The organism is Streptomyces sp. NPDC002446 (genome assembly GCF_053595675.1).
Map to the genome: position 1 here is coordinate 1 of NZ_JBSFYC010000018.1, position 57221 is coordinate 57221.

The following is a 57221-nucleotide window of genomic DNA, read 5'->3' on the forward strand; positions in this document are numbered from 1 at the left end:
CACCGCCATCTGGCACAACTGGACCGCAGGCACACCAGCCAAACGCTCACTGATCGCGTACGACCACTGAAGACATCGGACTCAATCATCTAGGGCCGGTCCGACGGGTTGCGTGACTGCCGGTCCGCGTGGGGCGGCAGACGGTCTACGACCGGCATCGCCGCTGGTCAGCCGACGGCGCGTGGGACCGGATCCTGCGGGCCGTCCAAGCGGATGCCGATGCGGAAGGTCGTATCGACTGGTCGATGGTGAGCGTGGACTCCACCGTGTGCCGTGCTCACCAGCACGCTGCCGGCGCACGCAAGCAGACGCCGCGCAGACCGGGCAAGCGCACCCGGCCTGCCCGCATCGTCCGGATGAAGCCCTCGGCCGTTCGCGCGGCGGGCTGACGACGAAGATCAGAGGTGCGAGTCGAGGAACGCCTTGAGCCCTCCCCTTAACGATCAAGAAACAGCGGGGCGACGGTAGCACCTCGATGTCGGAGGGGCAGCAGATGCCGACTCAGCCCGAAATGGTTGAGAACCTTTTCGGCCAGGGCCCCACACCTCTTTGTAGAGGGCCGAGGCGCGGCCGGGCATCATCACCCGGCAGTTCGCCACTGGTCGCCCCTGAAGGACCACAGCCACTGGGCCAGGCACTCGACTCACCAGACACGCCCTAGGGGATCCGTTCGCCCCTCCCCCAGGGCACTCACCCAGCGCCCTTCCAACGCCGACCCGCCGGACGGCCCCTAGCAGCGTTCCGCCGTCTCCCGTACGCGTCGCACGGCCTGGGCCAGTTCCTCGGCGGGGGCCACTTTCACGTCAGAGTCCGGGGCGGCGTCGGCCGGGTGGGCGGCCGCGGTCCGCAGGGCCTCGACGAGATCGTGTCCGGCCACCGCCAGTTGGTCGCCGACCGCGAACATCCCGGCGTCCGGAAGCTCCCGCGGGGGCCGTCCGGGCCGCTCGATCAGCTGCGCACGGGTCGCCAACCACCGCGCCAGCGCGAGCCCTTCGGCCGCCGCGCCGCCGCTGAGCCTGCTCTGCGGCAGCGATCTGAGGCGGTCGGCCAGGGCGTCCACGGCGGTCTGCAAAGGGGTCACGTCAAGCACGTCGTGAGCCTATGCGCCACGTCCGGGTGGTTGCCAACGGCGGAACGCTCAGGCACGGTGTGCTGAAGAACCAGCATCGACCGCGTCCGGAGGCGCCGATGTCTCAGCTCTTCTCCGAAGAGACCCACCGGAATCTGCTCTCCCGTATCCCGCACTGCACCGGCCGGGAAATCTCCGACTGGCTCCGCACCGTTGACGAAGGCCCCGCCTTCTTCCGCTTCGACGAAAAGGTCAGCTGGCTCCGTGGCGAGCACAACCTCGCGTACGGGCACGCCAAGGCGATCGTCCACGAACACGACCTCAGGCGCGCTGCGCGGAAGTTCTGACCTGCGATGACGGGCTTGGGCCTGTCCGGCTCAGGACACGCGACACAGCGACACCACACGGACGAAGGGCCCGCAGGCAGTCGCCTGCGGGCCCTTCGTTACGACGTGCCGTACCGGCGGTGTCAGTCGCCGCGGAGGATCGAGATCAGCCGCAGCATCTCCATGTAGATCCACACCAGGGTCATGGTCAGACCGAACGCCGCGAGCCAGGACTCCTCACGCGGGGCGCCGTAGGCGATGCCGTCCTCGACCTGCTTGAAGTCCAGGGCCAGGAACAGCGCGCCGAGGACCACGCCCACCACGCCGAAGAGGATGCCCAGGCCGCCGCTGCGGAAGCCGAGGCCCTCGCCGCCGCTGAACACCATGAACATCAGGTTGACCAGCGTCAGCAGGAAGAAGCCCAGCGCGGCGATCATCACGAAGCGGGTGAAGCGGGCGGTGACCCGCACGATCCGCGTCTTGTAGGCGACCAGCATCGCGACGAACACCGCCATCGTGCCCAGCACCGCCTGCATGGGGGCGCCGTTCATCTTCGGCAGGTCGTTGATGAAGCCGCTGAGCGCGCCGAGGAAGACGCCCTCCAGTGCCGCGTACGCCAGGATCAGCGGGGGCGACGGCTTGCGCTTGAAGGACTGGACGAAGCCCAGCACCATCGCCAGCAGACCGGCGCCGAGCGCGAAGCCGAGGTGCTCGGTCAGGAACAGCCAGCCGACCGTGGCGCCGGCGATGACCGTGCCGAGCGTCATGCCCGTGCGCGCGACGACATCGTCCATCGTCATCGGGCGGGACTGCGGCACGTACTGCGGCGGCGCCTGGGTTACGGGCTGCTGGTCCTGCGCGTAGGGGTTGCCGCCGCCCTGCGCGTAGGGGTTCGTGCCGGCGTACGGGTTCGCGGTGGGGCCCCCGGCCTGCGGCGGTGCGTTGAAGCCCGCGTAGCCGGTGTCGCGGCTGAACCCCCGTCGCGAGAAGACCGGGTTGCTGCTCCTCATCTCACTCCTCCATGGCCGCCCTGCGCGGCCTTGACGGCAAGCGTAATGGCTTGGCAAAGGCGCGTCGCTAGTTCTTGAGCAGGATCTTTCCCCGAACCGGGTAGGACGCGTCCGCCATGAGGAGGACGTCCGGCAGGCCGCGAAGGTGCCCGGGATGCGGCCGACGGTGCCGCGCCGCCGGCCGCCGTGCCGCCCCGGCCGGGCGCATGAGCACGCCACCCGCTTCCGACATTCCGGGTATTCGATCTCTTGCCGCCGAGGTCGGACGGGCTATTTCCGCCGCGCCGCCGCGTAGGGAATCCGATAAATGTCTGATCGCAAGGGCGTCACCCGTCCTCGCGCATCGGACGTCACATGCCCGGCAGGCAACCGATTCACCGGAGCCCCCGTCTTCCCTTCCGGCCGGAACCTGCCCGGTGGGCGGATCTCCTGAGATGACGCATGGTCAAGGTCCGAACACCGAAGTGCCCCTCCGCGATGCACCGGTGCCTCACTGTGCGTAGCATCGTGGACGCGATCGGTGCTAATCCGAGGGTACATACGGGTCTATTCTGGCGGGAAACAGTAGCGAAAGAGGGTTGAGGTGCCTGTGCCTGACGTCTCAGTAGTCGTCATCGTCTACAACGACGCCGACCGGTTGCCGACCGCGGTCCAGTCCGTACTGGACCAAACGCTCCGGGACGTCGAGGTGGTGATCGTCGACGATTGCAGCACCGACCGTTCTTTCGAAGTGGCGCAGCACCTCGCGGCCACCCATCCCGGGCGCGTCAGAGCCTTCCAGCTACCGGAGAACAGCGGTGCGGGAGGCGAGCCGCGCAATGCCGGTATCCAGCACACCGAGGGCCGCTACGTCATGTTCCTGGACAGTGATGACGTCCTGGAACTCAATGCGTGCCGGAATATGCTGGAGGCCGCCGAGGAATCCGGCTCGGACATCGTTTCCGGTCTGTGCGTCCGGCTGCACAAGGACACCCGCAACCAGAAGCGGGACGAGTGGTATTCCTGGCTGTATTCCACGACCCGTACGCTCGAATCCGTAACGGAATTGCCGGACCTGTTCGTATGGGACACGCTTTCCACGAACAAGTGCTACCGCCGTGATTTCCTGATCGAGAACGATCTCCGCTTCCCCAAGGGGATGTTCTACGAAGACCTGATGTTTATCGCCGATGCCTATCTCGCGGCGCGGCGCATCACCCTGATCCCCAATCAGGTCTATTTCTGGAACGTGTTCGAACGGGCCGCCGTGAAATCGGTGACGAACCGCCGGCACGAAATGACGAACTATACGCACCGGCTGGAGATCCACCGGCGCATCGACGCATTGCTGGCTGAACGCGGGCTGGACGAGATGCGGCTCGCCAAGGACGTCAAATTCCTGAAGCACGACCTGGTGCTGCATCTGCGGGATCTGCCGTTCCGGGACGAGTCCTACCGCCGGGAATTCGCGGAACTCTCCCGTGACTACCTCGCGGGCATCTCCCCCGAGGCGTACGAGCGCGTGCAGCCGATCCAGGCCATCTGCGCCTATCTGCTCCAGCAGGGTGACTGGGCCAACCTGATCCCGGCGGTCGACACGCTCATCAACCGCGACAAGCTCTCCTCGCCGCTCGCCGAGCACGACGGCCGCATCTACTGGTGCGGCGGCCACCTCGACGACGCCTTCGGCCGCGAGGTGCTGGACGTCACCGACATCGGCTACCACGAGAAGCCGGTCAACCAGCTCTTCCTGCGCAACCAGCTGACCCGCTACCGCGAGTCCGGCGGGTCCGTCTCCCTGGCGGGCGAGATCACCAATCCGCTCGGCGTCATCCCGCCGGGTGCGCGGCTGACGGGCGAGCTGGAGTTCAGCGCCCGGCGGCGCAGTCTGCAGTCCTTCCGCTTCCCGGTGCGCGTGCTGCGCCACGAGGGCGACGCCGTCCGCTGGGAGACCTCGGCCGACCTCGGCGGCAAGCTGCGCCCGCTGGGCATCGTCGACACCATCTGGGACGTGCGGCTGCGCCTGGACGTCGACGGGGTGCGCACCACGACGCGGCTCACGGTCGCCGACACCGAGCTGTCCGACGGGCTGCCGGTCCGGCCGCGGCTGACGCGGATGGTCGCCGACCGTCTGCAGCCGCACGCCTCCGCCCGGGGGCATCTGGCGTTCCGCCTGGTCAGCGAGGGCCGTAACGCCGAGCGCGTACAGGAGCTGATCAACCGCGGGGTGCGCGGCACGCCGGGGACGCTGGCCAAGACCGGCTACCGCAAGGCGAAGGCGCTGCGCAAGAAGGTCGTCTCCGGCGACAACAAGCTCCGCGCCTACCACGAGGTCTTCAGCCGGCTGCCGATCAAGAAGCGCACGGTGGTCTTCGAGAGCCATCTGGGCAAGCAGTACAGCGACAGCCCGCGCGCCATCTACGAGGAGATGCGCCGGCAGGGCCTGGACTTCGAGGCGATCTGGTCGTACTCCGGCTCCCCGAAGGACTTCCCCAAGGACGTCACGCTCGTCAAGCGCTGGTCGCTGCCGTACCTCAAGGCGCTGGCGCAGGCGGAGTTCTGGGTGGACAACCAGAGCTATCCGCTCAAGCTCGTCAAGCGCCCGGAGACCACGTACATCCAGACCTGGCACGGCTCGGCGCTGAAGAACATGGGCTTCGACCAGCCGGCGCTGAAGGCGCAGACCCGGCAGCAGCAGGCCGAGCAGCAGCGTTCGCTGGACCGCTTCGACCGCTTCCTGGTGCGCTCCGAGCACGATGTGCACACCCTCGCCAAGGCGTTCCGGCTCAAGGAGCGGACGCTGCTGCGCGTGGGCTACCCGCGCAATGACGCGCTGGTGCGCGCCCGGCGGCGGGAAGCGGAGCTGGGGCGGCGTGAACGCGGGCCGCTGGCCGCGGAGTTGGGCATTCCCGAGGACAAGACCGTGCTGCTTTACGCGCCGACGTTCCGCAAGGCGGGAGGCCGGCACGGGCGCTTCGCATTGCCCTTCGACGTGGAGCGATTCGCCGACCAGTTCGGCGACCGCTATGTCCTCCTGGTGCGTTCGCACTACCTCAATCACGTGGTACTGCCACCGACCGTGCAGGGCCGGGTCATCGACGTATCGGCGCGCCATGATGTGACGCCGATCCTGGAGCTGGCCGACGGTCTGATCACGGACTATTCGTCGGTGATGTTCGACTATGCGCTGCTCGACCGGCCGCTGGTGTTCTTCACCTACGACTACGACGAATACGTCCACGAGGGCCGCGGCACGTACTTCGATCTGCTGGAGCACGCGCCGGGCCCGGTGGTCCGCACCGAGGACGAATTCCACGAGACGATCAAGTCGTTCGAGACACAGGCTCTGGAATACGCGAAGAGCCGCCGGGAATTCGTCGCCAAGTTCGGAGAATACGACCGGGGCGACGCCGCTCAGAGCATCGTCGATCAGTTCTTTGCGCAGTGGAGCCGTTGATGACCAAGTCGCACGCAGCCGGACCGCGGGACATCTTCTTCGTCTCCAACAGCGTCAACGAGATGGGCGGCATCACCAGCTGGTCGCACCAGATGGCCCGCCTGTTCAGCGAGCAGGGTCACCGGGTGCACATCGTCGGCATCGTGCCGGCGCCCGAGGGGCGGGCCCATGAGCTCGCCGACGATCTGCCGTTCGAGACCACCACGCTCTACGCCGAGCACCCGCCGTCCGTCCGCCCCGTACGCGGCCTCAAGGACCGGCTCAACCTCGCCGAGCAGCGCCGCCGGGCCGCCCGCGAGGCCGGGATGCACGAGCAGGCGGCCAAGATGAGCGCGCTGTTCCGGGCGGCCAAGCCGGGCGGGGTGGTGATCGTCACCCAGGTGTGGGCGATGGAGTGGGTCGCGCTGGCCGACACCGCGGGCCTGAAGGTGATCGGAATGAGTCATGAATCGTTCGACACCTGCCGCAAGTCGTCCCGCTTCGGTCGCGTCAAGCGGTTTTACCAGGACGTCGACCGGATGCTGACGCTCACCCGGGAGGACGCCGACCGCTGGATCCGCCAGCGGATGGACAACGTCGGCTTCATGCCCAACCCGCTGCCGTTCTTCCCCGACGTGCCCTCGGACCGGTCCCGCAAGTGCGTGGTCAGCATCGGCCGGCTGCACGAGGAGAAGGGCGTGGACCTGCTGCTGGAGGCCTGGGCGAAGGTCGCACCGCAGCACCCGGACTGGACGCTGCGGATCTACGGATCCGGCGAGGAGGCGGAGGCGCTGCGCAAGCTGGCGGCGGAGCTGGGGGTGGTGTCGTCGGTCGAGTGGATGGGGCGCACCGGCGACGTCCCCGGGGCGCTGCGGGAGAGCTCGGTGTTCGCGCTGAGTTCGCGCGGTGAGGGCTTCCCGCTGGCTCCGATGGAGGCGATGGCGACCGCCGTGCCCTGTGTGGCCTTCGATGTGGCGCCGGGCGTCCACGAGATCATTACGGACGGCGAGGACGGGTTCCTCGCTCCCCCGGGCAATATCACCGAATTCGCCCGGCATCTCGACACCCTGATGTCCGACAAGGACCTTCGGGACGCGATGGGCGAAGCCGCCAGGCAGAACATCCAGCGGTTCTCCACGCAGGAGATTGTCGGCCGCTGGGAGAGCCTGTTCGCGCTTGTCGAACGCTGAGCCGACAACACACAAAGCGAGGAGGGCCGCCGGCATTCACCGGCGGCCCTCCTCGTTGAATATTCAGTCAATCGCCTGTCTTTGACCCGCCGTTCGCGGGAGTGCCCGGAGCCGGACTTGAACCGGCACGGCCCGTAGGCCAGCGAGGTTTAAGCTCGCCGTGTCTGCATTCCACCATCCGGGCCTGGGATCCCCCATGCCACCTCAAAGTGGGCAGCACGAGCGTAGCCCGCAGCGCACGACGCAGATCGGCCACTCATCCCGAGGTTGTCTTATTTTATTGGCAACTGAGGGTGCATCAGCACTGGGTACAGGCCTTCGGCACATGCCTGAGGCCCACCTTTGGCATGGGGTGCCGCGGCGCAAATTCGTGCCCGAATTGACGTAAACTCGACGGCCCCTCGACGCACCCCTCACTCCTGCGGGTGCCCTCCCCCGGCGGCCCGGGACGCCGGGGCGGCATCAGGGTCCGTTCTCCTCCCCAGGGATGACCGCACGACCCACGGCTACCTCCCAGGGCTGGTCGAGGACGGTCACAGGGGCTGACGTCCGCCCCCTTCTTCCTGCCCCACGATGGAAAGCGTCCGCTTGACGTCCGCGCCGCGCCTTTCGGCCCCGCGGAACAGATGGTCCCTCGTCCCGACAGGAGTTCCTTCCCGTGACCACCACCCACTCCGGCGTCTCCACCGCCAGCCGCGCCACCGCGGTGGCCGCCCGCGCCACGGATCTCACCAAGGTCTACGGACAGGGCGAGACCCAGGTGGTCGCCCTGGACGCGGTCTCCGTCGACTTCCGGCAGGCCCAGTTCACCGCGATCATGGGCCCCTCCGGGTCCGGCAAGTCCACGCTGATGCACTGCATGGCCGGGCTGGACGCCATATCCGGCGGCTCGGCCAGGATCGGCGACACCGAGCTGACCGGCCTCAAGGACAAGAAGCTCACCCAGCTGCGGCGCGACAAGATCGGCTTCATCTTCCAGGCGTTCAACCTGCTGCCGACCCTGACTGCGCTGGAGAACATCACCCTGCCCATGGACATCGCCGGCCGTAAGCCGGACCGCGCCTGGCTGGACCGCGTCGTGGAGACCGTCGGCCTCAGCGGCCGCCTCAAGCACCGCCCCAGCCAGCTCTCCGGCGGCCAGCAGCAGCGCGTCGCGGTCGCCCGCGCGCTCGCCTCCCGGCCCGAGATCATCTTCGCCGACGAGCCCACCGGCAACCTCGACTCGCGCTCCGGCGCCGAGGTGCTGGGCTTCCTGCGCAACTCCGTGCGCGAACTGGGCCAGACCGTGGTGATGGTGACGCACGACCCGGTCGCCGCCTCCTACGCGGACCGCGTGGTCTTCCTCGCCGACGGGCGGATCGTCGACGACATGCCCGACCCGACCGCCGACATGGTCCTGGAGCGGATGAAGGGTTTCGACGCCAAGGGCCGTACGAGCTGACCGCGCCCGGCAGCCGCCACCGCCCGCCCTCCAGCCACCTCTCCCAGGACTGACCACTCATGTTCCGTACCGCCTTGCGCAATGTGCTCGCGCACAAGGCCCGGCTGCTGATGACCGTCCTCGCCGTGATGCTCGGCGTGGCCTTCGTCTCCGGCACCCTGGTCTTCACCTCGACCATCTCCGACGCGTTCCAGAAGAGCTCCCAAAAGGGCTACGACAACGTCGACGTCGCCATCGCGCCGAAGTCCCCGGACAGCGGCAGCGGCGCCCCCGGCGCGGCCCCGAAGCTCGACCAGAAGCTGCTCGACAAGGCCGCCCGGACGCCCGGCGCCGCCTCCGTCACCGGCACCGTCTCCGGCTTCACCGCCATCGCCGACAAGAAGGGCGAGCTGATCGGCGACGGCTTCTCGACCCGCGGCGCCAACTACTTCCCGGGCGACGGCGGCCAGGACGCCCGCTACCCGATGCGCTCCGGCGCCGCCCCCAAGGGCCCGCACGAGTTCGCACTGGACGCGCACACCGCCGACAAGGCCGGCTACAAGGTCGGCGACACCGTCCGGATGTCCGTCGACGGTCCGGTCCGCGAGCAGAAGCTGACCGGCGTCTTCACCACCGACGACGGCACGGTCGCGGCCGGCGGCAGCCTCGCGCTGTTCGACACCCCCACCGCCCAGAAGCTGTTCGCCGCACCCGGCGAGTTCAGCGAGATCGACGTCAAGGCCGCCGCGGGCACCTCCCAGACGGCCCTGAAGGCCGCACTCGACAAGGCGCTGCCCAAGGACGCCGCCGAGACCACGACCGGCCGGCAACTCGCCGACGAGCAGGCGAAGATGATCGCCGAGAGCATGGACGGCATGAAGACCGGCCTGCTCGCCTTCGCCGGTATCGCGCTCTTCGTCGGCGTCTTCATCATCGCCAACACCTTCACCATGCTGGTCGCCCAGCGCACCAAGGAGCTGGCGCTGCTGCGCGCGGTCGGCGCGAGCCGCCGCCAGGTGACCCGCTCGGTGCTGATCGAGGCGTTCTTCGTCGGCGCGGTCGCCGCGGTGACGGGCCTGGCCGCCGGCATCGGCATCGGCGCCGGACTGCGCACCCTGATGAGCGCCACCGGCGCCACGGTCCCCGACGGCCCGCTGGTCGTCTCGCTCTCCACCGTCCTGACCTCGCTGCTCGTCGGCATCGTCGTCACCGTCCTGGCCGCCTGGCTGCCGGGCCGCCGCGCCGCCAAGATCCCGCCGGTCGCCGCGATGAACAGCGTGCACGCCACCGCCACCACCAAGTCGCTGGTGGTCCGCAACACGATCGGTGCACTGTTCGCGGGCGCCGGCACCGCCGGTGTCGTGGTCGCCACCGGCATGAACGACGGCAGGGCCATGATGGGCGGCGGCGCGGTGCTGCTGCTGATCGGCGTGTTCATCCTGACGCCGCTGCTGTCCCGCCCGCTGATCGCGCTGGCCGCGCCCGTACTGCGCGCCTTCGGCATCTCCGGCGCCCTCGCCCGGCAGAACGCCGTCCGCAATCCGCGCCGTACGGCCGCCACGGCCTCCGCGCTGATGGTCGGGCTGACGCTGATCACCGGCATGACGGTGATCGCGGGCAGCGTGCAGAAGGGCATCGACAAGATGGCCACCGACTCGCTCAAGGCCGACTACGTCGTCTCCATGGCCAGCCACACGCCCCTGTCCCCCGACGTGGCGAAGAAGCTCGCCCGCGTGGAGGGGGTCACCGCCTCCAGCCCGCTGCGCAACTCCTCGGCACGGATCGGCACCGGCAACGCGTCCCTGACCGGCGTCAACGGCGAGGACTTCGGCAAGCTCACCCGGCTCGACTTCACCAAGGGCTCGCTGGGCGACCTGCGCGGCGAGCGGGCCGTGGTGGACGACGCCACCGCCAAGGAGAACGGCTGGCAGCCCGGCTCCCGCCTGCCGGTGACGTACGAGGACGGCAAGAAGGGCACGCTGACGGTCTCGGGTGTCTACCAGGGCAACGAGATGATCCAGGGCATCATCCTGGACAACGCCACCCTGGCCCCGCACCAGAAGCAGATCACCGATAGCCGGGTGATGGTCAAGACGAAGGACGGCGCCACCGACGCCGCCAAGGACTCGCTGGTCAAGGCCCTCGGCAAGAACCCGGCGATCTCCGTCGCGGACAAGAAGGACGTCTCCGACGGCATCGCGCAGATGTTCAACCTGATGCTGAACATGCTCTACGGGCTGCTGGCGATGGCCGTGATCGTCGCGGTGCTCGGTGTCATCAACACCCTGGCGATGTCGGTCTTCGAACGCTCGCAGGAGATCGGCATGCTGCGCGCCATCGGCCTGGACCGCCGCGGCATCAAGCGCATGGTGCGCCTGGAGTCGCTGGTGATCTCCCTGTTCGGCGGAGTGCTCGGCGTCGGCCTGGGCGTGTTCTTCGGCTGGGCGGCCGGTGAGCTGATCGGCGGCTCGCTGCCGACGTACGAACTGGTCCTGCCCTGGGGCCGGATGGGCGTCTTCCTCGCCGTGGCCGCACTCGTCGGCGTACTGGCCGCGCTGTGGCCGGCCCGCCGGGCGGCCAGGCTGAACATGCTGGCGGCGATCAAGGCGGAGTAGCCCCTCCGCGCACACGGCCGTCCCGCCGTGCCCCGCTGCGCCGTTGCTCCCCCACTGCCCGAAAGCAGTGGGGGAGCAACCGCGACACCGTGCAGCGGACGGGTGGCAAAGCCGCCGGCTAGGCCCACGTACGCGTCCGCAACCGCACCCCGGAGGCCCCGCCGTCCGGCGTACGGACGGCCAGGACCTGGTTGACTCCTATCCGGTTGCGCTCGAAGGCCAGGGCCGACGCGGCCATGTAGAGCCGCCACACCCGGGCCCGCCCCGGGGACGTGAGGCGCACCGCCTCGTCCCAGTGGGCCTCCAGGTTGGCGACCCAGCCGCGCAGCGTCAGCGCGTAGTGCTCCCGGATCGCCTCCACGTCCCGCACCTCGAACCCGGCCTCCTCCAGCTGGCCGACCGTCCGGCCCACCGGCGCCAGCTCCCCGTCCGGGAAGACATAGCGGTCGATGAACTCATCGACCCGATACGTCTCCTCGTCCGCCAGCGGCCGCCGTGCGATCTGGTGGTTGAGCAGCCGCCCGCCGGGCCTGAGCAGCGCGTACAGCGCGCTCGCGTACTCCGCGTACCGGGCCCGGCCGACATGCTCGGCCATCCCCACCGAGGAGATCGCGTCGAACGGCTCGTCCTTGATCTCGCGGTAGTCCTGGACCCGGATCTCGATCCGGTCGGCGAGACCGGCCTCGGCGATCCGCTTGCGGGCGAAGGTGGCCTGCTCCTCGGAGAGGGTGATGCCGACCGCCCGTACGCCGTACTCGCGGGCCGCGTGCAGCACCATCGAGCCCCAGCCGCAGCCCACGTCCAGCAGCCGCTGGCCCTCCCGGAGGCCGAGCTTGCGGCAGATCAGGTCGAGCTTGTCGCGCTGGGCGTCCTCCAAAGAGGCATCCGGGCTCTCCCAGTACGCGCACGAGTAGACCATGGACGGGCCGAGCACCAGGGCGTAGAAGTCGTTGCCGACGTCGTAGTGGTGGCTGATGGCTTCCTTGTCGCGCAGCAGTGTGTGCAGCGGTCCACGGCGCCGCCGGGCCTCCTCCGCGGGCGGCGCCGGCGGCAGCGGGGTGCCCGCCAGGGCGAGCAGCTCACGGGCGGCGGAGCGGATCTGTGGCCGGGCCAGCGCGCGCAGTACGGCGGCGCGCTGCGGCTTGGGGCCGTCGCCGCGCTCCCAGATGCTCTCGGCGAGCAGATCGAGCGCCCCGTAGAGGTCCCCGTCGACGTCGATGTCGCCGGCCACCCAGGCACGGGCCAGGCCCAGCTCCCCGGGCTTGAACAGCAGCCGGCGCAGCGCGCGGCGGTTACGGATGACGAGTACGGGTGCCCCCGGCGGGCCCGACTCGCTGCGGTCCCAGGCGCGGATCCGCACCGGGAGCGGCCCTCCCAGCATCTCCTCGGCGAGCTTGGTGAGCCGTCCAGCGGCGTCGGCCATGTCGCACACCTCCGTGTTGACGAGTCGGGCAAAGAAGTTTCACCCACCACGTAAACGCCAATGGGGCGCCCAGATAGTCCCGTTCACACGCAAGAGAACCGCAAACCGCCCGCTTTTCGCCAGAGCGGACACGCCGAAGGGCGCCCGCCCCACGGATGGCGGACGCCCTTCGGGCTGGTCGGAGTAACCGACCGGTGATTCAGGAGGCCTTGGCCTTCGGCTTGTCGCCAGCGTTGGCCGCGGCCGGCGCGGGGGCCGGCTTGGCCGCCTCGTAGAACTCCTCGCGGGGGTTCTCCATGGCGCCGAGCGAGACGACCTCGCGCTTGAGGAACATGGCCAGCGTCCAGTCGGCGAAGACCCGGATCTTGCGGTTGAACGTCGGCATCGCCATGCCGTGGTACGCGCGGTGCATGTACCAGGCGAGACGGCCCTTGAGCTTGATCTTCATCTTGCCCATGACGATCATCGCGACGCCCTTGTGCAGGCCCAGACCGGCGACCGCACCCTTGTTGGCGTGGCTGTACTCCTTCTGCGGGAAGCCCCGCATGCCGGAGACCACGTTGTCGCCGAGGACCTTGGCCTGCCGCAGCGCGTGCTGCGCGTTCGGCGGGCACCAGGCGTTCTCGTTGCCGTTCTTGCGGCCGACCAGGTCCGGGACCTGGGCGTTGTCGCCCGCGGCCCAGATGTAGTCGGTGCCCTGCACCTGGAGGGTGGCGGCGGTGTCGACGTGGCCGCGCGGGCCGAGCGGCAGGCCGAAGCGGGCCAGCGCCGGGTTGGGCTTGACGCCCGCGGTCCACACGATGGTGTTGGAGTCGACCTCGAGGCCGTTGTTGAGCTTCACATGACCGTCGACGCAGGAGTCCATGCCGGTCTTGAGGTAGACCTCGACGCCGCGGCCCTCAAGGTGCTCCTTGCCGTAGGCGCCGAGCTTCGGGCCGACCTCGGGGAGGATCTTGTCGGCGACGTCGACCAGCAGGAAGCGCATGTCCTCGCGCTTCACGTTGGTGTAGTACTTCGCCGCGTCGCGGGCCATGTCCTCGACCTCGCCGACGGTCTCCGCACCCGCGAAGCCGCCGCCGATGAAGACGAAGGTGAGGGCCTTGCGGCGGACCTCTTCGTCGGTCGTGGAGTCGGCCTTGTCCAGCTGCTCCAGGACGTGGTTGCGCAGGCCGATGGCCTCCTCCACGCCCTTCATGCCGATGCCGTTCTCGGCCAGGCCGGGGATCGGGAAGGTGCGGGAGACCGCGCCCATGGCGATGACGAGGTAGTCGAAGGGCAGCTCGTACGCCTCGCCCACCAGCGGGGCGATCGTGGCGACCTTGCGGTCCTGGTCGATGGTGGTGACCCGACCGGTGAGGACCTCCGCCTTGGGCAGCACGCGTCGCAGCGGGACGACGACATGCCGCGGGGAGATGCTGCCGGCGGCGGCTTCGGGGAGGAAGGGCTGATAGGTCATGTACGACCGCGGGTCGACGACCGTGACGGTCGCCTCGCCGTAGCGCATCTTCTTGAGAATGCGCCGAGCTGCGTACAGGCCTACGTACCCACCGCCTACTACGAGGATCCTGGGACGCTCCGTGGTGCTCATGCAATCGAGTATCCACCCCCACATGGGGGGTCGCTCGTGAGCCCCTTCACAAGCAACCGGGGGGCATCTGCTACACTCCGCCGCCTTCGTGACCGACGCCATAGCCCGGAACGGAACCACCGTAGTACGCGAGGCGTTGGAGACCCCTGTTGATCAGGCCTTGTCGGCCTTCGGACGGCCGAACCACGCCCTCCGGGAGTGCGCCGCTCACGCTCCGGAACCCGCGCTTCCTCCGGGTCGAAGGGGCTTAGGACCTTCGAATGAGGGTCGGACGGTCAGATTGTTCGCCCAACAGGAGGCTTTTTCATGTGAAGGATTTCACGAACCTTTTTTCCGGACGCCCCCGCAAAGGCTCCCCGAGCCCCCGCAGGGCCCGCTGGAACGGGCCCTGCGCCCGCCCAAGACACCCGCCGGCAGAGGCCGTTGCCGGCCTCCGCCGGGTCCGTGGGCCGGGACCGCTCAGCCGCTCAGCCGGCGATGCTCCAGGCGATGCCGTCCAGGATGTCGTGCTCGCTGACGACGACCTCCTCGGCGCCCGTCCGCTCCATGATCGACAGCAGTACGAGCGCGCCCGCGCCGATCACATCGACCCGGCCCGGGTGCATGACCGGGATGGCCGCCCGCTCGGCGTGCGTGGCGGACAGCAGATGGTCGGTGATCTCGCGGACCTTCGCCCGCGAGATCCGCGCGTGGTGGATGGCCGCGGAGTCGTAGTGGTCCAGGCCCAGCGCGATTCCGGCGACGGTGGTGACCGAACCGGCCAGGCCGACCAGCGTGGCGGCCTCGCTCAGCGGGACGGCCTCCTCGGCCCGGTCCAGCGCCGCGGCGATATCGGCCTTCATGGCGGTGATCTGCCCCGGGGTGGGCGGGTCGCTGAGGGCGCCCTCGTGCAGCAGATGCCGCTCGGTCATCCGTACGCAGCCGACGTCGACGGAGCGCGCGGCGCGCACCGAGCCGTCGCCGAGGACGAACTCGGTCGAGCCGCCGCCGATGTCCACCACCAGGAAGGGCTTGGCCAGGTCCGTGCGGCCCACCAGCTCCTTCGTCGCGCCGTTGAAGGAGAACTCCGCCTCCTGGTCACCGGTGATCACCTCGGGCTCGACGCCCAGGATGTCCACCACGCCGCGGACGAAGTCCGCGCGGTTCTCCGCGTCCCGGGAGGCGGAGGTGGCCACGAAGCGGACCTGCTGCGCGCCCAGGCTGCCGATCACCGCGGCGTACTCACGGCAGGCCGCGAAGGTGCGCTCCAGCGCCTCGGGGGCCAGCCGCCCCGTACGGTCCACGCCCTGGCCCAGCCGGACGATCTGCATCCGGCGGTCGAGCTCCTTGAGCTCGCCCGTGGCCGGGTCCACGTCCGCGACCAGCAGACGGATGGAGTTCGTGCCGCAGTCGACGGCGGCGACCCGCTTCACTCTGACTCTCCCTCGTCGGTCTGGGGGCAGGAGCTCACGCACGGCCCCTTGCGCCACCACTCCGGCAGCATCGCGATGGCCTCGTCCCCGAGCGGGTTGACGCCCGGCCCGGCGGCCAGCGAGTGGCCGACGAGGACGTGTAGGCACTTGACCCGGTCGGGCATGCCGCCCGCGCTCGGGAAGCCCTGGAGCACCTCGATGGCGTCCCGCCGACGGATGTAGTCCTCGTGGGCCGCGCGGTAGGCGGCGGCCAGCTCCGGGTCGGTCGCCAGGCGCTCGGACATCTCCTTCATCACGCCGTTGGCCTCCAGCGTGCCGATCGCGGAGGCCGCGCGCGGGCAGGTGAGGTAGTAGAGCGTGGGGAAGGGCGTGCCGTCCTCCAGGCGCGGCGCCGTCTCGACGACATCCGGCTGGCCGCAGGGGCAGCGGTGCGCGATGGCGCGCAGTCCGCGCGGCGGGCGGCCGAGCTGCTCCTTGAAGGCGGCGATGTCCGCGGCGGTGGGCTCGGTGGGCTCGGTCTGGGGCGGAGGGGTTTCCATGTGCGCTTTCGGTGAGGTGGATGGTGAGGCGGCGGTGCGGACCGCCCCTGTCGACAGTACGGGCTGCCGCGCGCCGACGGTACGGCCCGGCGGGGCCGGACCCTAGCGCTTGTCGGCCGCGTCGACGGCGCTCCACAGATTCTCGTACCAGGGGCGCTGTGCCGCTTGCGGTCCCTTGGGCACGGCGGCCGATCCGGAGCCGTCCTGGACGAGGTATCCGGTCTCGCCCGGCATGACGTAGTGCAGATGCCGGCGGGCCTGCTGGCGTACGTACGCCGGGTCCTGCCACCGGGCCTTCTGCTCGCGCAGCCGGTCCAGTTCGGCGGCGGCGTCCTGGGCCTTGCGGCGCTGCTCGGTGATGTCGGAGCGCTGGGAGACGTACTGCCTTATCGGGTAGGCGAGGGCGACGACCAGGGAGCACATCACCAGCGCCAGCAGGGCGGCGCGGCCGGTGAGGCGGTTGCGGCGGGGCGGGCGGGCTCGGTAGACGCGGGCGGCGGCCTGCTCGCCGAGCGCCTTGAGTCGGGTCGCGGTCGAGAACCGGTCCGCGGGCACGTCGTCTCCCCTTCGCTGACTGACGCCGGACTGCACAAGCGGGTACGTCCCCGGCAACGGTACGGGACCGTCGCCGGGGACGTACGAGGTGTTCGGCCGCGCTTCGGCCGATCAGCGCTGTACCGATTCAGTTCGCAGAGCGCTGTACCGGTTCAGTTCAGTTCGCAGAGCGCTGTACCTATTCAGTTCGCAGAGCGAAACCGCGGGAAGGCGGAGCGGCCGGCGTAGACCGCGGCGTCGTCGAGGATCTCCTCGATGCGCAGCAGCTGGTTGTACTTGGCGACGCGCTCGGAGCGGGCCGGGGCGCCGGTCTTGATCTGGCCGCAGTTGGTGGCGACGGCCAGGTCGGCGATGGTGACGTCCTCGGTCTCACCGGAGCGGTGCGACATCATGCACTTGAAGCCGTTGCGCTGGGCCAGCTCGACGGCGTCCAGGGTCTCGGTCAGCGAGCCGATCTGGTTGACCTTCACCAGCAGCGCGTTGGCGGAGCCCTCCTCGATGCCGCGGGCCAGGCGCTCGGGGTTGGTGACGAACAGGTCGTCGCCGACCAGCTGGACCTTGGCGCCGAGCTTGTCGGTGATGTCCTTCCAGCCGGCCCAGTCATCCTCGAACAGCGGGTCCTCGATGGAGACCAGCGGGTAGGCCGCCACCAGCTCCGCGTAGTACTCGGTCATCTCGGCGGCCGAGCGGGCCTGGCCCTCGAACTGGTACGTGCCGTCCTTGTAGAACTCGGAGGCGGCGACGTCCAGCGCGAGCGCGATGTCCTGGCCGGGGGTGTAACCGGCCTGCTTGATGGCCTCCAGGATGAGGTCGAGGGCCTCGCGGTTGGAGCCCAGGTTCGGGGCGAAGCCGCCCTCGTCACCGAGGCCGGTGGACAGACCGCGCTCCTTCAGGACCTTCTTGAGGGTGTGGTAGACCTCGGTGCCCCAGCGCAGCGCCTCGGAGAAGGACTCCGCGCCGATCGGGGCGATCATGAACTCCTGGATGTCCACGTTGGAGTCGGCGTGCGAGCCGCCGTTCAGGATGTTCATCATCGGCACGGGCAGCACGTGCGCGTTCGGGCCGCCGAGGTAGCGGAACAGCGGGAGGTCGCTGGCCTCGGAGGCGGCGTGCGCGACGGCGAGGGAGACGCCGAGGATGGCGTTGGCGCCGAGCGAGCCCTTGTTGTCGGTGGCGTCCAGGTCGAACATCGCCTGGTCGATCAGCCGCTGCTCGGTCGCGTCGTAGCCGACGAGCTCCGGGCCGATCTGCTCGATGACGGCCAGGACGGCCTTCTCGACGCCCTTGCCGAGGTAGCGGTTGGCGTCCCCGTCGCGGAGCTCGATGGCCTCGAAGGCGCCGGTCGAGGCGCCGGACGGCACGGCGGCACGGCCCGTGCTGCCGTCGTCGAGGCCGACCTCGACCTCGACCGTGGGATTACCTCGCGAGTCGAGAATTTCGCGGGCTACGACGACGTCGATGGACGGCACGTTGTCTCCTTCATGGGTGTCTGGAGTTCTGCAGCATGAGCCTAACGGCCCCTGGCGCGTCCGCTTGCCCTCGGCCCGCTCCGTGGGACGAAAAGAGACTCAAAGGCGCAGTTCACGGGAGGTTTCGGCACATTGTTCGCTGAGCGGGGAAAAATGCTCGACGTTGCTGGTCACCGGGGCTGCGTGCCCCGGTGAACGGAGAAGCCCCGCCACGGCGCGCTGGGGGGGCGTGCGCGCCGGGCGGGGCAGTCTCACGGAGCGGCGGGGTCCGCCGCCGGGGTCATACGAGTCCCGGTGAGGGGGCGGCTCAGATGCTGAGCTGCTGGCCCGGGAAGATCAGGTTCGGGTTGCCGCCGATGACCGACTTGTTGGCCTCGTAGACCGACTTCCAGTTGGTGCCGTGGGCCTTGGCGATCTTGGCGAGGGTGTCGCCCGCCTTGACGGTGTAGTTGCCGTGGCCGTTGGACTTCTTCGGGGCCGGCTGCGCCTTCTCGGCCTTGGGGGCCGGGGCGGCCTTCTTCACCTCGGGCTTGGCCTCGTCCTGCTTCGGAGCGGACTTGGCGGTGGTGTCGAGCTGCGGGGCCGGGCCACCGGAGGTCAGGCCGCCGGCACCGGCGCAGGACCAGGCGCCCGGGCCCTGGATGGCGAGGAGCTTCTCGGCGGCGGCGATCTGCTGGGCCTTGGTGGCCAGGTCGGCGCGCGCCGCGTACTGGGTGCCGCCGGCGGCGGCCCAGCTGGAGTTGGAGAACTGCAGGCCACCGTAGTAGCCGTTACCGGTGTTGATCGACCAGTTGCCACCGGACTCGCACTGGGCGACCTTGTCCCAGGTCTCGACGGAGGCGGCGGAGGCGGAGGTGGCGCCCATCAGCGGGACGGCGACGGCGGCACCGGCCACACCGGCGAGGGTGGCGACGCGGACGGCCTTGGAGGGACGACGGTGCTTGCCCTTGTTGATCAGCATGGTTCGTTCGTTTCCTCACCGACGCCTACGAGGTGAGCTGTCGGGTTCGGGCTGTGAGTCGCCCGGCCGGATGCGCATGGCGCACCTGGCTTCACCCCAAGCCGGCTGACCCGCTTTCACGGGCCGGGCCGGCGCCTACCTTGGTTCCCCCGCTCCTGCCTTCGGCGCTTGCGCGTCAACTGCCTCCGACCACCGGCAGGATTCGGCGTGTGATCGAAGGGGCCCGCTTTGGCGAGCGGTCCTGACCGTAAGCAGTAATCCCCTTGGTGTTCAAACCCCACCTTCTGAACCAAGTTGACCGTTTTTGATCACGGGTTGGTCACATATCTGCAGGTGAGGCCCGGTATGACGGCGGCGGGCGGATCTGTGCGCCCGCCGCCCAACGAGAGCCTTGTCTCACTTTCCCAAAGGGGACGAAGGCGGCGAACTAGCTTTCCTTGTGCCCGAGATCGAGCCGCTGCCCCGGGTGGATCAGGTTCTCGTCGGCCCCGATGACGCCCTCGTTGCGCTCGTAGAGCGCGGGCCAGCCGCCGGGCAGCCGGTGGGCCGCCGCGATGGCTGACAGGCTGTCACCCGGGCGCACGGTGTAGTCGCCGCCGTCCGCCGGGACCTTGCGGTCCCCGTCGCCGCGCGAGGCGTGCCGGCCGCCGGAGGACCGGTCGCCGCCCCCGCCCTCGCCCGGATCCGCATCGCCGCGGTGCCGGCCCTTGCCGGGCGTCTCCCGGGGCGTCTCACCGGCCGTGCCGCCCGGGTCAGCGCTGTCGCCGCCGTCGGACGGGTCGGCGGAGTGGGAGGAGTCGCCGTCCTGGTCGCCGTCCTGGTCGCCGGGCGTCGCGGAGTCGGACGGCTCCGGGGCCGTGGACGAGTCGCCCTCGTCGGGAGCGGACGGCGAGGAGGAGTCCGGGGAGGGTTCGCCGGTCGCGTCACCGGGCGCCTCGTCGGCCGGACCGCCGGGCTCCCGCTCGTCGGATCCGTCGGGGGAGCCGCGGTGGCTCCCCTCGTGGGACCGGCCGCGGTCCGCCTCGTCGGAGCCGGAGGCGTCCGGGTCGTCAGGTGTGTCGGACGAGCCGGTCGACGGGGACGGCTCCCAGGAGTCCGAGCCGCCCTCGTCCTCGGACGGGTCGGGCATCGGCGTGCTGGTGCTGCCCGGGTCGACCTCCGGCGCGCGGCCGTCCCGGGTCAGTCCGGCGTTGACGGCACAGCTCGGCCAGGCGTCCGGGCCGCGGTCGTCGAGGATCGATTCGGCCACGGCTATCTGCTGGGCGCGGCTGGCGAGGTCGGGGCGCGAGGCGTAGGCGCCGCCGCCGTAGTCGTCCCACATCTCCTGGGTCAGCTGGAGACCGCCGTAGAAGCCGTTGCCCGAGGCCGCGCTCCACACCCCGCCGCTCTCGCACTGGGCGACCCTGTCCCAGGTCGCGGTGTCGGCGGCGTGGGCGCCACCGGCGGAGAGCAGGGGCAGCGCGAGGCCCGCGCCGGTCACTCCCGCCGTGACAAAGATGGCCGGTGCTTGACGGGGGCGACGGTGTCGGCCGTTCCCGGAACGCATGCGGATGCCTTTCGCGCGGCGGTTGAGTTATTCGACGATCCGTTCGATTACGCAACTCCTCCGCGCGCCCGTCCATTCGAACGTGCGAGCGGCTCGCGAATCCTGCCGATCGTCGGTCGAAAGGTAACCGGGGTCACGGGTAGTCACAAGCCGGTGTAGCAGAGATCACGTAAAGGTCACATGGCTGACGCTGCGTCACTTTCGCTCGCGTCCCTGGTCAGTGCCGTTCGGGCGTGAACTCCACCGGCAGCGACCGCAGTCCGCGCATGATGAGCCCGCCGCGCCAGCGCAGATCATCAGGATTCCCGGCAAAACGGATGTCCGGGAGCCGGCTGAGCAGCGTGGCGAGCGCGGTCTGCCCTTCGAGCCGGGCGAGCGGTGCGCCCAGACAGTAGTGAATGCCGTGCCCGTATCCCAGATGCTGGTTGTCACGCCGGGTCAGATCGAGCATGTCCGGTTCGACAAAGCGTGACGGGTCGCGGTCCGCGGCGGCCAGCACCACCAGTACGGGGTCGCCCTCGGCTATCCGCTGCCCGCCGAGCGTCAGCTCCTGGGTCGCGAACCGCCAGGTCGCCAGCTCCACGGGACCGTCGTAGCGGAGCAACTCCTCGATGCCGGTGGTGAGCAGCTCGGCGTCGCCCGCCGCGATCGACCTCTGCAGCAGCGCGCGCTGGGCGGGGTGGCGCAGCAACTGGTAGGTGCCGTTGCCGATGAGGTTGACGGTGGTCTCGAACCCGGCGAAGAGCAGGATGAACGCCATCGCCGCGGCCTCGTTCTCGGTGAGGTGCTCACCGTGGTCGGAGGCCCGGATCAGGCCGGAGATCAGGTCCTCGTCCGGCTCCGGGACCTCCCCCAGCAGCTCGCGCTTGCGGTGGATCAGCTCCGCGAGGTAGCCGCGCATCTTCTTCACGGAACGCGCGACCCCGCCCCGCGGGCCTCCCCCGTGCCGGATCATCATCCCCGCCCAGTCCCGGAAGTCGTCCTGGTCCTCGGCCGGGACGCCCAGCAGATCGCAGATCGCGTAGATGGGCAGCGGAAACGCGAACTCATGGATCAGATCGGCCTCGCCGCGCCCCGCGAAGCCGTCGATGAGGCGGTCGGTCAGCTCCTGGACGCGCGGCGCGAAGGCCGCGACCCGGCGCGGGGTGAACGCCTTCGACACCAGCCGGCGCAGCCGGGTGTGGTCGGGCGGGTCGATGTTGAGCAGATGCGTCATCAGGTTGGCGCTGCGCTCGCCCGGGATGCCGACCTTGCCCTTGCCGTGCGCCGACTCGCTGTGGTGCACCGGGTTCTTCGACAGCCGGGCGTCGGCGAGCGCCTGCCGCGCCTCGGTGTAGCGGGTCACCAGCCAGGCCTCGACGCCGCTGGGCAGCGCGGTCCGGTACACCGGCGCATGCTCCCGCAGCCAGGCGTACGCCGGGTACGGGTTCGCCGCGAACTCCCAGGTGAACAGCTCGGGCGCCGGGCCCGCGGACGGGGCGGCGGGAGCCACGGGGCAGCCCGCGGGCGGCCCCGCCGGGCCTTCGGCCGGGGCGTCGGCCGGCGCGGTCGCGGGGGTGGTGGCGTCGGAGGCGGTGTCCTGCTTGTCGTGCACCTTCCGACCGTAACCGGTGGGCGCACGACGGTGCCCGCGCCCGCCTACCCCGCCTCCACCCCCAGCCCCTCCAGGAACGCCACCGCCGCCGGCGACGGTCCCAGCCCGCTCCACACCACCCGCTCGGTGCGCTCCGGCGCCGGCCGCGCCCGCACGATGTGCAGCCCCGGCAGCTCGGAGGCGATGGCCTCGGGGACCATCCCGATGCCCAGCCCGGCGCGCACCAGCTTCGCCAGGAACTCCACCGTGGTCACCTCGAACGCCACCTCCGAGGCCAGCCCCGCCGCCCGGAACGCCTCGTCGCGCTGCCGCCGCGCCGCCGAGCCCGCCGTGAAGTCCACGAAGGTCTCCCGCGCCAGCCGCGCCAGCGTCGTCCACTCCCGCCCGGCCAGCGGGTGCCCCGGCGGCACCACCGCCACCAGCTCACCGCGCGCCAGCTCCTTCTCCCGTACGCCGACGGTGCGCGCACTCGGCGCCAGCCCGACGAAGGCGACGTCCAGCGTCCCCTCCCGCACTCGCTCGATCAGCGGATCGCTCATCTCCATCTGCAGACTGACCCGGACCTGCGGACAGCGGCTGCGGAAAGCGCCCAGCTCACGCGCGAGATCGACGGCCGCGACGGTCGAGATGGCGCCCACTGCCAGCCGGCCGCGCACCTCGCCGGTCGCCGCCGCCACCTCGGCACGGGCCCGCTCGGCCGCCTGCAGCGCCTGCCGGGCGACGGGCACGAACGCCTCGCCCGCGACGGTCAGCCGCACGCTGCGGCTCGTCCGGTCGAAGAGCCGCGCGCCGAGCTCCTTCTCCAGCCGGGCGATCTGATGGCTCAGCGCGGACTGCACCACATGACAGCGCTCGGCGGCCCGGGTGAAGCCGCCGGTCTCGGCCACCGCGACGACATAGCGCATCTGCTGCAGCTCCATGCGCACCGATCCTAGTCAGCGGCGATCTCTTTTCACGATGGATGAGATGACAACGATGTGTTGGACTCATCGATGTGCCGGGCCCCAGGCTGGGATGTGCCCGCGCCACGGTGGCCGCGGGCGGATACGGGGAGGTCATGCATGGAACCCGTCGACCACGGAGCACCACCGGGGCGGCTGGGCCGCGGCACGCTCCTGCTGATGTCCGTCGCCACGGGGCTCTCCGTCGCCGGCAACTACTTCGCCCAGCCCCTCCTGGACCTCATCGGCCGCGACCTCCACCTGACCGCCGCCACCGCCGCGCTGGTGGTGACCGTCGCGCAGACCGGCTACGGCCTCGGCCTGCTGCTGCTGGTACCGCTGGGCGATCTGCTGGAGCGCCGCCGGCTGGCCGTCATCCTGTGCGCGGCGACGGCCGTGTTCCTCACCGTCACGGCTAGCGCCCCGAACGCCGCCCTGCTGCTGACCGGCACCGCCCTCACCGGCCTCGCCTCGGTCGCCGCGCAGGTCGTCATGCCGTTCGCGGCGACCCTCGCGGCGCCCTCCGAGCGCGGCCGGACCATCGGCACCGTCATGACCGGTCTGCTGCTGGGCATCCTGCTGGCCCGTACGGCCGCCGGGCTGCTCGCCGAACTGGGCGGCTGGCGCACCGTCTACTGGGTCAACGCCGCACTGATGCTGCTGGTGGCGGTGCTGCTGCGGCTCCGGCTGCCCGCCCTGCGCACCACGGCCGGACTGCGCTACCCGGCGCTGCTGCGCTCGACGCTGGCGCTGTTCGCCCAGGAGCCGGTGCTGCGGTGGCGGGCGGTGCTGGGCGCGCTGTCCTTCGCGGGCTTCTCCGTTCTGTGGACCGCCATGGCGTTCCTGATGTCCGGCCCGGCGTACGGCTGGCAGGAGTCCGCCATCGGGCTGCTGGGGCTGGTCGGCGCGGCCGGTTCGCTCTCCGCCTCGGCGGCCGGGCGGCTGGCGGACCGCGGCCTGGCACACCGGGTCACCGGCGCCGCCGCGTTCCTGCTGCTGGGGTCGTGGGGCCTGCTGGCGGCCGGCGGCGCGGGCGGCGCCTGGTCGCTGGCGGCGCTGCTCGCCGGGGTGATCGTGCTGGACCTGGCCGCCCAGGCCGTCCACGTCAGCAACCAGAACCTGGTCTACGCGGTCCGCCCCGAAGCCCGCAACCGCCTCAACTCGGCGTATATGACCAGCTACTTCGTGGGCGGGGCGGCGGGGTCCGCGCTGACGTCCCTGGTGTGGAGCGCGGGCGGCTGGGCCGGGGTGTGCGTCCTGGGCGCGGGGCTGGCCGCCGCCGCCGTGGCGGTGTGGGTCGCGGACCTGCTGCGGCGGCGCCGGCGGCCGGACGGCACGCGCACGGAGCCGCAGCACGCGCCGGCGCCGGTGGCGGTCACCCGCTGACCGGGCCCGGGCCGGTGGGCCGGCGGCGGCCTGTGCTCAGCTCGCCGCCCCCTCCGCGGCCACCACCGCGTCCCGGTACGCCCGAGCCGCCGCCCGCAGCGCCGCCTCGGGGTCCACCCCCGCCTGCTCCGCCCGCACCGCCATCGCCAGCAATTCGTAGCCGATGCCCTCGCCCGTCGGCACGGCGACCTCCAGACCCGCCGTCCGCACCCGCGACGCCAGCTTCGACGCCAGCGCCAGACCGGGCTGTCCCAGCGGAACGCCCTCCGTCACCGACTCGCGCTGCTTCTCCTCGGCCTTCGTCCGCAGCCAGTGCGCCTTGACGTCCTCCGGGGTCTCGGCGGCCTCCTCCCCGAAGACATGGGGGTGGCGGTGGATCAGCTTCTCCACGATCGTGCCCGCCACATCGTCGATGGAGAACGGCTCCTCCGGGTCGTCCTGGGCGATCCGGGCGTGGAAGACGACCTGGAGGAGCACGTCCCCCAGCTCCTCCCTCAGCTCCACCCGGTCGCCCGCCTCGATGGCCTCGACCAGCTCGTAGGCCTCCTCCAGGCCGTACTTGGCGAGGTCCTGGTGTGTGCGGATGCTGCTCCACGGGCACTCGGCGCGGATCTGGTCCATCACCTGGACGAGGTCGAGCAGGCGGGCCCCGGGCAGGTCGTACGAACCGGGCAGCAGCTCCAGGTCGGGCATCGTCTCGCGCCCGGAGCCGGCCAGCCGCGCCAGCCCGTCGGTCAGCGCGCTCTCGCCCTCCGCCGAGGTCAGGACGACGACGGTGCGGTCCCCCGGCACGCAGTAGTCCACCAGCTCACGGGCGCTCGGGGCGGCGGTCTCGACGCCTATCCCGGCCTCGCGCAGATACGGCAGCTGCGGATGGTCCGCGTCGGCGCACAGCACCCGCTCGGCGGCGCGCAGCGTCTGCCACGCGGGCCAGGACAGGAGCCCGGGGGCGACCCGGTGGCTGGTGGTGAGCAGGACCAGGCGTCCGGTGCCGCTGCCCGCGGGGCGGGCTTCGGCGCCGGCGTCGGCGGCAGAGGCGTCAGCGTTCACGCCTCGAACGTAACGCACCCCACTGACAACGCCCGGCGCCGGCCGGTGCCCGCAGGCCCCGGCCCCGTACGGCCCGTCCTCAGACCTGCTGCCGCACCGTCCCCGTCGTGATCCACGGCTCCTTGGTCTCGCCCAGGATGACCTGCTGGTCGTCCCACTTCCCGAACCGCGGATTGACGTCGATGCCCATCGCGCGCGACGCCCTGGACAGCTCTCGGGCCAGCTTCTGCTGCCCCTCCGGCCTGCCCCGGTCCGCGCCCAGGTGGTCGGCCACGCCGTCCATCAGCAGCTGGTTGCGGACCATGGCGTCCACCTCGCCGGGGGCGATGCCCTGCTGGAGCCACATCGCCTTGAGCCGCTCGGCGCCACCGGCCCGCTTCTCGGCGCGGGCACGCCACTTCTGGACGTCGTGCCGGGTGACCGTCACCCCGGCGTCCCGCGCGCTGCGCGCCAGCACCTCGTCGAAGATCATGCCGTTGAGGGTGGCCAGGCTCAGCCGCCCGGTGTTCATGATCAGCTGCCCGCCCTGCGGCGACTTCTCCTGCGCGGCCCGTACGTCCTTCACCTTCGCCTGCAGCTGCGCGACGGTGATCCGCTTCCCGTCCACGATGGCCGCGGCACCCGGGTGCGCCTCGCCCCCGCAGGCGGCGAGCAGCGGGGTCGCCGCCAGCAGGGCGGCGGTGGCGGATACGGAGAGCGCTGTCCTACGGCGGAACACTTGGCCTCCCGGCAGATCGTGCGACGGAGTCTCGACCTTGAGTGATCGATGCTATGGAGTCGTCGTGGCCCAGGCCACTGCTTCGGCCAACGATCTGCGGGAAGGTCGGTTTCTCCGTCGACGTGCGGGCCGGGTGGGTTCTGGCTCAGGCACGGGTGGGTTCTGGCTCAGGTCCGCGTACTCGGCCACAGCGCGGCGGAGCGTGACCGCCCAGCGCCTGCTCTCGACCTGCATTCGGTACCAGCAATTCCGGCATCTTTTTTAATCCACTCCCCCCGCCTGCCTTCCCGTCAAAAAGCGTTAAATCCTGGCGTGTTGGCCAAGTACTTTCAGTTTGAGCCATGCCTTGTTACTCACTCGACGGAGACTTTCCGGGCTGCTACAAATGATCAAGCAACATCCACACGAGAAACGGGGAAAAGCGAAAGGCAAGTTAGCCAACAGGGGATTTTCGCGCCTCAACGCATCTCGTACCGTCAAGATGGTGGTCGCCACCACCGTCGCTACGTCGGCACTGACAATTCCGGCAGCCAGTTCCGCGAGCGCCCAGAGCATCAAGGCCGCTGGCATCGACAGCGGCACTCCCGGCTCCGCCACGGCAGCCGAACACGCCGGTTTTCGGGGCGGCAGTGGAAGCTTCACCGCCAAGGTCGCCAAGATCGACCCCAAGACCGGTGCCCCGCTCAAGGCCAGAACCATCCTGTGCGAGTGGAACGCCGACTGGAAGTGGGGCGCCGGGACCGTCTCCGAAGTCACCGGCAGCACCAGGTTCTACTGCGCAGCCGTAGGTCCCGGTGGGCCGGAGTTCACCGGGGAGTCCCGCGCACGGCTCATGGAAGACCACAACAAATCCATCGCCGACGGCGAGCGCACCGTCATCCAGCCACTCGACCCGACGCCCACCATCTCCGAGGTGACGGCGAAGGTGAAGCGCCCCAAGACCCTGCATGTACAGCACGACATGTGGGCCAACTTCCTCACGCCGGGCTGGGTGTGGCAAGCACACCCGAAGGGCTGCGGCGGCGCCGGCACAACGGCAATCAAGTGCACCATCGACTATGAGAACTTCAAGATCTGACGAATAATCAGCCCGGAAGCCGGATCCAGGATATCCTGGATCCGGCTTCCGATTTTCTCATCAGAACCGAGGGGGCGAAATGTGGTCGGGCAGACACGACAGTTACTTCGAGGAAACTGGACGGCTGATCGCCGAGCAGTTACAGCGAAGCCGTTCCAAGCAACGCGCCAAGGCAGTCAAGTACAGCAGAGAACAAGCCGAACAGAGCCGCAAGATCTCCCATGAGGCCGAGGCTGCCGAGCTGGAACGTCTCGCAGTTCTCGGGCAAATCCCGCAGGCCGAATACAAGGCCCGTATGGCCGCCCTGGAAGAAGAAGCCGACGAAGGACCCGGCCAGTAGTGCGGGCCGCCTAGTACTCCAGCCGTAGATGTGATCTTCATGGTTGAAGGGCGGCCTGGCGTCGGTAGTGGCTGCGTTGGGCGCGGGCCTGGTGGCGTCGGCGCCAGGTGGACCAGCACAGTCGATGGGCGAGGTCGCGGGTCGGCCGTGCGATCAGGGCGGTGAACAGGCGCTGGATCTCATTGCAGGTCAGCGGGATCAGCCCGTTCGGGCTGGTCCCGTCGTCGGCCAGGGCCTGGTCGCGGCGTTCGAGGGCGGCTGTGACCGCGAGGAAGGCGTGGGCGAGCAGGGCCAGGGTGACCCAGCGGTGCCAGGAGTCCCAGCGGCGGACCTGGTGCTCGTCCAACCCGGCCAGGGTCTTCGAGCTCTGGAACGTCTCCTCGACCGTCCAGCGGCTTCCGGCGACCTTGACGAGGGTGGACAGCGGCACCGGGCGGGGCGCATAGCAGCGGTAGTAGGCGAGTTCGCCGGTGCGGCGGTTGCGGCGGATCAACAGGTGCTGATGGCCGGCCAGGCCGGGGGCGGTGATGGCGATCTGGGCCCAGTCGTACCAGCGGTGGCCCTTCGCACCGCGTCCGGCGGACAGTTTCTGCCAGGCCCGCTTGGGGATCTTCTTGGCCAGGTGGTCGGCGCGCTGACCACCGACCGGGGTGGGGACGCGGTGGGTGATGGAGACCGCGAGCACGTAGCCGAGCTGCCGCCGCTCCAGGGCGGCGCGCAGGTGCGGGTTGTCGCCATAGACCTCGTCGCCAGCCGCCCATGCGGCCGCAACTCCCCCGTCCAAGGTGCGCTCGATCATCTGTCGGGCGAGCTGCGGCTTGGTGGCGAAGCCGACGTCGTCGGGGACAGCGGCCTGGCGGCAGCGGTCCGAGTCGCTCGTCCAGGCCTTGGGCAGGTAGAGCGCGCGATCGATGGCGGCGTGTCCGTGGCGGGAGGTGTAGGTGAGGTAGACGGCGACCTGGGCGTTCTCGATCCGCCCGGCGGTGCCGGTGTGCTGGCGCTGGACGCCGACGGTGCGGGTGCCCTTCTTTAGGTCGCCGGTCTCGTCCATCACCAGCACGGCCTGGTCGTCGGCCAGGTGCTCCAGCACGAACGCGCGCATGTCGTCCCGGACGAGGTCGGCGTCCCATTTGGCGCGGCCGAGCAGGTGCTGCAGGCCGTCGGGGGTGGCGTCCCCGGTGTGCTCGGCGATCGTCCAGCAGTTCTTGCGCGGCAGGTCCGCCAGCAACCCGAGCACCAACTGCCGGGCTCGAAGCCTGGGTTCGACCCGGCCGAATTGTCCCGCGATTCGCTCCATCAGGCCCTCGAACATCGCCCGCCAGCGGGCAGGCACTGCGCTGTGACCTGCGGCCACCGCTTCATCGTCAGTCCATACACCTCACGATGATCACCGGTGGCCGCAGCCGTCTCCGCACCAGGTCCCACCGACTCGATCACACTCCATGTTTGGATCGGGGTCTCTTGCGAATCCCGCTGGTCGCCGAAGTCCGCTGGAGATCTCCTGAGCGCGGCGCCGGAAACGTGTGATCATGCCGATATGGCATCTGGTCGGATCATTTTCCTCAACGGCACCTCCAGCTCGGGGAAGTCGAGCATCGCCAGGGAGCTTCTGGGCGTCCTGGACGATGGCGTCTTCTTCCACATGGCGGTCGACGGCTTCAACGCGATGCGCAGTAAGCGGGAGCTCGGGGCGGAGGAGCTCGACGCCGCGCTGCGGCGGACCAGGATGGGCTTCCACCGCTCGATCGCGGCCATGGCGGAGGCGGGCAACGACATCGTGGTCGACCATGTGCTGAGCGAGCCGTGGCGGCTGCTCGACTGCCTGACGGTGCTGCGGCCTGAGGACGTGCTGTTCGTCGGTGTCCACTGCCCGTTGGACGAGCTGGCCCGCCGCGAGCTGGCCCGGGGCGACCGCCCGCATGGCCTCGCGGCGCACCAGTACGACCTGGTCCACGGCCACGGTGACTACGACCTGGAGTGCGACACCAGCGCAGCAAGCCCACGTGAATGCGCGCAGCGGATCAAGGAGTTTCTCCCGCACCGCCCCAGCCCCACCGCCTTTACCCGCCTCCGCCGACGCCACCTGACTGACGGCCGGGAACCGCTGACGGCGTGAGGCATGCCTACTCGGCCGTGCTGGTCTCCTCGTGGCCGACACCTGAGCCCCGCTGATCCGTACGGGCAAGAGCCTGTGAATGAAGATCCACATCTACGGCTGGAGTACTAGCCGCGAGCTGCCCAGCCATTCGCACAGACACCGTTGCAGTACTAGGCCAACAGCGAGGCGGGAGTCACGAGCCGAGCGCGTTCGTGGAGTTCTCGTGCGGCGTGGTTCTTGAGGTGGGGGCGGATCAGCTTGAACATGGTGTGCATGCGTTGATCTGCCCGGCCTGACTGGACCAGAGGGTAGTCATCCAAAGCGAGGTTCCATGTTGCACATGCTGCTTCCAGGTGACCGATGGAGAATTGGCGTTCGGCGAGCATGGAACGCGTTTTCACCCGCGTTCTCCGGTAAACGTCATAGCGCAGCTTGTCCGACTGCTGCATGGCTTCTACGGCTCCGCGCATGTCACCCAATTCGTAACGGACTTGACTGGTGTGATAGTTCAGGGCTGCCGGATCGTATGAGCCGAACGCTTTCTCCCTTGATTCAGCCTTGTCCATCGCTACTTCAGCTTCTCGTAGGTACATCAATGCAGTGCTGCGGTCGCCGATTTGAGCGGCAGCGTGCGCCTGCTGCCCGGCGAGGAACGCGCGCATTCGCGGACCGGCCTGCGGAGATGCGGCTGCGGCGGCGTCGGCCAGCCGCATGGCTTGCCTCCCGTGCCCCAGGTCGACGGCCTGAAGGCTCATCCCCCGCAGCGTTGTGCAGTACGTCAAGTGATCCTCTGCCGCTCCGGCAAGCTCCAACGCCTTGAGGTAATACTGCTGCGCAAGGCCGTGAGCGCATTCATCCACAGCCATGTACCCGGTGAGATAGCTCAAGTCGGCAGCAGCCGACATCATTGCCTTGCGTACGGATTCCGAGGCGTCCGCCCGCAGATACGGGGCTACGGTGTTCACCAGGAAAGCCGCAGCCATCGGGCGGGCATGGCGGCCTCCGAATTGGTCATCGAGTTCTGACACCCGTTCGGTCATCGCAATGACCATGTCGACCTCTGGCATGCCAATGCGCTGAGTCCGGCCGGTCTGAGCAGCATCCATTCGACCGACCACTTCTGGCCAATTGGGCACGGCCAGCGCAACGGAAAAGAGACTTATACCGAGGACGCCACGCCGTGAGGGATCCATATCTCCCCTACCGAGATCGATCAGCCCTTCGACCGTACTCGGAGTGCCGTCCGAGCTACTGGCAGGGGTCGGGAATCCGGCCTCGGCGTGGGTGATGGGACGGCCCAGCTTCCGCGCCAGGGCTTCCAGGATCAGCGGTCTGACCGTCTCCTTGGGCAAGTGCCCCTGGCGCCACTGATGAGCTGACGGCTCGCGGTACTTGAGCGGGGTTCCTCGCTCGGTTCCGACACGATTCACGGCCTGGACGAACTGCCGCAGCGTCCAGCCGGTCTGCCGGTAAAGCCGTTCCAGGTGCCGATTCGGTTCCCGAGTGCCCATGAGCCCTCAACTCCCCGGTGCGTACGCGCACTTAAAGCTCTTAAAAGCCGCTGCTGCGGCTGACGTTTCCCGCGCGAGGCGGCCAAAGGACCCAGCCAGTAGTGCGTGCGGGCCGCCGCGCGAGCGCCTTCTGGTGACCCATCGCCATCAGCATCCGCAGTCGGTCGGCGAGTCTTCGCCCTCACCGACTTCCGCGAGGTTCGGCTGTACGACTGAGGGGCTGGTGCCGGCGAGGTCCGGTCAGTTCAGAGAGGTAGCTCCCCGCGCTTGACGGCGGAGACGAACGCCGACCAGCTCTCCGCCGGGAAGAGCAGTGCCGGGCCGGTTGGACGCTTGCTGTCGCGTACGGGCACGTCGGCGTGGCCGCGGGAGACTTCGAGGCATTCGCCTTGACCACCCCCGCTGTAGCTGGACTTGTACCACCCGATGAGGGTCGACGAGTCGGAGACCGTGTGCTCACTGCTGACCATGCGCGTGTTCCTCTGCTGCCGCCCTAACGAGGGCCAGTGACTCCTGTTGCGACAATGCGTCGCTCAGGGCCAGAGCGTAGGCGGTCTGGCAGGTGCTCACCAGGGCCGGATCATCCATGAGATTCCCGCTCAGGAAGCCCTCGACATAGGCCGCTGGGGCGGAGTCCTCGAAGCTCATGAGCGTGAGCAGACTCTCCATGAGCGAGTGCGCCCCAACGCCGTACGGAATGACATGTAGGCGCAGCCGCCCAGCCTCCGCCATGTCTGCGATCTTGCTCAGCTGTTCCGCCATGACCAAGGGGCCGCCGACACTGCGCCGCAGTACGGCCTCATCCAGCAGTGTCCAGACGACCGGCTGCGTCGGCCCATCGAGAATCCGACGACGCTTTGTTCGGATGACAACGGCCTCGTCAAGTGATTCGGCGGTGTGATTCGGCCGGTATGCACGGAAGAGGGCACGCGCGTAGTCGTCGGTCTGAAGCACACCGGGGACCAGCGCGAGCGCGAACTGCTGGATCAGCGTGGCCTGTTGCTCCAACTCGGCAGCCGCAGCGAAATGGTCGGCGTACTTCGACTCCAGATCCTCCAGCCACCGCGCGAAGAACCCGTCCGTGCCCAACGCCTGGTCGATCCGCGCAGCGTCATCCGGCTTGGGCAACCGGCGCCCTGCCTCCCAGTGGCTGATCAACGTGGGCGAGCACACCACGCGCTCACTCAGTTCTTCCTGCGTCATGCCAGCGGCTACACGGCGCAGCCTCAGTTCTTCCCCGTACTTCTCCCTAGGAGTACGGGGCCTGCGGTCCATCTTCATGGGCTAACTCCCCGAGTTGAAAGGTGCGTTGTCAGGCTCGCCCTACTAGCAGCGTAGCCAGAGCAGCCTCGACTCTGTGAGGGAAGCGCCACACAGCGTGATGAAACGCAGGACCCTCGCGACCGGCGTGCACCGGCCCGAGGGCGTGGCCACCAACCCCACGGAGGTTGACGACATGACCGAGCCTATCCAAAGGCTCATCGAACTGCTGTTGCGATGGCTGCTGCCCGCGTCGGGCCGACACCGCTCCGCCGCCCCGCCCGCATCAGCAGCGACCGGAGGGGTGCCGACATTGGCGCCCTTCATCTCCTCAAGCCGCCCGGTGCTGATGTCGGCACGTGATGAAGACGCACCCCTCATCCGCCCTTACGTTCTGACTCCCGAGGAATGGCAGGAACGGCGGGAACGGCGCTTGCAGCGCGGACGACGGCGGGCGCTGTGGCTGGCCGTGCACGGGTACGACGCCGGGCCGCGCTGGATTCACGGTGTGGAGGTGATGGGCTGATGCCCCGCATCTGCCGCCCCGTTCAGCTGCTGGAACCGGCGTCCGACCCGGCGCCGGTTGCCGGGTGCGATGTGTGCAGGGCCCTGGCCGGGCAGCGCGCGGAGGCCTACGCCGCAGGAGACAGGTCGAAGGTGTCCGACTGCAACGTCGAGATCGGCCGCCACCCCCACCGGAAGGCGGGGCGCTGATGGCAACCGAGGTGCGCAAGGCGGCGCGGGCATGAGCGAGGGCGCGTGCGTGACGTTGCTGGGCTCGCTGCGCTTCCGACACAGCGTACTTCCGACAGGGCAAGGGAGGTGAGACCGTGGGAGACAACCAGGAGGTCAACGGCTACGACGTGTTCGAGCAAGAGATCATCACGCCTGCCGAGCCCGAGCCGAGCCCCCAGCAGGATGAGGACGGCAGCGATGGCTAAGAAACCTTGGGCGGGCGTCGGCGCCTACATCAAGCGCGACCTGCCCGACCGTGCCCCCGCCTCGTCCTGGTGCGGCAAGCACCCCAAGGAACGCACCCGGCGCGTAGCGCATGCCAGGTGGGTGTGCCTGGACTGTGTACGGGAGGCCGGCCGCCTCGCCGGGCCGTAGCCGCGCCACCATCGGCCCCGCTCGCCAACTGTGGCGAGCGGGGCCGATGGGGGGTGGGCATCCTCGCCCCGCTCACCCCTGTACCTGCCCCAGCCAGTACAGCGTCCGGCGGAGTTCCTCCGGGAAGGGGTGGTGGGGGCCGTGGAGGCGTTCGGCGTCGTAGAGGAGGCGGGTCAGGGTTTCCTGGGCGGCGCCGCGTTCGCCCTGGGCGAGGAGGAGGTGGCCTATGGAGCGGCGGATTTCCAGGGGGCGTACCGGGTCGTCGGCGTAGTGCTCGAAGTACGGCAGGAGGGCGCGGTACTCCTCCAGGGCCTGGGCGACCTCGCCGAGCTGTTCGAGGCACTGGGCGGCCTCGTAGTGGAACTGGAGGGCCTGGCGGGTGGCGCCCGCACCGGATTCCTGGCCGAACTCCTCGGCCAGGAGGCGGAGTTCGGGCAGGGCGCGGCGGTACTGGCCGTCGTCCATGAGGGTGGCGGCGTACTGCTTGCGCAGGGTGCGGACGACCGGGGAGTGGGCGCCGTGGCGCTCGGCGGCGGCGGGCAGGATGCCGCCGAGGATGTCCACGGCGCGGGTGATCCTGCCCTGGTCGAGCAGGATCTTGACCTCGTCGACGGCGGCCGCGACGTCCGGGCCCGGTGAGGGGGACGAGGCGGGCGGCGGGGCGGCCGGGGGCGGCGGGGTCGCGGCGGAGGTCCAGGCGCCGGGGCCGGGGGTCCGGGGAGCGGAGGACGAGGACAGGGCGACCGAGGTGCGGGGGTCGGGGCCCGGGCGGTCGGGGCCGGGGGTTCCCGCGGCCTCGGGGGCGGCGAGCGCGGGCGCGGGGCGGTCCGGGGCCAGGGGGGTGGACAGGGCCGTGGGGGTCGGGGCGGGGGCTCCCGAGGAGCGTACGGGCCAGGGGGCCTGGGGGTGGCGGAAGGGACGGGTGGGGTCCATGGGGGCGAGGGGGGCGGGCGGGGTTGCCGCGGCGTGCGGGCCCGTGGTCGCGGCGGGCAGCAGGGGGGCCAGGGCCTGGTAGACCTCCTGGGCGTCCGCGGGGCGGGCCTGGGGGTCCTTGCGCAGCAGGTGCAGGACGAGGGCTTCGAGCGCCTCGGGGACGTCGGGGCGCAGCTTGCGCACCGGGACGGGCTCCTCGTGGAGGTGGCGGTGGAGGACGCCCAGGGCCGTGGAACCGGCGAAGGGGACCTCTCCGCTGAGGAGTTCGTGGAGGAGGATCCCCAGGGCGTAGAGGTCGGTGTAGGGGCCCACGGCTCCGCCCATCGCCTGCTCGGGCGCCATGTACGCGGGGCTGCCGATGGGGGAGCCGGTGTGGGTGAGGCGGGTGGTGTCGGTGTCCAGCGCGGAGGCGATGCCCAGGTCGAGGATGACCAGGGAGCCGTCCGGGCGGATCATGACGTTGCGGGGCTTGAGGTCGCGGTGGACGATCGGGACCGCGTGGACGGAGGCCAGTACGGCGCACAGCTGGGCGGCGACGGAGACCGCCCAGGGCCACGGGTAGGGGTCGTGCTCGGCGAGGTGGTCGGAGAGGTCTGCGCCCTCGACGTACTGCATGACCAGATAGAGGTCCTCGTCGTCGCTGCCGGCGTCGTGGACGGTGACCAGTCCGGGGTGGTCGACCTGCGCGGTGACGCGGCATTCGCGGACGAAGCGGCGGCGCATCTCCTCGCCGTCCGGGGTGCCCGCCACCCGGTCCGGGCGCAGCAGTTTGACGCCGACCCGGCGGTCCAGGCGGCGGTCGTAGCCGATCCAGACCTGGCCCATGCCGCCCTGTCCGAGCAGGGCGGACAGTTCGTAACGCTCGCCGATGACCCGGCCGTTCACCGTCCTTCCTCCTTGCGGAGGTAGTCGCTGAGTTCGTCGAGCTCGGCCCGTACGCGGTCGATGCGCTGGGGCTGCGGCCGGTCCTGGGGGGCGGCGTACGGGTTGCCGGGCGGTGGGGCGGGAGACGCCGGGGTGGCGGGGCCCGGTGGCGACGGCAGGCGGGTCTCGGTCATGGCGTACGGGTTGGGGGGCCCGGCGGGGCGGACGCCCTGGTAGGGCTGGGTCTCCTGGACGTGGAGCGGTGCCTGGGCGGGCGGCTGCGGCGGGCCGTAGGGGTGCGCGTAGGGCAGGGCGGCGGGCGCCGCGCCGGGGTAGGCCGCGGGGGCGTGGCCGGCGCCGTATGCGGCGGCGCGCTGGGCGCGGGCGTCGACGACGAGGTAGTAGGCCACGGCCGCCGCGATCTGCATCAGCAGCAGCCCCACCCCGGCGTTGGTGCGCCAGTCCGTCTCGGCGAAGCTGGTGATCAGCGCGCAGCTGCCGATGATCGCCACCAGGTCGGCGGCGAACAGCCACCAGCCCAGCCGCCCGCGCTGCACGATCGCGGCCCGCAGCATCGGCACCCAGGCCAGCAGTCCCAGGCTGAGCACCGCGGCGGCCACGAAGACCACCCGCAGCACGATGACCGTTCCCCGCGCCGGCGGACGGTACGGCTGGTGGGCAGGGGCGGGGCCGTGCATCACTGCTCCTGGGTCGGATCGGGTCGTGGCCGCCGGGCCGCACCGTCACGGCGGCGGCCTCGCGTACGAACGCGCGGTGCGCCGGTGCGCACACGCGTCTGCGAGCGTATCCACGACGCCGGGCGCGTGCGCGGGGGTTCTGCGGAATGGGCAGGCCGATGTGGCCGGGCCGGGACGGTGCGTCCCGCGTCCGGCCGGCCGGCCCGTCCGCTCAGTCCGGGCTGACCGACCCGTCCGTCAGCCCGTCGTGCAGGCCCTGCACCAGCTGCTCCCCCAGCCGCGACGCCATGCGCAGCGCCTCCTCGAAGGCGGCCAGGTCGCGAAAGCGCCGGCCGTAGCGGCGCTGTTCGGCGAGCGGCAGCCGGGGCAGCTGGAGGCGGCGGACGTCGAGCCGGGTGGCGGTGGAGGCGTAGCTGCTGGCCTGGCGGTTGTTGGCGGTGCCGCGCAGGAAGCCGGCGAGGAACCAGGGGTCGACGGCGGCCGGGTCGGGCCGCAGCAGGGTGAGGTTGCGGCCGAGGGCGGCGCCGGCGGTGGCGTCGTCGACGACCCGGGCGATGGCGCCGCCACCGAGGACCGGGACGACGACGTCGTCCGCGCGGACCAGGACCGGCTCCTCGGCCGGCCCGGAGGCGGACGCTTCGGGGAGGGTGCCGGAGGGGGCGCCGCCGCCGATGACGTCATGGTCGGTGAGGACCGCGGGCGCTTGCTCGGGGGTTGCGGTGCCGGCGCCGCCCGCGCGCAGCACCAGGGCGCCGGAGCGGGCGAGTTCGCCGACGGTGGTCAGCGGCCAGCGGGCGGTGGCGGCGAGGTCGGGGAGGGTGTCGCCGGCCCCGGGGCGCGGGGTGAGTTCGGTCGTACGGGCGAGGGTGGCGGTCAGCCGGTCGCGGACCCGGGCGAGTTCGGCGGGGCCGCCGGCCGCGGAGGGCGGCGGGAGGTGCCGGGCCGGGGCGAGGTCGACGTCGTCGTCGAGGAGGTCGATGGCGGCCAGCGACCGCCGTACGCCGGGCACCTCCTCGATGCCGCCGTCGCCGTCGAAGGCCTGCCAGGCGTCGACGGCGGTGGCGCGGACGCTCGGCCAGTCGGGCTTGTCGCGGCCGGGGGCCGCGCCGGTGGCCGAGTCGGCGGTGTCGACGACGAGGAGCTCGGGGGTGGGCGGGGTGGCGCCGCCGGGCTTGCGCAGCACCCACAGGTGCAGCGGGACGCCGTTGGGCGGGGCGGCGCCGGCGGGCAGCGCGATGACGGCGCGCAGTGCGCCGCGGCGCAGCAGGTCGGCGCGGATCCGGCGGCCGGAGCGGCGGGAGGCGGCGGCGGGCGGCATGAGCAGGACGGCGGTGCCGCCTTCCCGCAGCCGGGCCAGGGCGTGCTGGACCCAGGCCAGTTCGGACTCGGTGCGGGCCGGGAAGCCGTACTCCCAGCGGGGGTCGTAGGCGAGTTCGTCGTGGCCCCAGTTGCGTTCGTTGAACGGCGGGTGGACGAGTACGGCGTCGGCGGCGAGCTGGGGGAAGGCGTCGGCGCGCAGGGTGTCGGCGGCCCGTACCCGGACCTGGGCGCCGGGGGCGTTCAGGGCGAGGCGGAGCGCGGTGAGCGCGGCGAGGTCGGGGTCGGTCTCCTGGCCGTGGAGGGTGACGGGGGCGCCGTCGGGGTCGTCGGTGTTCTCCCCGGCCCGTTCCCGGGCGGCGGTCAGCAGCGCGCCGGCGCCGCAGGCCGGGTCGAGGACGGTGCGCAACGGGCCGGCCAGGGCGGCCAGTTCGGCCATCAGCGCGGCCGGTCCGGGCGGGGTCAGGGTGTACTGCCGGGGGTTGGCGTCCAGGTGGCGGCCGAGCAGGAAGGCGTACGCCTCGGGGGCGCCGTCGGCGGCGGCGAGGTCGCCGGTGGCCCGCACGAGCGCGGCGGAGGGGGCGAGCGCCTCGCGGGTCAGCCCGTGTACGGGGTGCTCGGCGCCGAGCCGGGCGGTCAGGACGGAGGCGAGCATCGCGGGCAGTACGCCGGTCAGTTCGGCGTCGTCGGTGGCGGCCCGCAGCTGCTGCCAGGCCGAGGGGCGGTCGCGGGCCAGCAGCAGTACGGCGCCGGCCTGCCGCAGTGCGGCCGCGGCGCCGGCCGGGTGTCCGACGAGCTGCTGCCAGACCCGCTCACGCAGCGGCACCTCGGCGAGTTTGCCCTGGTCGCGCAGCCACTGCTCGATGTCGCGGAGGGCGAAGGCGGGGCTGGTCTCGGTGCCGCCGACGGGCTTGGGGAAGTCCGCGTGGCGGCGCCGCCAGTTGCTGACCGCGGCGCGGCCGACGCCGGCGAGCCGGGCGATGCCGGCGGCGGTCACCTCGGTGGGACGGGCGTCCTTCCTGGTGTCCGTCGCGTTGTCCGGTGATGCGTTGTCCGGCACCTGGCTGACTCCCATCCGCGTGACCCCCGACCTCCCATGACCCCGACCCTGTGTCGGCAAGCATACCTACCTTCGATCAACCTCCCCCTTCACAGCGTGAACAAACCATTCACACTCCTTCATGTTGACTCGGTTCACAGCCTCTGTTCTTATTGACCCATCGCTTCAGCGGAATTCGCATCGAGTGCCCGGAAGGGGCCCCTTCGCATGTCTCAGCAGATGCACTACCAGCCCACCCCCCAGGGCCCGGCCGGCCACGCCCACCAGGCGCCCCGCAACGGGCTCGGCATCGCCGCCCTGATCCTCGGCATCATCGGCACGCTCAGCGGTATCCCGATGATCCTGTTCTGGCTGGCCGGGCCGCTCGGCCTGCTGGCCCTGATCTTCGGCCTGGTCGGCATGAGCCGGGTCAAGAAGGGCCAGGCCACCAACAAGGGCGTGGCGGTCACCGGCACGATCACCGGCGTCCTCGCGATCGTCCTCGCGGTCGTCGGAGTCATCGTCACCGTGCTGGCGGTCAACAAGGCCGTCGACGAGGTGAACAAGGAGTTCGACAAGCAGTCGGGCAGCAGCAGCAACATCAAGGACCTCGGCGCGGGTCAGGCCGCGAAGTACAACAACGGCCTGGAGGTGACGGTCTCGAAGCCGACCCCGTTCACCGTCGACAAGAACACCCTGATCAGCGGCCACACCGAGGGCAACAAGGCGTACAAGGTCACCGTCACGCTCAAGAACACCGGCGACAAGGCGGCCACCAACCCGCTCATGACGACCGACGCGGAGGCCGACGGCAAGAAGGCCGAGGAGGTCGCCGACGACAAGCACGGCATCCTCCACCACGACTGGGAGAAGACGCTCGACCCCAACGAGTCCGACAGCGTGGAGATGGTCTTCGACGCACCGCCGTCCGCCAAGGAGCTCTCCATCAAGATCACCCCGGACCTGCTGCTCGACCCCGCGAACTGGAAGCTGGCCCTCTGAGGCACGGGCTCCCCTCCCCGCTCGGCACTCCCGCCGGCCCGGCACCGCACACCCGCGGTGCCGGGCCGGCGGCCGTCCGGCGCCGGGAACGGGCGGCACCCCAGCACCGTCTCACCCACTGCCCCGGCCGGCACCCGGTGCGCCCACCGCCCGGCGGCCCGCACCGCCGGTGCGAGTATCTTTCCGGCAGTTGAGAGTGAGTGAGGACCCCATGGACACGGCCGCAGCAACGGCCGGGGGCGGCCCCGGACCGGCCCCGGCGGAGAGCGGCGCGGCCGTGCCGCCACCCCGGAACGGCGGGCAGGCTGCGACCGCCCCCATACCCCCGGGCGCCCGCGGCCCCCTGCGCCGCGCCGCCCACCGCCTTCGCGACGGCACCGCCCCCCTGCGCGCACCGCGCTGGGACCCCTACTGGACGGCCGCGTTCTTCTTCCTCTGCTTCGCCGTGCTCTCCCTGTGCCGCTTCAGCGGCATGGCCGGCTCCTCCTGGGACCTGGGCATCTTCGAACAGGCCATCCGCGGCTACGCCCACTTCCAGGCCCCGATCGTCGACCTCAAGGGCCCCGGCACCAACATCCTGGGCGACCACTTCAGCCCCGTCCTGATCGTCCTCGCCCCCCTCTACCGGCTCTTCCCCTCCCCCCTGACGCTGCTGATCGCCCAGGCCGCCCTGTTCGCGCTCTCCGCGATCCCGGTCACTCGCGCTGCCGCCCGCCACCTGGGCCGCCTGCCGGGCCTGGCCGTCGGCCTCGCGTACGGCATGTCCTGGGGCGTGCAGAAGGCCGTCGACTTCGACTTCCACGAGATCGCCTTCGCACTGCCGCTGATCGCCTTCGCCCTCGAAGCGGTACTGCGCGGACGCTGGACCGCCGCGGTCTGCTGGGCCGCGCCCCTGGTGCTGGTCAAGGAGGACCTGGGGGTCACCGCCGCCACCATCGGCGCCCTCGCGCTGCTGCGCACCCGCCGCGCCAGTCCGCTGCCCATCGCGCTGGTCGCCTTCGGCCTCACCGCCACCGCGCTCACCCTCGGCGTGCTGATCCCGTCCTTCAACGGCTCCGGCTCATACGACTACTGGAGCAAGTTCGGGGCCGACGGCGCCGGCGCCACCATCCCCCTCGACACCGCCGTGCGCACCACGCTGTGGGTCCTGCTGCCCACCACCGGCCTGCTCGCCGTGCGCTCCCCGCTCCTGCTGGTCGCGCTGCCCACCCTCGGCTGGCGGTTCCTGTCCCACGAACCGCACTACTGGGGCATCGACTGGCACTACAACGCCGTCCTGATGCCGGTGGTCTTCCTCGCGCTGGTCGACGCCCTGCCGCGGGCCCGCGTCTCCGCCCGCCCCTGGCTGCGCGCCTACGCCCACCATCTGCCGGCCGCCGTACTGGCCGCCGCCCTCGCGCTGAGCACCACGCTCCCGCTGGCCCGCCTCACCGAGCCCGCCACCTACCGCACACCGGCGTCGGTCACCGCCGCCGAGCGGCTGCTGGAGCGCATACCCGACGGCGCGACCGTCGAGTCCGACATCCGCCCGCTGAGCCGGCTGACCAGCCGCACCCGGGTCTTCTGGACCGGCGACACGGACGGCCTGGCACCCGACTACGTCGCCGTCCAGCTCCGCGACGAGCGCACCCCGCGGCAGGCGCTCGCCGACGCCGCCGCCCGCCACCGCACCTCCACCTACGTCGTCCTCGGCGCCGCCGCGGACATCGTCGTGCTGCACCGGACCTCGGCCCGCTGACGGCCTGCCGCGGGCGCGGCAGGCCGGGGCCGCCGCCCTACGAACCCAGCACCGTGGTCAGGAACTCCCCCACCCAGGCCAGCAGTTCGCGGCCGACCAGGGGCTTGCCGCCGATCTTGCCGGTGGTCGGGCGCGGCACCAGGATCTGGCGGGTGGCCGGCTTGAGGACCGTACGGGGGTAGAGGCGCTTGAGGCGCAGCTCCTGGGACTCGCGCAGCTCCACCGGGCCGAAGCGCACATTCGCGCCCTGCAGGGTGATGTCGCTGACGCCGCAGGCGCGGGCGAGCATCCGCAGACCGGCGACCAGGAGCAGGTTCTCGACGGGCTCGGGCAGCTTGCCGTAGCGGTCGGTCAGCTCCTCGCGGACGGCCGCGATGTCCTCCTCCGAGGCGGCGGAGGCGATGGCGCGGTAGGCCTGCAGGCGCAGCCGCTCGCCGGGCGCGTAGTCGTGCGGGACATGCGCGTCCACCGGCAGCTCGATCTTGACCTCCAGCGGCGGCTCCTCCTCCGCCCCGCCCTCCAGGGACGCCCGGTAGTCGGCGACGGCCTCGCCCACCATCCGTACGTACAGGTCGAAGCCGACGCCCGCGATATGGCCGGACTGCTCGCCGCCCAGCAGATTGCCCGCGCCGCGGATCTCCAGGTCCTTCATGGCCACGTACATGCCCGCGCCCATCTCGGTGTGCTGGGCGATCGTCGCGAGGCGCTCGTGGGCGGTCTCGGTCAGCGGCTTCTCCGGCGGGTAGAGGAAGTAGGCGTAGCCGCGTTCGCGGCCGCGGCCCACCCGGCCGCGCAGCTGGTGGAGCTGGGAGAGGCCGAAGTTGTCGCCGCGCTCGACGATCAGGGTGTTGGCGTTGGAGATGTCGATGCCGGACTCGACGATCGTGGTCGAGACCAGGACGTCGAACTTCTTCTCCCAGAAGTCGACGACGACCTGCTCCAGCTGCGACTCGCCCATCTGGCCGTGGGCGGTCTGGATCCGGGCCTCGGGGACGATCTCGCGCAGGCGGGCGGCGGCCCGGTCGATGGACTCCACGCGGTTGTGGATGTAGAAGACCTGGCCCTCGCGCAGCAGTTCACGCCGGATGGCGGCACCGATCTGCTTCTGCTCGTACGGGCCGACGAAGGTCAGGACCGGGTGGCGCTCCTCCGGCGGGGTGGTGATCGTCGACATCTCGCGGATGCCGGTGACCGCCATCTCCAGGGTGCGGGGGATGGGCGTCGCGGACATCGTCAGGACGTCCACATTGGCGCGGAGCTTCTTCAGCTGCTCCTTGTGCTCGACGCCGAAGCGCTGCTCCTCGTCGACGATGACCAGACCCAGGTCCTTGAACTTGGTCTCGGAGGAGAACAGGCGGTGGGTGCCGATGACCAGGTCGACGGAGCCGTCGCGCAGCCCTTCCAGGACGGCCTTGGCCTCGGTGTCGGTCTGGAAGCGGGACAGCGCCCGGACGTTGACCGGGAACTGGCCGTAGCGCTCGGTGAACGTGCCGTGGTGCTGCTGGACCAGCAGGGTGGTCGGGACCAGAACGGCCACCTGCTTGCCGTCCTGGACGGCCTTGAAGGCGGCGCGGACCGCGATCTCGGTCTTGCCGTAGCCGACGTCGCCGCAGATCAGCCGGTCCATCGGGACCGACTTCTCCATGTCCTCCTTGACCTCGGCGATGGTCGTGAGCTGGTCGGGGGTCTCCGCGTACGGGAAGGCGTCCTCCAGCTCCCGCTGCCAGGGGGTGTCCGGGCCGAAGGTGTGGCCGGGGGCCGCCATCCGGGCGGAGTAGAGCTTGATGAGGTCGGCGGCGATCTCCTTGACGGCCTTCTTGGCGCGCGCCTTGGTCTTGGTCCAGTCGGCGCCGCCCAGGCGGTGCAGTGTCGGGGCCTCGCCGCCCACGTACTTGGTGACCTGCTCCAGCTGGTCGGTGGGGATGTAGAGGCGGTCACCGGGCTGGCCGCGCTTGGCGGGGGCGTACTCGACGAGGAGGTACTCACGGGTGGCGCCCTGGACCGTGCGCTGCACCATCTCGATGTAGCGGCCCACACCGTGCTGCTCGTGGACGATGAAGTCGCCGGCCTGGAGCGTGAGCGGGTCGATGGTCTTGCGGCGGCGGGCCGGCATCCGGGCCGCGTCCTTGCCGGCCGCCTTCTGCCCGGACAGGTCGGTCTCGGTGAGCACGGCGAGCCTGAGCGACGGATCGAGGAAGCCGTTGTCGAGGGAGCCGCAGGCGACATGGACGACCGAGGGAGTGATCTCGGGGAGGTCCGCGTCGAGGCGGGCGGCGATGCCCTCGCCGCCGAGGACCTCGACGGTGCGGGCCGCCGGGCCGTGCGCCTCGGTGACATAGACCGTCCGCCAGCCGTCGGCCAGCCACTGCTTGGTGTCGGCGAGCGCCCGCTGGGTGTCGCCGCGGTAGGTCTCGGGGGCGTGCATCCCGAGCTTGAGGGTGTCGTCGTCGAGCGTCTCGTCGGCCGCACCGAGCTCGCCGCCGCCAGCGGCGAACGGCGTGACCGACCACCACATCATCCCCAGCTCACGGGCCCGGTCGCGGACGTCCGCGATGCCCCACAGGGACGCCGCGCCGACGTCGATCGGCGCCTCGCCGCCCCCGGCGCTGGCCGCCCAGGACGCCTGGAGGAACTCCTGGCTGGTGGCCACCAGGTCGGCGGCCCGGGTGCGCACCCGCTCCGGGTCGCACACCACGGCCATGGAGCCCTCGGGCAGGACGTCCAGCACCAGCTCCATGTCGTCGACCAGGACGGGAGCCAGCGACTCCATGCCCTCCACGGCGATGCCCTCGGCGATCTTGCCGAGCAGTTCGCCCAGCTCCGGGTGCTGCTCGGCGAGCGCGGCGGCCCGGGTGCGGACGTCCTCGGTCAGCAGCAGCTCACGGCACGGCGGCGCCCACAGGCCGTGCTCGGCGACCTCCAGCGAGCGCTGGTCGGCGACCTTGAAGTAGCGGATCTCCTCGACGTCGTCGCCCCAGAACTCGACCCGCAGCGGGTGCTCCTCGGTGGGCGGGAAGACGTCCAGGATGCCGCCGCGGACGGCGAACTCGCCGCGCTTCTCGACCAGTTCGACGCGGGCGTAGGCGGCCGCCGCCAGACCGTCGACGACCTCTTCGAGATCGGCGGTCTGGCCCGTGCGCAAACTGACCGGCTCCAGGTCGCCCAGGCCCTTGACCTGCGGCTGGAGCACCGAGCGGATCGGGGCGACGACGACGGAGACCGGGCCGGCACTCGGGTCGTCCTGGCGCGGGTGGGCGAGCCGGCGCAGCACCGCCAGGCGCCGGCCGACGGTGTCGGAGCGCGGGGAGAGCCGCTCGTGCGGCAGCGTCTCCCAGGACGGGTACTCGACGACCGAGTGGGCCTGGCCGGCGGGCATCAGGCTGCGCACCGCGGCGGCGAGGTCCTCGGCCTCCCGGCCGGTGGCGGTCACGGCCAGCACGGTGCGCTTGGACTCGCGGGCGAGCGCGGCCACCACGAACGGGCGGGCGGCCGGCGGCCCCACCAGATCCACGTGCGGGCGGTGTCCGTCGGACGCGGCCTGCACCGCTTCGGCGAGCGCCGGGTCCCGTACGACGGCGTCGAGCAGACCAGTCAGGCTCATGAAAAGGTTCCGTCCCAGCAAGCGAGGCGATCAACGCGAACGGCCCGCGGCATCGCACGGGCGGGGCTGCCCACGATACGCCCGAGCACCGACAACCCGCCGACCGAGCGGCAGCGGCCCGGCGGCGGCCCCGCGCGGCGGGGCGTCCGCCTTCTGGGAGCACCGTTCCGCATCGCGGCGCCGCGTGGTTGGCTGTCGACCGGAACGGTGCCCGATACACACAACCGGGGAGCACGCCGCAGCCGCACCGAGGAGGGGGACCCGTGAGCCGTACGGCCAGGAACAGCGACAGCCCGACGGACCGGGGGACGGACGGCCCCGGCACCCCGGCGGCAGCACCCCGCCCCGCGCGCACCGCCCGGCGCGGCCCGGTCGTCGCCGCCCTCATGCTCGGTATGGCGCTGGCCGCGCTGGACTCCACGATCATCGCCACCGCCATCCCGCAGATCGTCGGCGACCTCGGCGGCTTCGCGGTCTTCTCCTGGCTGTTCTCCGGCTACCTGCTGGCCGTCACCGTCACCCTGCCCGTCTACGGCAAGCTCTCCGACACCTTCGGCCGCAAGCCGATCCTGGTCTGCGGCATCGTGCTCTTCCTCGCCGGCTCCCTGGCCTGCGCCGGCGCCTGGGACATGGCGTCGCTGATCGCCTTCCGGGTACTGCAGGGGCTGGGCGGCGGCGCCCTCCAGGGCACCGTGCAGACCATCGCCGCCGACCTCTACCCGGGGCCCGAACGCCCCAAGATCCAGGCCAGGCTCTCCGGCGTATGGGCCACCTCCGCGGTCGCCGGCCCCGCACTGGGCGGGCTGCTCGCCACCTACGCCGACTGGCGGTGGATCTTCCTGGTCAATGTGCCGGTGGGCGCGATGGCGCTGTGGCTGGTCGCGCGGCACTTCCAGGAGGAGGCGCCCGGCCGCGGCGCCGGACGGGGAGCCGACGGGCGCCGGCCGCGCGTCGACTGGCCCGGCGCGCTGGCGATCTTCGCCTGCGGCGGGCTGCTGCTGACCGCACTGGTCCAGGGCGGCGTCGCCTGGCCCTGGCTCTCCACACCGGCGCTGCTGCTGCTCACCGGCAGCGCGGTGTGCGCGGCGGTCACCGTCTGGATCGAACGCCGCGCCGCGGAACCGATCATCCCCGGCTGGGTCTGGCGCCGCCGCACCATCGCCGCCGTCAACCTCGCCCTGGGCGCGCTGGGCCTGCTGATGGTCGCCCCGACCGTCTTCCTGCCCACCTACGCCCAGTCGGTACTGGGCCTGGGCCCGACGGCCGCCGGTTTCGTGCTCTGCGTGATGACCCTGAGCTGGCCGGTGTCGGCCGCCCTGAGCAGCCACGTCTACCGGCGCACCGGTATCCGCACCTGCGCGATGCTCGGCATCGGCGCGGCCGCGCTGATCCTGCTCGCCTTCCCGCTGCTGCCCTACCCCGGCGCCGCCTGGCAGCCCGCCCTGATCATGCTGGCGCTGGGCGCCGCCCTCGGGCTCTTCCAGCTGCCGCTGATCATCGGCGTCCAGTCCTCGGTCGGCTACCCGGAGCGCGGCACCGCCACCGCCTCGATACTGTTCTGCCGCCAGGTCGGCCAGTCGGTGGGCGCCGCGCTCTTCGGCGCGCTGGCCAACGCCACCCTCGGCGACCGCCTCGCGCACGCCCCCTCCGACATCCGCCCCGGCCTGCCCGGCGACCTCGACGCCGTCTCGCACGCCCTGGAACACGCCGGTGCGCTCAGCGCCCGCGCCACCGACTACCTGCGCCGCGCCGTCGACACCACCGTCGACCACGTCTACCTCGGCGCCGCCGCGGCCGCCGCCCTCGCCCTGATCGCCCTCGCACTGCTGGCACCCCAGCGCTTCCCGGTGCACACGGACGCCGGTGCGGACCACGGCGACACGGCCCGTACGGGCGAGGACGAGGCCAAGGACGAGGACGAGGACGAGGAGCGGCCTGCCGGGAAGTGAGGCGGGCGGGAAGTGAGGCGGCCGGGAAGTGAGGCGGGCGGTCAGCCCCGCGGCCGGGGCAGCTCCGTCGTCAGGGTGTCCTCGTCGTCGGGGTCGGTACCGAGCGCCTCGGCGGGACCGGCGCCACCGTCCCCACCGTCCCCGTCCTCCTCCGCCACCGGCGGCTTGCCGGTGAGCGCGGCCAGGCTGTTGCGGACATGCGTCATATGCGTGCGGACCTCCTCGCGCTCCTCCGCATGTTCACGCAGGACCCGTTCCGTGGCCCGCTCGATGCGCTCCACCTCGACCCTCGCCCGTGCCAGCAGCCCCGCCGCACGATCCTCGGCATCCTCCTGCCGGTGCCGGGCGGCCTCCTCGGCCTCCGCGCAGAGCCGGCGGTGGTCGGCGAGGACGGCCTGCCCGCGGGCGTCCAGCTCCGCGACCAACTGGTCCATCTCCGTCTCCAGCTTCGCCAGGTCCCGCCCGGCCGCCTCCCACGCCTCGTCCTGCTGCTTCTCCTGCTCACGCAGCAGCCGGGCGGTCTCCACGGCCGCCGCCGCCAGCTCCTCGGCCGCCTCGGCGCGCAGCCGCTCGGCGTCCTTGGCGGCCGCGGCCATGCGCTTCGCCGCGTCATCCTGCGCCACCTCCTCGGCGCGCCGGGCCAGCTCGTCCGCCTCGGTACGCAGCGCGGAGGCGGCCCGGTCCGCCGCGGCCCGGACCTCGTGCGCATGCCGGTCGGCCTCGTCCCGGGCCCGCTCGGCAGCCTCCTCCGCCTCCGCGCGCAGCCGCTCCGCCTCGGACTCCGCCGTCGTCAGGATCAGCCGGGCCTCGCTGCCGAGGGACTCATACGTCTGCGGCGGCAGCTTCGCCAGATAGACGCGCAGCTCCGCGAGTTCGGCCTCCATCTCGTTGCACAGGACGGTGAGCCGGGCGGCACGCTCCCAGCAGGAGTCGCGGTCGATCGAGAGCCCCTCGAACCGGCGGTCCACATCCTGCGGCCGGTAGCCACGCCCTCGTACGGTCTCGAACCCGTGAGGCGAAACCGATGCACTCATCCCTCAAGCCCCTCTGTGCAGTTACGCGCGCTGTCCTTCGGCCCGGTGCGAACTCCCACCTTCGCGACACTCCGCCCGAGCCGTCCCACCAGGATGCGTCATTTATCGCCAGAAGTCGGAATTGGATCATCGTTGCGCAAAGGTGTCCCACGAAGACCGCCCTGTGCGGGACCGTCATCGACGGCCCCACACAGGGCGGGAGGTATCGGCCGCGGACTGCGCGGACCCCGTAGGACGCCTAAAGCAGGCCGTCCCACATCTGCTCCAAAAGCACCGACCACCAGGTCTCCGGCGAACCGAGCGCCGGCGGATCCAGCGCCACCAGCTGCGCCTGGAAGTCGACGGTCCAGCGGCCCGCCTGCTCCGGCGTCAGCCCGTAGCGCAGCCGCCACATCCGCCCCAGCATCGCCAGACAGCGCACGAACTCCGGCAGCCCGGAGTTGACGAACTGCGGCGTGGCCGGCTGACCGCCCGGACCGGCCTCCAGCGGTACCGCCACGATGTTCGCGGTGCCGTACTGGACACACAGCTGACGGCCGAAGTCATTGCCCATCACCAGATACGACCCGGCGTCCGGCGCCGGCTGCACCCGCCGCTCCGCCGCCAGCTCCGCCAGCGTCGGCACCGGACGGCCCGGCTGCGCCTGCGCCCAGAAGAACGGCCCGAAGTCGACCGGCAGCCCGGCCCACACGAGCATCTGCGCCACCACCTCCGGCACGCCCTGCCGGGAGACCGCCCGCTGGTCGAAGCGGAAGATCCCCTGCGGGCCGAAGGACTGCTCCAGCTCCTGGCCGATCACCTGCGGCGGCACCGGCGGAACCGGCTGCACCTGCGAGGGGTGCGGCAACGGCACCCGCACCGGCGCCGGCCGCGCCGGACCGTCCGCGACCTGGTGCAACTCGCCCTGATGCTCGACGAGATGCCGTACGCCCTGCTGACGCGAGGCATGGTCGCGGCCGTAGGCGGCGGTGTGACTGATGCGCACCTGCGGCCAGTTGTCCCGGATCATCCGGGCGCAGTAACCGCCCGGAAGATCACAGCACTCCAGCTCGGTGTGCAGCTCCAGGACCTGCTGCGGCGGGACGTTCATCCCGCGCAGCTCGTGCAGCAGCTGCCACTCCGGATGCGGCGTACCGGGCGCCGAGCGGCGCACGATCTTCTGCTCGGAGCCGTCCGGCGCGCGATAGCTGAGCACCGCCATGTAGCCGGGGCCGACGGTCGGCTGACCACCGGGAGCCTGCGGATAGCCGTACGCACCCGGGGGACCGGGCGGCGCGGGCTGCCCCGGCGGCGGACCGGGCACCCCCGCGGAAGGGACGCCGGGACCGGGCGAGGGGGCAGGCGGCGGCATACCGGGAGTCCCCGGTCCGCCGGGACCGCCGGGCCCGGGCAGCGCGGCACCGCTGGCGAGCATCGTCGCCGCCGCATGCACCCCACCACCGCCGGTGCCGCCCGCGGCGGGCGGCGGCTGCGGGGGCGGCGGACCGTCCTGGCCGCCCTGACCGCCCGGCCCCCGGCCGGCCGCGGGCACACCGGGCCTACCGGGCGGACCGGGCGGCTTGGGCGCACCCGGCGGGCCAGGCGGCTTGGGCGCGCCCGGCGGACCGGGCGGCGGCGGCACACCAGGGCCGCCCGCACCGGCCGCACCCGCCAGCTCGGCCTGCAGGGACGCCCCGTCGGCCAGCATGGTCGCCGCGGCATGCACCCCGCCGCCGCCGGCGCCAGGGGCACCCGAACCGCCGGCACCGGACCCGTCGGCGGCACCGGGCCGGTCCGTCCCGCCCGGCCCGTCCACCGCACTGAGGTCGACATCCGCCGCGTCCAGCTGCGAGACCAGCTGCGTCGGCACATAGCCACCCGCCGGAGCACCCGGCGCACCGGGGCCGGACGCCGCCGGGCGGGCCTCGGCCTTGCCCGTCTCGGCCTCCGCGAGCTTCGCCGGATCCTGCACCGCGCCACCGCGGCCCGCACCGGGCCTGCCCGGCGCGCCCGGAGGCGGCGGCGGGCCCGCGGCCGCGTTACCGGGCAGCGACGAGCCGTCGGCCAGCATCGTCGCCGCGGCATGCACCCCGCCGCCCACGGGCGGCGCAGGCGGAGGCGGCGTACCAGGGCCCGACCCGGCCGGCGCACCGGCGGCACCCGGCGGAGGCGGCACATCGGCGACCGGCGCCCCGGACGGCGGCGGCAGATCCGGCAGCCCCGCCGCCGGCGGCGCCGACGGCATCGGCGGCAGCGGCCCGCCACCGGGCACGGCCGCGGCGGCCCCGTCCGGCACGTCCAGCGCGGGCGCGATCTGCGTACGGGGCAACTGGCTGCCGCCGTGCAGCAGCTCGGTCTTGGCCTCGGGCCGCGCCCGCGGCGCGGACGGCGTCTCGTCCTCCTCGTCGAAACCCGCCAGCGGCGGCGCGAAGACCGTCGCGGGCAGCTCCACGGAACGGTCCTCGGACCCCGCGTCCGTACCCGTCGTGTCCGCGGCGGCCCACGGCGTCGCGTCAGCGGCCGCACCGGCCGGCGCGGCCGCGGCCGCCCCCGGGCCCGCCACGTCCGCGCCCGGCTGCGCGGCCCCGCCGTCGGCGGCGTTCACACTCACCTCGGCCCAGGCGTCCGCGGCCCCGGCCTCCGGCGACGAGGGGGCCGCCGGCTGCGGGGCCGCGGCCTGCGCCGGCACCGAAGGCGCGGCCGCGGCTACGCCACCGCGCCGGTCCGGGATGCCGATCGCGTCCGCCGCCTCCTGCAACCACTCCGGCGGCGTCAGCAGAAACGAGGTGGCCTCCAGATCGATCCGCTGCGGCGCGGGCTCGGCCGCACCGGGCCCGCCGTCCACCGCGGGGCCGTACTCCTCCTCGTACCGCCGGATCACCTCACCCACCGGCAGCCCCGGCCACAGCGTCGTCTCCCCACTGTCCCGCGCGATCACCAGCCGGGCCCGGCCGCCCTCCGTCGCCGGACCACCCTCCCGGTCCTCGGCCCAGGCCACAAAGCCCAGATCGAACTCCCGCACCCGCACCTCACGGTGCTGCGGCGCGGGCACATCGCCGTTCACCCAGCGCTCCGCGCGCTCCTGCGCCTGCGCAAACGTCACCATCGCGTTCAGCCCCCCACCGGAACGGCATACGCGAAACCGCCGTCCACCATCAGGTTCGCCACGGTCTCCAGCTCCGGCGGATTGCCCGCCAGCCGCTGCAGAAACTCATCGAAGTCCGCACCGCACGGCAGCAGCAGCCGCTCCACCCGCTCCTGCACCGACCAGCCGTCCTGATCACGCGCATCGTCATACGGACAGAACCACACCGAACCGAGCGCCTCACCGCGCACCTTCACCGCGACCACACCGCCCTGCACGAACGCCACACCCAGAAAGTCCTTGGTGAAGTGGTCCCGCAGACACTTGTTCACATACACCAGGTCGTTGACGGCCGCGTCATCGCGCACCGTGAAGAACGGCTGGTCGACCAGCAGCCCCAGCTCCGCGTCGAGCGCCGCGCCCACCGGCGCACATCCGCCCGCCGCCTTCAGGAACGAACGGTAGGCACCCGGCAGCCGGTAGCCCAGCGCCTCCTCGGCCTGCGCCACCTGCTCCTCCCCCACCGACAGATCACGGTGCGGCAGCCCGAAATGCGCCGGCCGGGTCTCCTGCAACGGCCGGGTACCGCGCTTGTCGTGCGCCACGGCAGCCGTCGCCAGCCCACCGTGGTGCCGCAGCAGCGCCTTCACCTCGACCGGCACCAGCTCCATCCGCCGCGTACCGGCCACGTGATGCCACGTCCAGCCGTGCGGCGTCGCCACCGCCGGGACGTCTATCCACAGCTCATGCCCCTGCGCATGCAGCGCCGCATTCGCCGACACATAGTCCGTCAGCCGCAGCTCGTCGACGCCGAACCCCTCCGGCGGCTCGGCGATCTCCGCCGCCGCCCGCGCATACGCCGTGAACTCCGGAAAGCCCTGCCCGTCCACCCGCACCCCAGCGGGATACCGCGCGGCACGGACCGGGTCCGGAAAATGCACGACCTGCCCGGCATAGGCCGAATTCGGTGGCGCGGCACGTCCCGCCGCCTGGGGGCCGGGTGGTGCCCCCAGCCCTGGCCGACCTGTCGTCATCGCGGTTGCCCCCTGGCTGAAGCTGGCTTTGGGGCACAGCCTATGCCGTACCGCAACACCCTCCCGCGCCCCCGCCCCAGGGCCCGCCCCCCGCACGTCAGCACCGCGACACACCGGCGTCACCCACCGGCCCGCCACCCCCGGGACCGCCCCGCACCACCCCGCCCACCAGCCCCGTTACCCCCGAACCGACACCCCGTCAGCCTCCCGTGAGATCACCGACAGTACGTCCGACTACCGCAACACCCAGCACATTTGGCAGGCTGACCCCCGCAAACCGGGGGATTGCAGGGAGGGAAACGCACACCACCATGAGCACCACTGCACGCCACGGCGCCGGGGACCCGCGCATCGGCTGGAGCGGCACCGCCGACACCCATCGCGCGCCCGCCCTCCACCACCGTCGCGACGGCATCCTCCCCACCATCGGCGCCGCCTTGTCCGTACGCGGACAAACCCTCACCTGCACCGCGAGCAAGGCCGAACAGCCCCCCGCACTCCACCCCCTCGTCCAGGACTTCCTCGACACCCTCGCCACCGCCCAGCGCGAACGCTTCACCGGACGATGTCCCGAAGCCGTCCTGCTCTCCCGCCACCTCACCGCCGTCGAGGCCAACCGCTCCAAACGAGCCGCCCGCAAACCCCTCACCAACGGCGAAGCCCGCCGCTCCCTGAAACACTCCAAGATCACCGCACGCCACATCCGCGAGGACGGCGACCCCCAGCACGGCAGCTACGCCCCGCCCTGCCGCTCCTGCGACGCACTCCTCGCCCACTTCGGCGTCATGCCCATCGGCGCGACCCCCACAGGAAGCTGACCGCCACCATGCCGCCCACCACCCCCGGCCCCCGCACCCCCGGCCACGACCGCACCGACTCCACCCGCTTCCCCGCCGCCGTCGACGTCGCCCTGCACGAAGCCGGCTGGCAACCCGGCCGCTGGGACATAAAGCAGGCCGAACACTGGGCCGACACCCTCCGCGCCCACACCTCCCCCGCCGGCCACCGCCACACCGTCTTCCCCGCCGCCGTCGAAGCCTGGGCCGAATTCGGCGGCCTGCGCATCGCCGGCCCCGGACCCGGCCGCCACATCGCCCCCACCCCCTTCGTCATCGACCCCCTGCACGGACTCCACCTCGCCCGCACCCTCGGCGACCTCGGACGCGCCCTGGAAACCGACGTCGCCCCCCTGGGCCGCGAAGAACTCCCCGGCCCCGACGGCACCACCTACGGCCAAGCCACCCTCGCCATCGACACCGAAGGCCGCGTCTACAGCCTCGACCACACCGGCGACTGGTACCTGGGAGCCGGAATCGACACAGCACTCGGCACACTCGTCCTCGGCACACGACCGACCCGACTGGGACTCACACCGAGCAACGGCTGACCCCCGCCGCCCCTGAACCTGGCGACAGCCGCACACGACATACGCCCGCCACCACATACGTCGACGTCAGGCCGCCGCGGCCGGGGCGGGCACCACCGCCGACACCCGAAAACCCCCCGCATCCGTCGGACCCGACACGAACACGCCCCCCAGCGCCGTCACCCGCTCCCGCATCCCCACCAGGCCATTACCGCCACTCGGCAGACCGGCATCCTCCGCACCGGTCTCACACGGCCCGTTCTCCACCTGCACCGCCAGCTCACCCTCACGGTGCGCCAGCCGCACCCGCGCCCGCGCCCCCGGCGCATGCTTGTGCACATTCGTCAGCGCTTCCTGGACCACCCGGTACACCGTCTGCTCCACCCGCGCGCCATACCGACGCCCCGCATCCGCCGACTCCCCTTCGCCGGCCCCCTCCACCGACAACTCCACCGCCATCCCGGCCGCCCGGGACTGCCCCACCAAAACCCCCAGATCAGCCAGCCCCGGCCCCTCCGGATCCCCCTCCGACCCGGACACCGGCGCCACCGGCTCCGAAGACCGCGCCACCTGCGCCGCCGCCCCCGAACCGGCCACCCCCCGCTCCGCCTCCGCCTTCGCCCCCGCCCGCGAGGCCACCGCCGCCAACCGCTCCGGCGCATCCGACCCCGCAGCACCCCGCACCGCCGACCCCTCGGCCGTACGCAGCACCCCCAGCATCTCCCGCAGCTCCGTCAGCGCCTGCCGCCCCATATCGCCCACCAGAGCCGCGTTCTTCGACGCCTTCTCCGGATCCTTCAACGCCACCGCCTGCAACGCGGCCGCATGCACCACCATCAGACTCACCCGGTGCGCGACCACATCGTGCATCTCCCGCGCGATCCGCGTCCGCTCCTCGTTACGGGCCCACTCCGCCCGCTCCTCGGCCCGGTCCGCCAGCAGCGACAGCTCCCGCTCCAGACCGTCCGCCCGCTCCCGCAGACTCTCCACCAACCGCCGCCGCGCCCCGACGTACAGGCCCCACAACACCGGCGGCGCCGTCAGCACCAGCCCCACCGCCAGCGACATCGCCGGCACGAACCACACCGGCGGATTGAAGTCCTCCTGCGCCGCGATGTCCTGCCGCATGCTGAGGAACGTCGTCACCAACGTCCCCACCACCGTCATCCCCGCCAGCAACGCCGTGATCCGACGCGGCACATCCGACGCGGCGAGCGTGTACAGCCCCACCACACTCAGCAGCCCGCCCATCTCCGCAGGCATCACCGCTATCGAAACCAGCACCACCGCCACCGGCCACCGCCGACGCACCAGCAGCACCGGCCCCACCAACAGGCCGAGCAGCACCCCCAGCAACTCGGGCAGCTGCGCCTCCTGCGCAAACCGCACACCCTCGAACATGCACTCAAGAGCCGAAGCCGCCGCCAGCAACACATCCAGCACGGCACTCCGCCGCCGGGCCCACCACCACGGCCCCGTCACCGGCGCACCCCGCGCCCCCACACCTTCACTTGCCCCCGTCGCGGTCATACCGACCAGCCTACGGGCGGCCGCGCACCTTTCCCCGTGGAGTTTCCGAGCACGTTTCCGGCCCAAAACCAGCCGTTACCGCCGGTTATCCCCCGAAGTGTTGAATCGCCCACATTTTCGATGCTTTCGCATGCGCATACGCGACACCCTGTTCCCATGCCGCACACACATCGGGAACACCGCGACTACGAGGCGTTACGCCCCCAAGCCGTCGCCCTCCGCCGCGCCGGCCTCAGCCGCCGCCAGATCCGCGACCGGCTCGGCGTGTCACTCACCGACGCCACCCTGACCCGCCTCCTGGAGGGCGAGCCGCCTCCCGAGTGGACCAAGCGCCCGAACGCCAAGGACGACCTGCGCGAGAAGGCCCGCGAGCTGCGCAAACAGGGGCGGACCTACGACGAGATCACAGCGGAACTGAGGGTGGCCAAGAGCTCGGTATCGCTCTGGGTGCGCGACCTGCCCAGGCCGAGGAAGTCACCGGAAGCGATGCACCAGATGCGGGAGGCCCGATGGGCGCCGTACCGCGAGGCGCGGGACCGGGCGATCGAGGAGACCAAGGCGGAAGCCACCCGAGAGGTCGGGGAGCTCTCGGACCGGGAGCTCCTCCTCGTGGGAGTCGCCCTGTACTGGGCCGAGGGGGCCAAGGACAAGGCGTACGACCGCCGCGAGTACGTCCAGTTCGTCAACAGCGACCCAGGCATGATCCAGGCCTTCCTGGCCTGGCTGCGCCTGCTCGGTGTCGAGCCGGAGCGCATCGGCTACCGCGTGATGATCCACGGCACCGCCGACGTGGCCGCCGCCGAGCACTACTGGGCCGATCTCGTCGGCGTCGATGTCGCCGCGTTCCAGAAAACGACGATCAAGAAACACCACCCCAAGACCGTGCGGAAGAACACCGGCGAGGGGTACCGCGGCTGCCTGGTGATCAGGGTGCTACAAAGTGCAGAGCTATACCGTCGCATCGAAGGCTGGTGGTACGGCATAGTGTTGGGTGCCACGCGGCCAGACTGACGAAATGTCCGGTTTGGGCCGCTTTACCATCCCCTGTGGTGTAATTGGCAGCACTGAGGCTTTTGGTGCCTTATGTCCGGGTTCGAGTCCTGGCAGGGGAGCCATGCAAAGTTCGGGTCCTGATCGCAAGATCAGGACCCGCTGTCGTTTCGGCCGCAATACGCCCCGGTATCCTTCGGATGACCACCACCCGAAGTAGCCAAGAAGCCGAAGGGCATCCCCGTGAGCGCCAACCGCCCGGCAGCCGTCGTCGTTCTCGCAGCGGGTGAGGGAACCCGCATGAAGTCGGCGACCCCAAAGGTCCTGCACGCACTCTGCGGCCGCTCCCTCGTCGGGCATGTCGTCGCCGCCTCCCGTGAGCTGGACCCCGAGAATCTCGTCGTGGTCGTCGGCCACGCCCGCGAGCAGGTGCAGGCGCACCTCGCCGAGGTCGACCCGGCCGCGCGTACCGCCGTGCAGCACGAGCAGAACGGCACCGGCCACGCCGTCCGTACGGCGCTGGAGGAGCTGAGCAACAGCGGTGTCGCCCTCGACGGCACCGTGATCGTGGTCTGCGGTGACACCCCGCTGCTGACCGGCGAGACCCTCAGGCTGCTCGGTGAGACCCATGCCGCGGACAAGAACGCGGTGACCGTGCTCTCCGCCGAGGTGCCGGACTCCACCGGCTACGGGCGCATCGTGCGCGACGCGAGCTCGGGCGCGGTGACCGCGATCGTCGAGCACAAGGACGCGAGCGAGGCGCAGCGGGCGATCCGGGAGATCAATTCGGGGGTCTTCGCCTTCGATGCGCGGCTGCTGGTCGATGCGCTGGGCAAGGTGCGTACGGACAACAGTCAGGGTGAGGAGTACCTGACCGATGTGCTGGGGATCGTGCGTGAGGCGGGGCACCGGGTGGGTGCGGCCGTGGCGGCCGATCACCGCGAGATCCTGGGGATCAACAACCGGGTGCAGCTGGCCGAGGCGCGTCGGCTGCTGAACGAGCGGTTGCTGGAGCGGGCGATGCTGGCGGGTGTGACGGTCGTCGACCCGGCCTCGACGTTCGTCGATGTGTCGGTTTCGTTCGAGCAGGACGCGACGGTTCATCCGGGCACCCAGCTGCTGGGGTCGACGCATGTGGCCACTGGTGCCGAGGTGGGTCCGCATGCGCGGCTGACGGATACGTCGGTGGGTGCGGGCGCTGTGGTGTCGTTCACGGTCGCGGAGGGTGCGCGCATCGGCGCGGGGGCGAATGTCGGTCCCTATGCGTATCTGCGTCCGGGGACGGATCTTGGTCCGAAGTCGAAGGCCGGCGCGTATGTGGAGATGAAGAACGCGTCGATCGGTGAGGGGACGAAGGTTCCGCATCTGTCGTATGTGGGGGATGCGACGATCGGTGAGTTCACCAATATTGGCGCGGCGAGTGTGTTCGTGAATTATG

45 protein-coding genes, 2 tRNA genes, 1 pseudogene and 1 riboswitch (1 of these 49 running past the window's edge) are annotated in these 57221 nt (G+C 71.2%); of the genes and pseudogenes, 21 read left to right on the forward strand and 27 right to left on the reverse strand.

Annotation, left to right across the window (positions count from 1 at the left end):
- Nucleotides 1–116: 116 nt before the first annotated feature.
- Nucleotides 117–418 (forward strand): annotated as a pseudogene (locus ACWD6P_RS13150) (IS5/IS1182 family transposase); the annotation flags it as partial.
- A 312-nt stretch (nt 419–730) separates the two neighbouring features.
- On the opposite strand, the gene ACWD6P_RS13155 reads toward ACWD6P_RS13150, so the two are convergent.
- On the reverse strand, nt 731–1090 hold the full coding sequence (locus ACWD6P_RS13155) for a hypothetical protein (RefSeq protein ID WP_451444153.1): 360 nt from the start codon (nt 1088–1090) through the stop codon (nt 731–733).
- Between the two features lie 98 nt (nt 1091–1188).
- On the opposite strand from ACWD6P_RS13155, the gene ACWD6P_RS13160 reads away from it, so the two are divergent.
- Nucleotides 1189–1416 (forward strand): DUF4287 domain-containing protein, encoded by a 228-nt coding sequence (locus ACWD6P_RS13160; protein ID WP_451444154.1) that lies wholly within the window; start codon nt 1189–1191, stop codon nt 1414–1416.
- Between the two features lie 122 nt (nt 1417–1538).
- On the opposite strand, the gene ACWD6P_RS13165 is transcribed toward ACWD6P_RS13160, so the two are convergent.
- Nucleotides 1539–2405 (reverse strand): Bax inhibitor-1/YccA family protein, encoded by an 867-nt coding sequence (locus tag ACWD6P_RS13165; RefSeq protein ID WP_451444155.1) that lies wholly within the window; start codon nt 2403–2405, stop codon nt 1539–1541.
- Between the two features lie 589 nt (nt 2406–2994).
- Here ACWD6P_RS13165 and ACWD6P_RS13170 point away from each other — a divergent pair.
- Both ACWD6P_RS13170 and ACWD6P_RS13175 read left to right on the forward strand, forming a co-directional pair.
- Nucleotides 2995–5841, forward strand: coding sequence for a bifunctional glycosyltransferase/CDP-glycerol:glycerophosphate glycerophosphotransferase (locus tag ACWD6P_RS13170; protein ID WP_451444244.1), 2847 nt, complete (start codon nt 2995–2997; stop codon nt 5839–5841).
- Entirely contained in the window at nt 5841–7010 is a 1170-nt protein-coding gene (locus ACWD6P_RS13175) for a glycosyltransferase family 4 protein (protein ID WP_451444156.1), read from the forward strand. Before ACWD6P_RS13170 ends, ACWD6P_RS13175 begins: the two co-directional genes overlap by 1 nt.
- A gap of 102 nt (nt 7011–7112) precedes the next feature.
- On the opposite strand, the gene ACWD6P_RS13180 is transcribed toward ACWD6P_RS13175, so the two are convergent.
- Nucleotides 7113–7194: transfer RNA gene (locus ACWD6P_RS13180), tRNA-Leu, on the reverse strand.
- A gap of 474 nt (nt 7195–7668) precedes the next feature.
- Here ACWD6P_RS13180 and ACWD6P_RS13185 point away from each other — a divergent pair.
- Both ACWD6P_RS13185 and ACWD6P_RS13190 read left to right on the forward strand, forming a co-directional pair.
- Complete coding sequence (locus ACWD6P_RS13185; protein WP_451444157.1) at nt 7669–8451, forward strand: ABC transporter ATP-binding protein; 783 nt, start codon at nt 7669–7671, stop codon at nt 8449–8451.
- Nucleotides 8452–8510: 59 nt separating this feature from the next.
- Nucleotides 8511–11045 carry an ABC transporter permease gene (locus tag ACWD6P_RS13190; protein WP_451444158.1) on the forward strand — a complete coding sequence of 845 codons (2535 nt, stop codon included), beginning with the start codon at nt 8511–8513 and terminating at the stop codon, nt 11043–11045.
- 118 nt (nt 11046–11163) lie between these two features.
- On the opposite strand, the gene ACWD6P_RS13195 is transcribed toward ACWD6P_RS13190, so the two are convergent.
- The 10 genes from ACWD6P_RS13195 to ACWD6P_RS13240 form a co-directional block, all read right to left on the reverse strand.
- Nucleotides 11164–12468: a class I SAM-dependent methyltransferase gene (locus tag ACWD6P_RS13195; protein WP_451444159.1), complete on the reverse strand. Its 1305-nt coding sequence runs from the start codon at nt 12466–12468 to the stop codon at nt 11164–11166.
- A 199-nt stretch (nt 12469–12667) separates the two neighbouring features.
- Nucleotides 12668–14056 (reverse strand): NAD(P)/FAD-dependent oxidoreductase, encoded by a 1389-nt coding sequence (locus ACWD6P_RS13200; protein ID WP_451444160.1) that lies wholly within the window; start codon nt 14054–14056, stop codon nt 12668–12670.
- A 467-nt stretch (nt 14057–14523) separates the two neighbouring features.
- Nucleotides 14524–15468 (reverse strand): Ppx/GppA phosphatase family protein, encoded by a 945-nt coding sequence (locus ACWD6P_RS13205; protein WP_451444161.1) that lies wholly within the window; start codon nt 15466–15468, stop codon nt 14524–14526.
- Nucleotides 15465–16007 carry a DUF501 domain-containing protein gene (locus ACWD6P_RS13210; RefSeq protein WP_451444162.1) on the reverse strand — a complete coding sequence of 181 codons (543 nt, stop codon included), beginning with the start codon at nt 16005–16007 and terminating at the stop codon, nt 15465–15467. Before ACWD6P_RS13210 ends, ACWD6P_RS13205 begins: the two co-directional genes overlap by 4 nt.
- Nucleotides 16008–16109: 102 nt before the next feature.
- A complete protein-coding gene (locus ACWD6P_RS13215; protein WP_451444163.1) occupies nt 16110–16562 on the reverse strand; it encodes an FtsB family cell division protein in 453 nt (150 codons plus the stop codon).
- A 182-nt stretch (nt 16563–16744) separates the two neighbouring features.
- A complete protein-coding gene (gene eno, locus ACWD6P_RS13220) occupies nt 16745–18031 on the reverse strand; it encodes a phosphopyruvate hydratase (RefSeq protein WP_451444164.1) in 1287 nt (428 codons plus the stop codon).
- Nucleotides 18032–18338: 307 nt separating this feature from the next.
- Nucleotides 18339–18992, reverse strand: coding sequence for a transglycosylase family protein (locus tag ACWD6P_RS13225; protein WP_451444165.1), 654 nt, complete (start codon nt 18990–18992; stop codon nt 18339–18341).
- A 7-nt stretch (nt 18993–18999) separates the two neighbouring features.
- Nucleotides 19000–19169: riboswitch (cyclic di-AMP (ydaO/yuaA leader) on the reverse strand.
- 250 nt (nt 19170–19419) lie between these two features.
- On the reverse strand, nt 19420–20472 hold the full coding sequence (locus ACWD6P_RS13230) for a transglycosylase family protein (RefSeq protein ID WP_451444166.1): 1053 nt from the start codon (nt 20470–20472) through the stop codon (nt 19420–19422).
- 283 nt (nt 20473–20755) lie between these two features.
- Nucleotides 20756–22030, reverse strand: a complete 1275-nt coding sequence (locus tag ACWD6P_RS13235; protein WP_451444245.1) for a cytochrome P450 family protein — start codon at nt 22028–22030, stop codon at nt 20756–20758.
- Nucleotides 22031–22176: 146 nt separating this feature from the next.
- Nucleotides 22177–23052 carry a LysR family transcriptional regulator gene (locus tag ACWD6P_RS13240; RefSeq protein ID WP_451444167.1) on the reverse strand — a complete coding sequence of 292 codons (876 nt, stop codon included), beginning with the start codon at nt 23050–23052 and terminating at the stop codon, nt 22177–22179.
- 141 nt (nt 23053–23193) lie between these two features.
- On the opposite strand from ACWD6P_RS13240, the gene ACWD6P_RS13245 reads away from it, so the two are divergent.
- Entirely contained in the window at nt 23194–24459 is a 1266-nt protein-coding gene (locus tag ACWD6P_RS13245; RefSeq protein WP_451444168.1) for an MFS transporter, read from the forward strand.
- Nucleotides 24460–24495: 36 nt separating this feature from the next.
- On the opposite strand, the gene ACWD6P_RS13250 is transcribed toward ACWD6P_RS13245, so the two are convergent.
- Nucleotides 24496–25509, reverse strand: coding sequence for a nucleoside triphosphate pyrophosphohydrolase (locus tag ACWD6P_RS13250; RefSeq protein WP_451444169.1), 1014 nt, complete (start codon nt 25507–25509; stop codon nt 24496–24498).
- 79 nt (nt 25510–25588) lie between these two features.
- Entirely contained in the window at nt 25589–26227 is a 639-nt protein-coding gene (locus tag ACWD6P_RS13255) for a SurA N-terminal domain-containing protein (protein ID WP_451444170.1), read from the reverse strand.
- A 385-nt stretch (nt 26228–26612) separates the two neighbouring features.
- On the opposite strand from ACWD6P_RS13255, the gene ACWD6P_RS13260 reads away from it, so the two are divergent.
- A complete protein-coding gene (locus ACWD6P_RS13260; protein ID WP_451444171.1) occupies nt 26613–27305 on the forward strand; it encodes a hypothetical protein in 693 nt (230 codons plus the stop codon).
- Nucleotides 27306–27384: 79 nt separating this feature from the next.
- Nucleotides 27385–27645 (forward strand): hypothetical protein, encoded by a 261-nt coding sequence (locus ACWD6P_RS13265; RefSeq protein WP_451444172.1) that lies wholly within the window; start codon nt 27385–27387, stop codon nt 27643–27645.
- A 37-nt stretch (nt 27646–27682) separates the two neighbouring features.
- On the opposite strand, the gene ACWD6P_RS13270 is transcribed toward ACWD6P_RS13265, so the two are convergent.
- Nucleotides 27683–28942 (reverse strand): IS701 family transposase, encoded by a 1260-nt coding sequence (locus ACWD6P_RS13270; RefSeq protein ID WP_451444246.1) that lies wholly within the window; start codon nt 28940–28942, stop codon nt 27683–27685.
- 240 nt (nt 28943–29182) lie between these two features.
- On the opposite strand from ACWD6P_RS13270, the gene ACWD6P_RS13275 reads away from it, so the two are divergent.
- Nucleotides 29183–29761 (forward strand): chloramphenicol phosphotransferase CPT family protein, encoded by a 579-nt coding sequence (locus ACWD6P_RS13275; protein ID WP_451444173.1) that lies wholly within the window; start codon nt 29183–29185, stop codon nt 29759–29761.
- 152 nt (nt 29762–29913) lie between these two features.
- Here the strand turns inward: ACWD6P_RS13275 and ACWD6P_RS13280 are convergent, their stop codons facing one another.
- The 3 genes from ACWD6P_RS13280 to ACWD6P_RS13290 form a co-directional block, all read right to left on the reverse strand.
- Nucleotides 29914–31254, reverse strand: a complete 1341-nt coding sequence (locus ACWD6P_RS13280; protein ID WP_451444174.1) for a tetratricopeptide repeat protein — start codon at nt 31252–31254, stop codon at nt 29914–29916.
- Nucleotides 31255–31499: 245 nt separating this feature from the next.
- Nucleotides 31500–31724 (reverse strand): DUF397 domain-containing protein, encoded by a 225-nt coding sequence (locus ACWD6P_RS13285; protein WP_451444175.1) that lies wholly within the window; start codon nt 31722–31724, stop codon nt 31500–31502.
- On the reverse strand, nt 31711–32535 hold the full coding sequence (locus ACWD6P_RS13290) for a helix-turn-helix domain-containing protein (RefSeq protein WP_451444176.1): 825 nt from the start codon (nt 32533–32535) through the stop codon (nt 31711–31713). The genes ACWD6P_RS13285 and ACWD6P_RS13290 overlap by 14 nt, the downstream gene beginning before the upstream one ends.
- 100 nt (nt 32536–32635) lie before the next feature.
- Here ACWD6P_RS13290 and ACWD6P_RS13295 point away from each other — a divergent pair, with 100 nt between their 5' ends.
- From ACWD6P_RS13295 to ACWD6P_RS13305, 3 genes are all read left to right on the forward strand, one after another.
- Entirely contained in the window at nt 32636–33040 is a 405-nt protein-coding gene (locus ACWD6P_RS13295) for a hypothetical protein (RefSeq protein WP_451444177.1), read from the forward strand.
- Entirely contained in the window at nt 33040–33228 is a 189-nt protein-coding gene (locus ACWD6P_RS13300; protein WP_451444178.1) for a hypothetical protein, read from the forward strand. Before ACWD6P_RS13295 ends, ACWD6P_RS13300 begins: the two co-directional genes overlap by 1 nt.
- 219 nt (nt 33229–33447) lie before the next feature.
- Nucleotides 33448–33624, forward strand: coding sequence for a hypothetical protein (locus ACWD6P_RS13305; protein ID WP_451444179.1), 177 nt, complete (start codon nt 33448–33450; stop codon nt 33622–33624).
- A 72-nt stretch (nt 33625–33696) separates the two neighbouring features.
- Here the strand turns inward: ACWD6P_RS13305 and ACWD6P_RS13310 are convergent, their stop codons facing one another.
- The 3 genes from ACWD6P_RS13310 to ACWD6P_RS13320 all read right to left on the reverse strand — a co-directional run bounded on the left by ACWD6P_RS13310 (nt 33697) and on the right by ACWD6P_RS13320 (nt 38496).
- Nucleotides 33697–35442 carry a protein kinase domain-containing protein gene (locus ACWD6P_RS13310; protein WP_451444180.1) on the reverse strand — a complete coding sequence of 582 codons (1746 nt, stop codon included), beginning with the start codon at nt 35440–35442 and terminating at the stop codon, nt 33697–33699.
- Nucleotides 35439–36119, reverse strand: coding sequence for a hypothetical protein (locus tag ACWD6P_RS13315; protein ID WP_451444181.1), 681 nt, complete (start codon nt 36117–36119; stop codon nt 35439–35441). Before ACWD6P_RS13315 ends, ACWD6P_RS13310 begins: the two co-directional genes overlap by 4 nt.
- 211 nt (nt 36120–36330) lie before the next feature.
- Nucleotides 36331–38496: an N-6 DNA methylase gene (locus ACWD6P_RS13320; RefSeq protein ID WP_451444182.1), complete on the reverse strand. Its 2166-nt coding sequence runs from the start codon at nt 38494–38496 to the stop codon at nt 36331–36333.
- 207 nt (nt 38497–38703) lie between these two features.
- Between ACWD6P_RS13320 and ACWD6P_RS13325 the strand changes: the two genes are divergently transcribed.
- Nucleotides 38704–39477 carry a DUF4190 domain-containing protein gene (locus tag ACWD6P_RS13325; protein ID WP_451444183.1) on the forward strand — a complete coding sequence of 258 codons (774 nt, stop codon included), beginning with the start codon at nt 38704–38706 and terminating at the stop codon, nt 39475–39477.
- A 211-nt stretch (nt 39478–39688) separates the two neighbouring features.
- Nucleotides 39689–41215, forward strand: coding sequence for a DUF2079 domain-containing protein (locus ACWD6P_RS13330; protein WP_451444184.1), 1527 nt, complete (start codon nt 39689–39691; stop codon nt 41213–41215).
- Nucleotides 41216–41252: 37 nt separating this feature from the next.
- On the opposite strand, the gene mfd is transcribed toward ACWD6P_RS13330, so the two are convergent.
- Nucleotides 41253–44816: a transcription-repair coupling factor gene (gene mfd, locus ACWD6P_RS13335; RefSeq protein WP_451444185.1), complete on the reverse strand. Its 3564-nt coding sequence runs from the start codon at nt 44814–44816 to the stop codon at nt 41253–41255.
- A gap of 386 nt (nt 44817–45202) precedes the next feature.
- On the opposite strand from mfd, the gene ACWD6P_RS13340 reads away from it, so the two are divergent.
- Nucleotides 45203–46765, forward strand: coding sequence for an MFS transporter (locus ACWD6P_RS13340; protein ID WP_451444247.1), 1563 nt, complete (start codon nt 45203–45205; stop codon nt 46763–46765).
- 41 nt (nt 46766–46806) lie between these two features.
- Here the strand turns inward: ACWD6P_RS13340 and ACWD6P_RS13345 are convergent, their stop codons facing one another.
- The 3 genes from ACWD6P_RS13345 to ACWD6P_RS13355 form a co-directional block, all read right to left on the reverse strand.
- The gene (locus ACWD6P_RS13345; RefSeq protein ID WP_451444186.1) at nt 46807–47799 is read right to left on the reverse strand and encodes a cellulose-binding protein; all 993 of its coding nucleotides are present in this window, start codon (nt 47797–47799) and stop codon (nt 46807–46809) included.
- Between the two features lie 238 nt (nt 47800–48037).
- The gene (locus tag ACWD6P_RS13350; RefSeq protein WP_451444187.1) at nt 48038–50884 is read right to left on the reverse strand and encodes an SUKH-4 family immunity protein; all 2847 of its coding nucleotides are present in this window, start codon (nt 50882–50884) and stop codon (nt 48038–48040) included.
- 5 nt (nt 50885–50889) lie between these two features.
- Nucleotides 50890–51897 (reverse strand): SMI1/KNR4 family protein, encoded by a 1008-nt coding sequence (locus ACWD6P_RS13355; RefSeq protein WP_451444188.1) that lies wholly within the window; start codon nt 51895–51897, stop codon nt 50890–50892.
- Nucleotides 51898–52208: 311 nt separating this feature from the next.
- Between ACWD6P_RS13355 and ACWD6P_RS13360 the strand changes: the two genes are divergently transcribed.
- Together ACWD6P_RS13360 and ACWD6P_RS13365 are read left to right on the forward strand one after the other, a co-directional pair.
- Entirely contained in the window at nt 52209–52715 is a 507-nt protein-coding gene (locus tag ACWD6P_RS13360; RefSeq protein WP_451444189.1) for a YwqJ-related putative deaminase, read from the forward strand.
- An 8-nt stretch (nt 52716–52723) separates the two neighbouring features.
- Nucleotides 52724–53284 (forward strand): SUKH-3 domain-containing protein, encoded by a 561-nt coding sequence (locus ACWD6P_RS13365; RefSeq protein WP_451444190.1) that lies wholly within the window; start codon nt 52724–52726, stop codon nt 53282–53284.
- A gap of 66 nt (nt 53285–53350) precedes the next feature.
- Here the strand turns inward: ACWD6P_RS13365 and ACWD6P_RS13370 are convergent, their stop codons facing one another.
- On the reverse strand, nt 53351–54793 hold the full coding sequence (locus ACWD6P_RS13370) for a sensor histidine kinase (protein WP_451444191.1): 1443 nt from the start codon (nt 54791–54793) through the stop codon (nt 53351–53353).
- Between the two features lie 156 nt (nt 54794–54949).
- Here ACWD6P_RS13370 and ACWD6P_RS13375 point away from each other — a divergent pair, with 156 nt between their 5' ends.
- The 3 genes from ACWD6P_RS13375 to glmU form a co-directional block, all read left to right on the forward strand.
- Nucleotides 54950–55804: a hypothetical protein gene (locus ACWD6P_RS13375; protein WP_451444192.1), complete on the forward strand. Its 855-nt coding sequence runs from the start codon at nt 54950–54952 to the stop codon at nt 55802–55804.
- Between the two features lie 29 nt (nt 55805–55833).
- Nucleotides 55834–55908, forward strand: a tRNA-Gln gene (locus tag ACWD6P_RS13380).
- A gap of 118 nt (nt 55909–56026) precedes the next feature.
- A protein-coding gene (gene glmU / locus ACWD6P_RS13385; RefSeq protein WP_451444193.1) for a bifunctional UDP-N-acetylglucosamine diphosphorylase/glucosamine-1-phosphate N-acetyltransferase GlmU crosses the window boundary here: on the forward strand, nt 56027–57221 show its 5' portion. It continues 260 nt past the right edge of the window; only the first 1195 of its 1455 coding nucleotides appear in the window; it begins with the start codon at nt 56027–56029; its stop codon lies beyond the right edge, outside the window.

Coding starts and splice junctions, on each gene's coding strand:
- ACWD6P_RS13160 (WP_451444154.1), top strand. CDS start 1,189: ATGTCTCAGCTCTTCTCCGAAGAGACCCACCGGAATCTGCTCTCCCGT.
- ACWD6P_RS13210 (WP_451444162.1), bottom strand. CDS start 16,007: ATGGAAACCCCTCCGCCCCAGACCGAGCCCACCGAGCCCACCGCCGCG.
- ACWD6P_RS13340 (WP_451444247.1), top strand. CDS start 45,203: ATGCTCGGTATGGCGCTGGCCGCGCTGGACTCCACGATCATCGCCACC.
- ACWD6P_RS13300 (WP_451444178.1), top strand. CDS start 33,040: ATGCCCCGCATCTGCCGCCCCGTTCAGCTGCTGGAACCGGCGTCCGAC.
- ACWD6P_RS13355 (WP_451444188.1), bottom strand. CDS start 51,897: ATGACGACAGGTCGGCCAGGGCTGGGGGCACCACCCGGCCCCCAGGCG.
- ACWD6P_RS13195 (WP_451444159.1), bottom strand. CDS start 12,468: ATGGCCGACGCCGCTGGACGGCTCACCAAGCTCGCCGAGGAGATGCTG.
- ACWD6P_RS13290 (WP_451444176.1), bottom strand. CDS start 32,535: ATGAAGATGGACCGCAGGCCCCGTACTCCTAGGGAGAAGTACGGGGAA.
- ACWD6P_RS13315 (WP_451444181.1), bottom strand. CDS start 36,119: ATGCACGGCCCCGCCCCTGCCCACCAGCCGTACCGTCCGCCGGCGCGG.
- ACWD6P_RS13240 (WP_451444167.1), bottom strand. CDS start 23,052: ATGGAGCTGCAGCAGATGCGCTATGTCGTCGCGGTGGCCGAGACCGGC.
- ACWD6P_RS13305 (WP_451444179.1), top strand. CDS start 33,448: ATGGCTAAGAAACCTTGGGCGGGCGTCGGCGCCTACATCAAGCGCGAC.
- ACWD6P_RS13175 (WP_451444156.1), top strand. CDS start 5,841: ATGACCAAGTCGCACGCAGCCGGACCGCGGGACATCTTCTTCGTCTCC.
- ACWD6P_RS13165 (WP_451444155.1), bottom strand. CDS start 2,405: ATGAGGAGCAGCAACCCGGTCTTCTCGCGACGGGGGTTCAGCCGCGAC.
- ACWD6P_RS13330 (WP_451444184.1), top strand. CDS start 39,689: ATGGACACGGCCGCAGCAACGGCCGGGGGCGGCCCCGGACCGGCCCCG.
- ACWD6P_RS13275 (WP_451444173.1), top strand. CDS start 29,183: ATGGCATCTGGTCGGATCATTTTCCTCAACGGCACCTCCAGCTCGGGG.
- ACWD6P_RS13280 (WP_451444174.1), bottom strand. CDS start 31,254: ATGGGCACTCGGGAACCGAATCGGCACCTGGAACGGCTTTACCGGCAG.
- ACWD6P_RS13245 (WP_451444168.1), top strand. CDS start 23,194: ATGGAACCCGTCGACCACGGAGCACCACCGGGGCGGCTGGGCCGCGGC.
- ACWD6P_RS13365 (WP_451444190.1), top strand. CDS start 52,724: ATGCCGCCCACCACCCCCGGCCCCCGCACCCCCGGCCACGACCGCACC.
- ACWD6P_RS13360 (WP_451444189.1), top strand. CDS start 52,209: ATGAGCACCACTGCACGCCACGGCGCCGGGGACCCGCGCATCGGCTGG.
- ACWD6P_RS13200 (WP_451444160.1), bottom strand. CDS start 14,056: ATGAGCACCACGGAGCGTCCCAGGATCCTCGTAGTAGGCGGTGGGTAC.
- ACWD6P_RS13285 (WP_451444175.1), bottom strand. CDS start 31,724: ATGGTCAGCAGTGAGCACACGGTCTCCGACTCGTCGACCCTCATCGGG.
- ACWD6P_RS13370 (WP_451444191.1), bottom strand. CDS start 54,793: ATGACCGCGACGGGGGCAAGTGAAGGTGTGGGGGCGCGGGGTGCGCCG.
- ACWD6P_RS13350 (WP_451444187.1), bottom strand. CDS start 50,884: ATGGTGACGTTTGCGCAGGCGCAGGAGCGCGCGGAGCGCTGGGTGAAC.
- ACWD6P_RS13375 (WP_451444192.1), top strand. CDS start 54,950: ATGCCGCACACACATCGGGAACACCGCGACTACGAGGCGTTACGCCCC.
- ACWD6P_RS13295 (WP_451444177.1), top strand. CDS start 32,636: ATGAAACGCAGGACCCTCGCGACCGGCGTGCACCGGCCCGAGGGCGTG.
- ACWD6P_RS13270 (WP_451444246.1), bottom strand. CDS start 28,942: ATGGAGCGAATCGCGGGACAATTCGGCCGGGTCGAACCCAGGCTTCGA.
- ACWD6P_RS13190 (WP_451444158.1), top strand. CDS start 8,511: ATGTTCCGTACCGCCTTGCGCAATGTGCTCGCGCACAAGGCCCGGCTG.
- ACWD6P_RS13260 (WP_451444171.1), top strand. CDS start 26,613: ATGATCAAGCAACATCCACACGAGAAACGGGGAAAAGCGAAAGGCAAG.
- ACWD6P_RS13265 (WP_451444172.1), top strand. CDS start 27,385: ATGTGGTCGGGCAGACACGACAGTTACTTCGAGGAAACTGGACGGCTG.
- mfd (WP_451444185.1), bottom strand. CDS start 44,816: ATGAGCCTGACTGGTCTGCTCGACGCCGTCGTACGGGACCCGGCGCTC.
- ACWD6P_RS13225 (WP_451444165.1), bottom strand. CDS start 18,992: ATGCTGATCAACAAGGGCAAGCACCGTCGTCCCTCCAAGGCCGTCCGC.
- ACWD6P_RS13345 (WP_451444186.1), bottom strand. CDS start 47,799: ATGAGTGCATCGGTTTCGCCTCACGGGTTCGAGACCGTACGAGGGCGT.
- ACWD6P_RS13325 (WP_451444183.1), top strand. CDS start 38,704: ATGTCTCAGCAGATGCACTACCAGCCCACCCCCCAGGGCCCGGCCGGC.